Origin of the sequence: Rhodophyticola sp. (assembly GCF_965284195.1) — a bacterium.
Taxonomy (GTDB): domain Bacteria; phylum Pseudomonadota; class Alphaproteobacteria; order Rhodobacterales; family Rhodobacteraceae; genus Rhodophyticola.
Window position 1 is genome coordinate 1,850,180 of sequence record NZ_CBDIRM010000001.1, and the last position, 56,066, is coordinate 1,906,245.

52 protein-coding genes and 2 pseudogenes (1 of these 54 cut by a window edge) are annotated in these 56,066 nt (G+C 66.0%); 25 read left to right on the forward strand and 29 right to left on the reverse strand.

The genetic code is table 11. The features are described 5' to 3' along the window. The 4 genes from ACQ651_RS09230 to ACQ651_RS09245 all read right to left on the reverse strand — a co-directional run. A protein-coding gene (locus ACQ651_RS09230) for an ATP-binding protein (RefSeq protein WP_430449100.1) crosses the window boundary here: on the reverse strand, positions 1-57 show its 5' portion. The gene continues 2,625 nt to the left of window position 1, outside the view; only the first 57 of its 2,682 coding nucleotides appear in the window; the start codon lies at positions 55-57; the stop codon falls past the left edge of the window. A gap of 1 nt (position 58) precedes the next feature. Next, positions 59-370: a hypothetical protein gene (locus tag ACQ651_RS09235; protein ID WP_227287284.1), complete on the reverse strand. Its 312-nt coding sequence runs from the start codon at positions 368-370 to the stop codon at positions 59-61. Continuing rightward, entirely contained in the window at positions 367-774 is a 408-nt protein-coding gene (locus ACQ651_RS09240) for a response regulator transcription factor (RefSeq protein ID WP_430449101.1), read from the reverse strand. The genes ACQ651_RS09235 and ACQ651_RS09240 overlap by 4 nt, the downstream gene beginning before the upstream one ends. An 81-nt stretch (positions 775-855) precedes the next feature. Next, the gene (locus ACQ651_RS09245; protein WP_227287286.1) at positions 856-2,178 is read right to left on the reverse strand and encodes a helix-turn-helix transcriptional regulator; all 1,323 of its coding nucleotides are present in this window, start codon (positions 2,176-2,178) and stop codon (positions 856-858) included. A gap of 189 nt (positions 2,179-2,367) precedes the next feature. On the opposite strand from ACQ651_RS09245, the gene ACQ651_RS09250 reads away from it, so the two are divergent. Then, a complete protein-coding gene (locus ACQ651_RS09250; protein ID WP_227287287.1) occupies positions 2,368-2,730 on the forward strand; it encodes a hypothetical protein in 363 nt (120 codons plus the stop codon). A 91-nt stretch (positions 2,731-2,821) separates the two neighbouring features. Here the strand turns inward: ACQ651_RS09250 and ACQ651_RS09255 are convergent, their stop codons facing one another. From ACQ651_RS09255 to ACQ651_RS09305, 11 genes are all read right to left on the reverse strand, one after another. After that, on the reverse strand, positions 2,822-3,184 hold the full coding sequence (locus tag ACQ651_RS09255) for a DUF6768 family protein (RefSeq protein ID WP_227287288.1): 363 nt from the start codon (positions 3,182-3,184) through the stop codon (positions 2,822-2,824). Next, positions 3,171-3,728: an RNA polymerase sigma factor gene (locus ACQ651_RS09260; protein WP_430449102.1), complete on the reverse strand. Its 558-nt coding sequence runs from the start codon at positions 3,726-3,728 to the stop codon at positions 3,171-3,173. The genes ACQ651_RS09255 and ACQ651_RS09260 overlap by 14 nt, the downstream gene beginning before the upstream one ends. 140 nt (positions 3,729-3,868) lie before the next feature. Next, positions 3,869-4,852: an ABC transporter substrate-binding protein gene (locus ACQ651_RS09265; protein WP_121897107.1), complete on the reverse strand. Its 984-nt coding sequence runs from the start codon at positions 4,850-4,852 to the stop codon at positions 3,869-3,871. A gap of 35 nt (positions 4,853-4,887) precedes the next feature. Then, positions 4,888-5,796, reverse strand: coding sequence for an ABC transporter permease (locus tag ACQ651_RS09270; protein ID WP_430449104.1), 909 nt, complete (start codon positions 5,794-5,796; stop codon positions 4,888-4,890). Beyond that, positions 5,793-6,695 (reverse strand): ABC transporter permease, encoded by a 903-nt coding sequence (locus ACQ651_RS09275; protein WP_199709283.1) that lies wholly within the window; start codon positions 6,693-6,695, stop codon positions 5,793-5,795. Before ACQ651_RS09275 ends, ACQ651_RS09270 begins: the two co-directional genes overlap by 4 nt. 59 nt (positions 6,696-6,754) lie before the next feature. Beyond that, positions 6,755-7,213, reverse strand: coding sequence for an N-acetyltransferase family protein (locus tag ACQ651_RS09280; protein ID WP_430449105.1), 459 nt, complete (start codon positions 7,211-7,213; stop codon positions 6,755-6,757). Beyond that, positions 7,203-8,000 (reverse strand): ABC transporter ATP-binding protein, encoded by a 798-nt coding sequence (locus ACQ651_RS09285; protein ID WP_227287292.1) that lies wholly within the window; start codon positions 7,998-8,000, stop codon positions 7,203-7,205. Before ACQ651_RS09285 ends, ACQ651_RS09280 begins: the two co-directional genes overlap by 11 nt. Positions 8,001-8,023: 23 nt before the next feature. Further along, positions 8,024-9,487, reverse strand: coding sequence for a dihydropyrimidinase (gene hydA / locus ACQ651_RS09290; RefSeq protein ID WP_121897103.1), 1,464 nt, complete (start codon positions 9,485-9,487; stop codon positions 8,024-8,026). Positions 9,488-9,511: 24 nt separating this feature from the next. Beyond that, positions 9,512-9,763: a hypothetical protein gene (locus ACQ651_RS09295; RefSeq protein WP_375551980.1), complete on the reverse strand. Its 252-nt coding sequence runs from the start codon at positions 9,761-9,763 to the stop codon at positions 9,512-9,514. Between the two features lie 5 nt (positions 9,764-9,768). Beyond that, complete coding sequence (locus tag ACQ651_RS09300) at positions 9,769-11,019, reverse strand: Zn-dependent hydrolase (RefSeq protein WP_430449106.1); 1,251 nt, start codon at positions 11,017-11,019, stop codon at positions 9,769-9,771. A 39-nt stretch (positions 11,020-11,058) separates the two neighbouring features. Continuing rightward, positions 11,059-12,384 carry an aspartate aminotransferase family protein gene (locus ACQ651_RS09305; RefSeq protein ID WP_430449107.1) on the reverse strand — a complete coding sequence of 442 codons (1,326 nt, stop codon included), beginning with the start codon at positions 12,382-12,384 and terminating at the stop codon, positions 11,059-11,061. 231 nt (positions 12,385-12,615) lie between these two features. On the opposite strand from ACQ651_RS09305, the gene ACQ651_RS09310 reads away from it, so the two are divergent. Beyond that, a complete protein-coding gene (locus ACQ651_RS09310; RefSeq protein ID WP_227287296.1) occupies positions 12,616-13,227 on the forward strand; it encodes a TetR family transcriptional regulator C-terminal domain-containing protein in 612 nt (203 codons plus the stop codon). 56 nt (positions 13,228-13,283) lie between these two features. Continuing rightward, the gene (locus ACQ651_RS09315) at positions 13,284-13,955 is read left to right on the forward strand and encodes an FAD-binding oxidoreductase (RefSeq protein WP_430449108.1); all 672 of its coding nucleotides are present in this window, start codon (positions 13,284-13,286) and stop codon (positions 13,953-13,955) included. A 64-nt stretch (positions 13,956-14,019) separates the two neighbouring features. Here ACQ651_RS09315 and preA read toward each other — a convergent pair whose 3' ends face one another. Genes preA through ACQ651_RS09330 form a run of 3 tightly spaced genes read right to left on the reverse strand, consistent with a single transcriptional unit; the run spans position 14,020 to position 17,048 of the window. Continuing rightward, positions 14,020-15,321 (reverse strand): NAD-dependent dihydropyrimidine dehydrogenase subunit PreA, encoded by a 1,302-nt coding sequence (preA, locus tag ACQ651_RS09320; RefSeq protein WP_430449109.1) that lies wholly within the window; start codon positions 15,319-15,321, stop codon positions 14,020-14,022. 21 nt (positions 15,322-15,342) lie between these two features. Beyond that, positions 15,343-15,717 carry a hypothetical protein gene (locus tag ACQ651_RS09325; protein ID WP_227287299.1) on the reverse strand — a complete coding sequence of 125 codons (375 nt, stop codon included), beginning with the start codon at positions 15,715-15,717 and terminating at the stop codon, positions 15,343-15,345. Beyond that, the gene (locus ACQ651_RS09330) at positions 15,714-17,048 is read right to left on the reverse strand and encodes an NAD(P)-dependent oxidoreductase (RefSeq protein ID WP_430449110.1); all 1,335 of its coding nucleotides are present in this window, start codon (positions 17,046-17,048) and stop codon (positions 15,714-15,716) included. Before ACQ651_RS09330 ends, ACQ651_RS09325 begins: the two co-directional genes overlap by 4 nt. A 317-nt stretch (positions 17,049-17,365) precedes the next feature. On the opposite strand from ACQ651_RS09330, the gene accB reads away from it, so the two are divergent. Together accB and accC are read left to right on the forward strand one after the other, a co-directional pair. Next, positions 17,366-17,860 (forward strand): acetyl-CoA carboxylase biotin carboxyl carrier protein, encoded by a 495-nt coding sequence (accB, locus tag ACQ651_RS09335; protein ID WP_430449111.1) that lies wholly within the window; start codon positions 17,366-17,368, stop codon positions 17,858-17,860. Positions 17,861-17,872: 12 nt separating this feature from the next. Beyond that, a complete protein-coding gene (gene accC, locus ACQ651_RS09340) occupies positions 17,873-19,219 on the forward strand; it encodes an acetyl-CoA carboxylase biotin carboxylase subunit (RefSeq protein ID WP_430449112.1) in 1,347 nt (448 codons plus the stop codon). Between the two features lie 19 nt (positions 19,220-19,238). Here accC and ACQ651_RS09345 read toward each other — a convergent pair whose 3' ends face one another. Then, positions 19,239-19,877, reverse strand: a complete 639-nt coding sequence (locus ACQ651_RS09345) for a DUF998 domain-containing protein (RefSeq protein ID WP_430449113.1) — start codon at positions 19,875-19,877, stop codon at positions 19,239-19,241. Positions 19,878-20,052: 175 nt separating this feature from the next. Here ACQ651_RS09345 and aat point away from each other — a divergent pair, with 175 nt between their 5' ends. Beyond that, positions 20,053-20,712: a leucyl/phenylalanyl-tRNA--protein transferase gene (gene aat / locus ACQ651_RS09350; RefSeq protein ID WP_227287304.1), complete on the forward strand. Its 660-nt coding sequence runs from the start codon at positions 20,053-20,055 to the stop codon at positions 20,710-20,712. Here aat and ACQ651_RS09355 read toward each other — a convergent pair. The 3 genes from ACQ651_RS09355 to ACQ651_RS09365 are packed head-to-tail and all read right to left on the reverse strand — an operon-like array spanning position 20,676 to position 22,023. Further along, positions 20,676-21,167 (reverse strand): DUF2155 domain-containing protein, encoded by a 492-nt coding sequence (locus ACQ651_RS09355; RefSeq protein WP_430449114.1) that lies wholly within the window; start codon positions 21,165-21,167, stop codon positions 20,676-20,678. The two genes, aat and ACQ651_RS09355, sit on opposite strands and share 37 nt — an antisense overlap. After that, positions 21,164-21,619 (reverse strand): outer membrane lipid asymmetry maintenance protein MlaD, encoded by a 456-nt coding sequence (gene mlaD, locus ACQ651_RS09360; RefSeq protein WP_121897090.1) that lies wholly within the window; start codon positions 21,617-21,619, stop codon positions 21,164-21,166. The genes ACQ651_RS09355 and mlaD overlap by 4 nt, the downstream gene beginning before the upstream one ends. A gap of 26 nt (positions 21,620-21,645) precedes the next feature. Then, positions 21,646-22,023 (reverse strand): NADH:ubiquinone oxidoreductase subunit NDUFA12, encoded by a 378-nt coding sequence (locus ACQ651_RS09365; protein WP_375551971.1) that lies wholly within the window; start codon positions 22,021-22,023, stop codon positions 21,646-21,648. 331 nt (positions 22,024-22,354) lie between these two features. Between ACQ651_RS09365 and ACQ651_RS09370 the strand changes: the two genes are divergently transcribed. Further along, entirely contained in the window at positions 22,355-23,647 is a 1,293-nt protein-coding gene (locus ACQ651_RS09370) for an O-acetylhomoserine aminocarboxypropyltransferase/cysteine synthase family protein (RefSeq protein WP_430449115.1), read from the forward strand. Here ACQ651_RS09370 and ACQ651_RS09375 read toward each other — a convergent pair whose 3' ends face one another. Next, positions 23,648-24,337, reverse strand: a complete 690-nt coding sequence (locus ACQ651_RS09375; protein ID WP_430449116.1) for an SIMPL domain-containing protein — start codon at positions 24,335-24,337, stop codon at positions 23,648-23,650. 161 nt (positions 24,338-24,498) lie between these two features. On the opposite strand from ACQ651_RS09375, the gene ACQ651_RS09380 reads away from it, so the two are divergent. Beyond that, positions 24,499-27,381 (forward strand): hypothetical protein, encoded by a 2,883-nt coding sequence (locus tag ACQ651_RS09380; protein ID WP_430449117.1) that lies wholly within the window; start codon positions 24,499-24,501, stop codon positions 27,379-27,381. 239 nt (positions 27,382-27,620) lie between these two features. On the opposite strand, the gene ACQ651_RS09385 is transcribed toward ACQ651_RS09380, so the two are convergent. Continuing rightward, complete coding sequence (locus ACQ651_RS09385; RefSeq protein WP_430449118.1) at positions 27,621-28,733, reverse strand: epoxide hydrolase family protein; 1,113 nt, start codon at positions 28,731-28,733, stop codon at positions 27,621-27,623. 122 nt (positions 28,734-28,855) lie between these two features. Here ACQ651_RS09385 and ACQ651_RS09390 point away from each other — a divergent pair. Further along, a pseudogene (locus ACQ651_RS09390) lies at positions 28,856-29,047 on the forward strand (transposase); the annotation flags it as partial. 74 nt (positions 29,048-29,121) lie between these two features. On the opposite strand, the gene ACQ651_RS09395 reads toward ACQ651_RS09390, so the two are convergent. Together ACQ651_RS09395 and mgtE are read right to left on the reverse strand one after the other, a co-directional pair. Continuing rightward, a protein-coding gene (locus ACQ651_RS09395) for an IS3 family transposase (RefSeq protein ID WP_430447931.1) occupies positions 29,122-30,472 on the reverse strand; the annotation gives its coding sequence in 2 pieces (ribosomal slippage) (positions 29,122-30,136 and positions 30,135-30,472; 1,353 coding nt in all). Positions 30,473-30,904: 432 nt separating this feature from the next. Further along, entirely contained in the window at positions 30,905-32,290 is a 1,386-nt protein-coding gene (gene mgtE / locus ACQ651_RS09400; RefSeq protein WP_430449119.1) for a magnesium transporter, read from the reverse strand. 65 nt (positions 32,291-32,355) lie between these two features. Between mgtE and guaD the strand changes: the two genes are divergently transcribed. Beyond that, the gene (gene guaD, locus ACQ651_RS09405) at positions 32,356-33,672 is read left to right on the forward strand and encodes a guanine deaminase (protein ID WP_430449120.1); all 1,317 of its coding nucleotides are present in this window, start codon (positions 32,356-32,358) and stop codon (positions 33,670-33,672) included. A 100-nt stretch (positions 33,673-33,772) separates the two neighbouring features. Here the strand turns inward: guaD and cobS are convergent, their stop codons facing one another. Beyond that, the gene (gene cobS / locus ACQ651_RS09410; RefSeq protein WP_121897284.1) at positions 33,773-34,759 is read right to left on the reverse strand and encodes a cobaltochelatase subunit CobS; all 987 of its coding nucleotides are present in this window, start codon (positions 34,757-34,759) and stop codon (positions 33,773-33,775) included. 323 nt (positions 34,760-35,082) lie between these two features. Further along, positions 35,083-36,870 (reverse strand): serine protease, encoded by a 1,788-nt coding sequence (locus ACQ651_RS09415; protein ID WP_430449121.1) that lies wholly within the window; start codon positions 36,868-36,870, stop codon positions 35,083-35,085. Positions 36,871-37,041: 171 nt separating this feature from the next. Here ACQ651_RS09415 and ACQ651_RS09420 point away from each other — a divergent pair, with 171 nt between their 5' ends. The 7 genes and pseudogenes from ACQ651_RS09420 to ACQ651_RS09450 all read left to right on the forward strand — a co-directional run bounded on the left by ACQ651_RS09420 (position 37,042) and on the right by ACQ651_RS09450 (position 45,957). Continuing rightward, complete coding sequence (locus tag ACQ651_RS09420; RefSeq protein ID WP_375551959.1) at positions 37,042-37,968, forward strand: glycine--tRNA ligase subunit alpha; 927 nt, start codon at positions 37,042-37,044, stop codon at positions 37,966-37,968. 128 nt (positions 37,969-38,096) lie between these two features. Beyond that, positions 38,097-38,561, forward strand: coding sequence for a DUF6446 family protein (locus tag ACQ651_RS09425; RefSeq protein WP_430449122.1), 465 nt, complete (start codon positions 38,097-38,099; stop codon positions 38,559-38,561). A gap of 22 nt (positions 38,562-38,583) precedes the next feature. Continuing rightward, positions 38,584-38,967: pseudogene (locus tag ACQ651_RS09430) on the forward strand (FkbM family methyltransferase); the annotation flags it as partial. Positions 38,968-39,104: 137 nt separating this feature from the next. After that, positions 39,105-41,360: a glycine--tRNA ligase subunit beta gene (glyS, locus tag ACQ651_RS09435; protein WP_430449123.1), complete on the forward strand. Its 2,256-nt coding sequence runs from the start codon at positions 39,105-39,107 to the stop codon at positions 41,358-41,360. Between the two features lie 151 nt (positions 41,361-41,511). Continuing rightward, positions 41,512-44,073, forward strand: coding sequence for a putative PEP-binding protein (locus ACQ651_RS09440; RefSeq protein ID WP_227284652.1), 2,562 nt, complete (start codon positions 41,512-41,514; stop codon positions 44,071-44,073). Positions 44,074-44,262: 189 nt separating this feature from the next. Then, positions 44,263-44,928 (forward strand): cell wall hydrolase, encoded by a 666-nt coding sequence (locus tag ACQ651_RS09445; protein WP_430449124.1) that lies wholly within the window; start codon positions 44,263-44,265, stop codon positions 44,926-44,928. 105 nt (positions 44,929-45,033) lie between these two features. Then, positions 45,034-45,957 carry a dihydroneopterin aldolase gene (locus ACQ651_RS09450; protein ID WP_227284654.1) on the forward strand — a complete coding sequence of 308 codons (924 nt, stop codon included), beginning with the start codon at positions 45,034-45,036 and terminating at the stop codon, positions 45,955-45,957. Here the strand turns inward: ACQ651_RS09450 and ACQ651_RS09455 are convergent. Then, entirely contained in the window at positions 45,943-46,470 is a 528-nt protein-coding gene (locus ACQ651_RS09455) for a GNAT family N-acetyltransferase (protein ID WP_430449125.1), read from the reverse strand. The genes ACQ651_RS09450 and ACQ651_RS09455 overlap by 15 nt on opposite strands. Before the next feature lie 115 nt (positions 46,471-46,585). Here ACQ651_RS09455 and folP point away from each other — a divergent pair, with 115 nt between their 5' ends. The 8 genes from folP (at position 46,586) to ACQ651_RS09495 (ending at position 56,014) form a co-directional block, all read left to right on the forward strand. After that, entirely contained in the window at positions 46,586-47,617 is a 1,032-nt protein-coding gene (folP, locus tag ACQ651_RS09460) for a dihydropteroate synthase (RefSeq protein WP_430449126.1), read from the forward strand. Next, positions 47,614-48,957 (forward strand): phosphoglucosamine mutase, encoded by a 1,344-nt coding sequence (gene glmM, locus ACQ651_RS09465; protein ID WP_430449127.1) that lies wholly within the window; start codon positions 47,614-47,616, stop codon positions 48,955-48,957. The genes folP and glmM overlap by 4 nt, the downstream gene beginning before the upstream one ends. 137 nt (positions 48,958-49,094) lie before the next feature. Continuing rightward, entirely contained in the window at positions 49,095-49,787 is a 693-nt protein-coding gene (locus ACQ651_RS09470) for an aspartate/glutamate racemase family protein (protein ID WP_430449128.1), read from the forward strand. A 155-nt stretch (positions 49,788-49,942) separates the two neighbouring features. Continuing rightward, complete coding sequence (locus ACQ651_RS09475) at positions 49,943-50,755, forward strand: pyridoxal-phosphate dependent enzyme (protein WP_430449129.1); 813 nt, start codon at positions 49,943-49,945, stop codon at positions 50,753-50,755. 165 nt (positions 50,756-50,920) lie between these two features. Continuing rightward, complete coding sequence (locus tag ACQ651_RS09480; RefSeq protein WP_430449130.1) at positions 50,921-51,343, forward strand: hypothetical protein; 423 nt, start codon at positions 50,921-50,923, stop codon at positions 51,341-51,343. 111 nt (positions 51,344-51,454) lie between these two features. Beyond that, a complete protein-coding gene (locus tag ACQ651_RS09485) occupies positions 51,455-51,865 on the forward strand; it encodes a hypothetical protein (protein ID WP_430449131.1) in 411 nt (136 codons plus the stop codon). Positions 51,866-52,058: 193 nt separating this feature from the next. After that, positions 52,059-53,936 carry a cobaltochelatase subunit CobT gene (gene cobT, locus ACQ651_RS09490; RefSeq protein WP_430449132.1) on the forward strand — a complete coding sequence of 626 codons (1,878 nt, stop codon included), beginning with the start codon at positions 52,059-52,061 and terminating at the stop codon, positions 53,934-53,936. Between the two features lie 263 nt (positions 53,937-54,199). After that, positions 54,200-56,014: an aminopeptidase P family protein gene (locus ACQ651_RS09495; protein WP_430449133.1), complete on the forward strand. Its 1,815-nt coding sequence runs from the start codon at positions 54,200-54,202 to the stop codon at positions 56,012-56,014. Positions 56,015-56,066: the final 52 nt, after the last annotated feature.

The following is a 56,066-nucleotide window of genomic DNA, read 5'->3' on the forward strand; positions in this document are numbered from 1 at the left end:
GAAAAGGCCCGCCACATAAAGCACGCAGACCGCGACCAGCCCGTCGAAGGACAGCATTCTAGCGCTCGCCCGGCTGATCCGGGTCGCGCGGCGTGATCCGGTCAAGCGCCCGGGACAGCGCCGCGGCCACCACGATCAGGGCCAGCCAGACACCCAGGAAATACACCAGCCAGCCCGCCGTCGCCCCCTCGACACCGGCATCGGTCGTCAGGATGAACACCGGCCCGAAGAACAGGAACGCCCCCAGCACGGGCAAAAGCTTGGCCGCGTCCTGCAACCGGTTCCGCCGATAGGTCCGGCGCTCAAGAAACACACGTTTGGCCATCGTGTCGCGGGTCCCTTTCGGGGTGGATTTGCCATGGCGGGTCATGATCCCTGATCGGGCAGCCCGGCACCGTTCAGACTGACGCCATGGGCGACATCGCGCAAGGTCTCCACCATCTCGGCATTCGAAAAGGGCTTGGTCAGATAGGCATTCGCGCCGAGCGACAAAGCCAGATCGCGATCCTTCGCCTGCCCCTTGGCGGTCAGCATCAGGACCGGCAGATTCCGCGTCTCCGAGGTGTTCCGCAGATCGCGCAGGATGTCGAGACCGGAGCGGCCGGGCAACATCACGTCCAGCACCACCACGTCCGGCGTCAGCCGCGCCACTGCGTCCAGCGCGGTTGCGCCATTGCCATGGCCATGCACCTCCCACCCGTCGCGGGACAGGATAAAGCTTATGGCTTCCAGAATATTGGCCTCATCCTCGACCAGCAAAACCCGCGTGCCCAAACCGTTCTCCTCCGATGGTCAGGCGTCATGGGTTCAACACTGCCCGTTTTCTGTGCGAAGTCAAACGCCTGTTGGGCGGTCTCATCCCACAAGGCTGTCCATCCGCCGGGCCGTGCAGCCCTCGCGCGGGCAAACGGCGCAGCCCGGTCCGACGGGCTGCGCCCCGGACCCGGCCCGCTCTTCCTCCACCGGGCGCAGCAGCATCGTCGCCCGCATCACGGGCTCCGCCCCGAACCCCGCCGCACGGGCCGGCTGGCAGATGGACCAGGCGCGGAAGGTGGTGCCGTTCGGCAGATCCAGCACGCTTGCTTCGGGCACCATCGGTTTGCTCAAGGCCCGGTAGAGCGGCCAGAGCGGACATCCCGCCCCGAAGCGTGGGATCGAAAAGGCCCCGATCCGGCGGCGGAAGATCAGCGCGCCCGCCGCGTCGCAGACCGCCAGCCCGAACGGCGGCGCACCCTTGGCACGCGGCAGGCTTGCCAGACGCCGCAGAACCAGCGCCACGTCCCCGCCGGCCATCGGCAAAAGCGGCTCGGGCTCGAAACCGCTGTCCAGTGCTGCGGCAAGAAACGGTTTCAGCGGCAGGCGCGCGGCATCCTCCGCGTAATGGCGCAGCAGGCGTTCGGCCAGCGTCCGCGTCGCGGGATCCTCCATTCCCGCCACGCCGACAAGGATCGCACCGATCGTCCCCGCGCCGGCCTCCTCGATCATCGGGAAGTGATGATCCATCGCGTCGAAAAACGCCTCCACCGTTTCCTGCGGCGTGGATGGCGCGCCCTGCCGCCCGCCCTGGCTTTCGAAATGCGACAGCATCGCCGTGGCCCGCGCCGACAGTCTTTCCGCCTCTTCATGCAGGTTGCGGTGAAAACGTCCGCGCCATTGCGGCTCGATATCCGGCTCACGCACCAGAATATCCGCGGTCGAGCGGATCGCCGCGACGGTCGACAACAGCTCGTGCATCGCCTCGGCCAGAACCGGGTCATGGGCCAGCCGGTCATGCAGCCCGTCGACCAGCCCCTCAAGGCCCGCGATACGTTTGTGCTGCGATGCGATCAGCCCGGCCCATCCCGGGAAGCGGCCCGCCAGTTCGTCGATCCGGCCGGTTTCGGGCGCCGGGCCGAAGGCGGGCGGGCTTTCCCCCGCCGCCGCCTGCAACGCATCGAACAGCGAGGCATCCGCCCCCTCGCTCAGCGCGGTCGGCTCCACCTCCAGCTTCCGGGCCAGATCGACCAGAAGCTTGCCTCCAATCCGGCGGCGGTTGTGCTCGATCAGGTTCAGGTAGCTGGCCGAGATGCCCACCGCGCGCGCCAGATCGCTTTGCTTGATCCCCATCACCGTGCGCCGTTCCCGGATGCGGCTTCCGGTAAGCGCGTGGCGACGCTGGGGCGCGGAGCGTTGGGTCATGACGTGCCTCGGAACTGGGCGTTGTCAAAAGTTTTACAGAAACGGTGCCGCGTCTCAACACACATGGCGTCGCAGGGCGGCAAAGCCCTTCCCGCCGGAAAATATCTAGAATTTGACCGGTCTGTTTCGCCGCGCATGTATAAGGTGTATGTTGTCCGGTGGGGGCGATAATGGTGTGGAGTACATCCCATGACCACATTCTCTCCGGTGTCCGGTCCTCCGGTTCCGGCACCCACGGCCCAAAGTCAGGCCCCGGTCAGTTCAAGCTCGGAACGGGCCTCTCCTCCCGCAGGCGGCATTCCCGCCCTGGGGCGCGAAGCGGTCACACCCGCGCGCGACAGCAGCCGCTCTGACAGGCCAACGAACCCGACCCCTCAGGATCCGCCGAAGAACCCGCCGGTTCTGAAAGGGTTGAATGTGGAACCGCTGGACACCCGGCTGGTGGGCGATCAGGACAAAATCCCCAATCCGCCGCCGCCCCCAGGGTCCGACATTCCGACAAGGCTGGCCGAGATGACGCCAACCGCACGGCAGGTGGATCTGCGCCGCTGATCCTGCGCGCGCAGCCACCTGCCGCATCGCATCTGCAGACACCCCCGGCCCTGCGGGGCGGGGCGTGCCTGTACTGCACGCCCGCCGCGGATCAAACGCGCCGTTCGGCCAGCATCAGCTGTGTCCGTTTCAATTCGCGCAGGATCCGGTCCGCCTGAATCTGCGGCATCAGGCTCAGCTTCATCTGCAACGCCATCAGCAGCAATACGGCCCCCGGCAGGCCCCATCTCAACGCGCCAAGCGCGTCGGCGGCCCCGAAGAACCGGATCGCGCAATAGGTGCCCAGGGCGAACAGGATGATCTGGATCACCATGACCACCCAGGTGACCCAGCCCAGTTTGCCCCGGAATTGCGCCAGCCCAAGCTGGAACCAGCCCTGTTCTTCGGTGGCGTGGAGAATCGCGCGATCCTCGGCTCTCAGGGCCTCTTCGATCAGTTGGTCAAGCTTGCTCATCGCAGTCTCCTTTCAACGCCTCTCTCAGTTTCAAGCGCGCATGCATCAGCCGGGATTTGACCGTGCCATGCGGGATATCCAGCGCCACGGCCACCTCGGCCACGCTCATGTCTTCCAGATAGAACAGCGCCACCGTGGCGGCATGATCCGGGGGCAAGGCGGCAACCGCCCCGCGCACCGCCCTTGCATCCGCCGCATCGGGGCCGGCCTCGGGCGTTGCAGCCGGCAGTTCGGCCGCGGCGGCGCGCATGATCTCGCGGGAAGCGATCTGGCGCCTGATCTGCCGGGCCACCCTGCGCGTCACGATCCGCGTGGCCCAGGCCGGGAACGCCACCGGGTCGCGCAGCCGCGGCAGGCCGCGCAGGACCTCAACCCAGGCCTCCTGCACCACGTCGCGCGCCATTTCCCGGTCGCCCAGCAACCGCACCGCATGGGCCAGCAGGCGCGGGCCGCGCAGATCGGCGATCTGCGCAAGGGCCGCCCGGTCACCGGCCTGCGCGCGGGCAACCAGCATCTCCTCCACTATCCGACCTGCCTGTCGCATCCGCCGTCTTTCTCGTTCTGTCGGGACTAAGGTGGCCGCCGGTACCGAACCGGTTCACGCGCAGGCGCCGCAAATCGGCGACTGCGCATGAAAAAGGGCGCGGCCCAAAGGCCGCGCCCGCGTGTCACCCTGCGAAAGATCTACTCGCTCAGTGCCTGATCGGTGATCATGTGGGTCCATGCGCCCTCGGGCTCGGCCGTGATGACCGGGTCGGATCCGCCGGCAAGCAGGGTCGCCACCGTCCGCTCATAGGCGGCCACGTCCAGCGCGCCGTTGGAGCCCGCGGTCAGCAACGCCACCTCCCCCATCATCCGGGTCTGGTGCTCTTCGGTCTGGGCGCCGGTCTCGTCGTAGTCCAGCACGATCAACGCGGCCTCATCGGGGTTTTCCTCGGCCCATTTCCACCCCTCCATGGAGGCGCGCACGAAACGCACCATGCGGTCCACGAACTCCGGGTCCTCAAGGTTCTCTTCCAGAACCCACATCCCGTCTTCCAGCGTCGCGACGCCCTGATCCTCGTATTTGAACGTGATCAGATCATCCGGGGAAACGCCCGCGTCGATCACCTGCCAGTACTCGTTATAGGTCATCGTGGAGATGCAATCGGCCTGCCGCTGCAACAGCGGGTCGACGTTGAACCCCTGCTGCAGCACCGTCACGCCGTTCTCTCCGCCATCGGTCGGGATGCCCAGTTGGCTCATCCAGCTGAGAAACGGATACTCGTTGCCGAAGAACCAGACGCCGATTGTCCGCCCGGCCAGATCCGCGGGTTCGGTGATGCCGGTATCGGCCCAGCAGGTCAGCATCAGGCCGGAGGAGGCGAAAGGCTGCGCGATGTTCACCACCGGCAGGCCCCGCTCCCGCGCGGCCAGCGCCGAGGGCATCCAGTTCAGCATCACATCGGCCCCGCCCCCGGCCAGAACCTGCGGCGGCGCGATATCGGGACCACCGGGCTGGATCGTCACGTCCAGGCCCTCGGCCTCGTAATAGCCGTTCTCAAGCGCCACGTAATAGCCTGCGAACTGCGCCTGGGTGACCCATTGCAACTGCAACGTCACCTCATCGGCGACGGCTGCCCCGGTCGCCAGCCCCAGTGCCAGCGCGGATGTCATCAGATGTTTCATTTTCTTCCCTCCAAGTTGGTTCGTTTGTTGTTTCGTTACCGCTGCGACGGATGCCAGAATGTCAGCTTTCTCTCCAGCAGGGCCATCAGCCCGTAAAGCCCGGTGCCCGCCAGGGCCGCAACCACGATCGATGACCAGACCATATCCATGGCCAGCCGGCCCACCTCAATCTTTATCCGAAAGCCCATCCCGACCGTCGGGGAGCCGAAAAATTCCGCCACAATCGCCCCGATCAGCGCAAGGGTTGTGCAGATTTTCAACCCGTTGAAGATGAACGGCAAAGCGGCGGGCAGGCGCAGTTTGAACAGGGTCTGCCAATAGCTGGCCGCATAGGTCCGCATCAGATCGCGCTGCATCACCTCGGACGCCTTCAACCCCTGCACCGTGTTGACCAGCATCGGAAAGAACACCATCACCACCACCACGGCGGCCTTCGATTGCCAGCCGAAGCCGTACCACATCACCAGGATCGGCGCGGTCCCCACAATCGGCAGGGCGGCGATGAAATTGCCCACCGGCAGCAGGCCCCGTTGCAGAAAGGGCGAACGATCCACCGCCAGCGCCACCGCGAAGGCCGCGGCGCAGCCCGTCACATATCCCGACATCGCGCCCTTCACGATGGTCTGCACGAAATCCGCCCAAAGCGTATCGGTGGAGGTGATCAGCCGCGCCCAGATCGCCGATGGCGCAGGCAGGATGACCGGCGAAACCTCGTAAAGCCGGACGGCCAGTTCCCAGAGCACCAGCAATGTCGCGCCGAAGAGGATCGGCACCGCAAAGCCGCCGATCGTGCGGCCCGAGTTGGACAGCCAGATGTTGATCCCCCATGCCGCCAGCCAGACCGCGAGGATCAGGCCAAGGCCCTGATCGGCGGCGAAACCCGCCAGAATCACCAGAAGCGCGACAGAGGGGCCGAGCCATGGGCTGCGCCAGAACGCAGTCATCGTGCCAATCCCATGCGTTTCAGCGTCACACGCTCCGCAAGGCCGATCAGCGCCACCAGCGCCGCCGCACAGATCGCCGCCATGAACAGCGCCGACCAGATCTGGATGGTCTGCCCGTAATAGCTTCCCGTGAGCAGCCGTGCGCCCAGCCCGAACCGCGCGCCCGTCGGCAATTCGGCGACAATCGCGCCCACAAGCGCCGCGGCAATGGCAACCTTCAACGAGGTGAAGAGATAGGGCACCGAGGCCGGCAGCCGCAGTTTCAGCAATGTGGCCAACGTGCCCGCCGAATAGGTTTTCAGCAGATCCATGTCCATCGCGCCGGGGCTGCGCAGCCCCTTGACCATGCCCACCACCACGGGGAAGAAACTCAGATAGGCCGAAATCAGCGATTTCGGCAGCAGCCCCTCGATGCCGATGGAGTTCAGGACCACGATCACCATCGGCGCGATCGCAAGGATCGGGATGGTCTGGGAGGCGATGGCCCACGGCATCACGCTCATATCCATCGCCCGGTTGTGAACGATCCCGATCGCCAGCAGAATGCCCAATGTCGTGCCGAACAGGAAGCCAAGCAGCGTCGGCGCAAGCGTCTGATAGGCGTGGAAAAACAACGATCGCGGGTTGCCGCGCAGCTCGCCACGCCGTTCGCGCATCACCGGCTCCCCCGCCGTCGTCTCCCACAACTCGGCGAAGACCTGATGCGGCGTCGGCAGCACGGGCCGCTCCTGGTTCATCGCGTCGGCAATCACCTCGCCGGCGCTCAGTTCCTCGCCCGCGCGCTCTGCCTGATCCAGCGTCCACGCCCGGTTCATCCCCACGCTCGCCGCGTACCAGAGCGCCACGATCACCCCGAGAACCGCAAGGATCGGCATGACGTGATGAACGGTCCCGGCCATGCCGCGCGTCAGACCCCCGCCCAGGCCTGCGCGCATCACGCCGGTCCGGGACATGTCGGTCATTGGCCGGCCCTTTCCCATCTGAGCAGAACGTCCGGAAGACCTTCTTCATTACTGCCGTCGGTCTGGCGGATCTCGCGAAATCCCTCGCGACGGTAAAAATCGCGGGCTCCGCGATTGGCCACGAAGGTCCACAGCTCCAGCCTGTCCCGCCGCGCCTTCGCGACGTTCAGCAGCCGCCGGCCGATACCCTGCCCCGGCGTGGCGACATAGAGCGCGGTCACAAGTTCCGCGTCCTCGTCCATGGCCAGAAACCCGCGGATCGGGTCGCCGGTTACCCAGACCGTCCGCCGCTCAAAGACGACGTCGCGATAGAAATCGCGCACCTCATCGGGCGTGTGCACCCGGGGCATCCAGTACCGGTCGTCGATCCAGCCATTCACCATATCGGCGCAAGCCACCGCATCCTCGCGTCGGCCAGGCCGAATGTCCTGCCTGATCGCCGTGTCAGTCATCATAGGCATGCCCCGCCCGCAGCCCCTCGCGCACCCGGTGCGCGATCTCCAGAAACTCGGGCGTGTCGCGGATGTCGAGCGGGCGCTCCTTCGGCAGATCGTTCTCGATCACATCGGTGATCCGGCCCGGGCGCGGCGACATCACGACGATCCTGGTGGAGAGATACACCGCCTCCGGGATCGAATGGGTGACGAAACCGATGGTCTTTTCCGTCCGCGCCCAAAGCTTCAGCAATTGCTCGTTCAAATGGTCGCGCACGATCTCGTCCAGCGCCCCGAAGGGTTCGTCCATCAACAACAGGTCGGCATCGAAGGCCAGCGCCCGCGCGATGGAGGCCCGCTGCTGCATGCCGCCTGACAACTGCCAGGGGTACTTCTTGCCAAACCCTTCCAGATCAACCAGTTGCAGGACGTTCCTGACCCGCTCTTCCTGCTCTGCGCGGCTGAACCCCATGATTTCCAGCGGCAGCTTGACGTTCTTCTCGATGGTCCGCCACGGGTAGAGACCGGCGGCCTGAAACACATAGCCATAGGCCCGGTTCTGCCGCGCCTCGTCCGGGGTCATGCCATTAACGGTGATTTCGCCGCCCGTGGGATGCTCCAGCGCCGCGATGACCCGCAGAAAGGTGGTCTTGCCGCACCCGGAGGGGCCGATGAAGCTGACGAAATCGCCCTTGTCGATCTGAAGATTGACGTCTTTCAGCGCATGGACCGGGCCATCGTTCGTCTGAAACGTCAGATCGAGGTTTTTCGCTTCGATGACAGGGGGTTGGGTGGCGGGATCCGCCATCCGATATGCCGGATCTCCCGCCATCATACCCCGCTCGGAATGTTCAGCGGATTGCGCTCGATCTTGCGGGGCGTGTTCAGCGATTTCCACTTCGACAGCGCCTTCGACGCGCTGGCATAGGGCTTGCGCTTCACGAACCTTCCGCGCCCCGGTTGCGGCTGGCTGTTCTGCCCATAGGCCCAGACCACATCGCCGCGGGAGAGCGTATAGCGCGGCTGCGCCGTCACCTCCATACCCTCGAACACATTGTAATCAATGATAGATTTCTGGGTGCTGACATGGATTTCCTTGCTGATGCCCGGATCCCAGACAACCACATCCGCATCCGCGCCGGGCACCAGCGCGCCCTTCATCGGATAGATGTTCAGGATTTTGGCGATGTTCGAGGACGTCACCGCCACGAACTCCTCCGGCGTCAGCCGGCCCGTCTCGACCCCCTTGGTCCAGAGCATCGCCATCCGCTCTTCCAGCCCGCCGGTCCCGTTCGGGATGGTGGTGAAGTTATCCAGCCCCATGCGCTTTTGCTCATCGGTGAAGGCCGCGTGATCGGTGGCCACCACCTGCAAGGAGCCCGCCGCCAGCCCGTTCCAAAGCCCGTCCTGATGCTCTTTCGAGCGGAAGGGCGGCGACATCACGCGGCGCGCGGCATATTGCCAATCCTTGTTGAAATACTCGCTTTCATCGAGGGTCAGGTGCTGGATCAGCGGCTCGCCATAGACCCGCATCCCCTTCTGTCGCGCCCGCCGGATCGCTTCATGCGCCTGCTCGCAAGACACATGGACGATGTAAAGGGGCGTGCCCGCCGCGTCGGCGATCATGATCGCCCGGTTGGCCGCCTCGCCCTCCACCTCGGGCGGGCGGGAATAGGCATGGCCCTCCGGCCCGGTGATCCCTTCGGCCAGATACTTCTGCTGCAACTCCTGAACGATATCGCCGTTTTCCGCATGGACCAGCGGCAGCGCCCCCAATTCGGCGCAGCGCTTGAAGGAGGCGTACATCTCGTCATCTTCCACCATCAACGCGCCCTTGTAGGCCATGAAATGCTTGAACGTGTTCACGCCGCGTTCGTTAACGACGGTTTCCATCTCGTTGAAAATACGCTCGTTCCAGTCGGTGATCGCCATGTGATAGGAGATGTCGACGCAGATCTGGTCCTTCGATTTGCGGTCCCAGTCATCCAGCGCCGACAGCAGGCTGCCATCCTCCCCCGGCAGGCAGAAATCGACCAGCATCGTGGTCCCGCCCGCCGCCGCCGCGAATGTGCCGCTTTCGAAGGTCTCCGCCGCCGTCGTGCCCATGAAGGGCATTTCCAGATGGGTATGCGGGTCGATGCCGCCCGGAATGACATAGGCGCCTTCGGCGTCGATCACCTCATCGGCGGACAGGTTCTCGCCGATCTCGGCGATCTTCTCTCCCTCGATCCGCACATCCGCCTTGAACTGGCGGTCGGCGGTCACGACGGTTCCGCCCTTGATCACCTTGCCCATGTCGTCTCTCCCCTCATGTCGACCTCACCCTTGCGTGCAGATCCCGCGCCCCTGGCGTGTCAGCAGGGGAATATACGTGTCCTCCACCGGTCCGCGATGCAGATACCAATAGCAATTGTCGTCCTGCAAAATCACATTGGTCAGATCCTGCCCCGGCGGCAGCAACGCCAGCGTCTGTTCGGAAAACTGGACGGACGGGGCGTTCGGATCCGCTGGCGGGGCCGGTTCGCAGGCGGCCAGCGCAAGAAACCCGCCAAGGACAAGCAATCTCTTCAATCTCTTCACTCCACTATCTGAGCTGTTTCGACAACGGCATGGAACAGCACATTCGCCCCGGCCGCGGCCCATTCCGGGCTGATCTCTTCTGCCTCGTTATGGCTAAGCCCGTCAACGCAGGGGCACATCACCATCGCCGTGGGGGCCACCTTGTTGATCCAGCAGGCATCATGGCCCGCGCCGGAGATCAGATCCCGGTGGGAATAGCCCAACCGCTCCGCCGCGCCCCGCACGGCGGCCACGCAATCCTCGTCGAACTTGACCGGATCGAACCCGCCAACCTTCTCGAACGCGATCTCAAGGCCCATATCCTTGCATATTTCCGACCCGCCTTCCTTCAGGCGGTTTTCCATATCCTCGATCACCGCCAGCTCCGGCGATCGAAAATCCACCGTGAACACGACCTTGCCGGGGATCACGTTGCGGGAATTGGGATAGACGTCGATATGTCCCGCCGCGCCTACCGCATGAGGCGCATGGATCCAGGCGATTTCGTCCACCAGTTCCAGCACACGGGCCATGCCGAGGCCCGCGTTCTTGCGCATCGGCATCGGCGTTGAGCCGGTATGGCTGTCCTTTCCGGTGATCGTCACCTGTGTCCAGCTCAAGCCCTGCCCGTGGGTCACGACACCGATTTGCTTGCCTTCAGCCTCAAGGATCGGCCCCTGTTCGATATGCAGCTCGAAAAAGGCGTGCATTTTCCGGGCGCCCACCTCCTCCTCGCCCTTCCAGCCGATCCGCTCCAGCTCGGAGCCGAATTTCAGACCCTTCGCATCCTCGCGCTCATAGGCCCAGTCCTGGCTATGCACCCCCGCGAACACACCCGAAGAGAGCATGGCGGGCGCATAGCGCGTGCCTTCCTCGTTGGTCCAGTTCGTCACCACGATCGGGTGCCTGGTCCTGATGCCCAGATCGTTGAGGGACCGAATGATCTCCAGCCCGCCAAGCACACCCAGAACCCCGTCATACTTCCCGCCGGTCGGCTGTGTGTCGAGATGGGAGCCCACATAGACCGGCAGCGCGTCGGGGTCCGTGCCTTCGCGCATGGCGAACATGTTGCCCATCTGGTCCAGCCCCATGGCGCAGCCCGCCTGCTCGCACCAGCTCTGGAACAGGGCCCGCCCCTCGGCATCCTCGTCGGTCAGGGTCTGACGGTTGTTGCCCCCCGCGACACCCGGGCCGATCCGGGCCATCTCCATCAGCGACTCCCACAGCCGCTCGCCATTGATCTTCATGTTCTCGCCGGGTGCCGGCATAAGATTTCCCCCGATAGTCCAAATTCTTCCGTGGCGATCTTAATCCAGATGCATCAGCACGTCGCGCAGCGTGCCGAACAACTGGTCGATATGCGCTTTCTCGATGATCAAGGGCGGGCTCATCGCGATGATGTCGCCCGTGGTGCGGATCAGCACGCCTTTCTCATAGCAATCCAGAAACGCCTGGAAGGCGCGTTTCGTCGGCTCCCCCGCGATCGGCTCCAGTTCCACCGCCCCGATCAGGCCCATGTTGCGGATGTCGATAACATGGGGGCAATCGGCCAGCGAATGCAGCCCCTCCTCCCAATAGCCGGCCATGTCCGCGGCCCGCTGGAAAAGCCCCTCCTCACGGTAGGTCTCCAGCGTGGCAAGACCCGCCGCCGAGGCGATCGGGTTGCCCGAATAGGTGTAGCCATGGAACAGCTCGATCATGTGTTCGGGGCCCTGCATGAACGCATCATGGATCGCGCCCGTCGCCAGCACCGCGCCCATCGGGATCACCCCGTTGGTCAGGCCCTTGGCGGTGGTGATCATGTCCGGCATCACGCCGAAATGCTCCGCCGCGAAGGAGGATCCCAGCCGTCCGAACCCGGTGATCACCTCGTCGAAGATCAGCAGGATGCCATGTTTCGTGCAGATCTCGCGTAGTTTCTCCAGATAGCCCTTGGGCGGCATCAACACCCCGGTCGATCCCGCCATCGGCTCCACGATCACCGCCGCCACCGTTTCCGGCCCGTGCAGCGCGACGATCCGTTCCAGATCTTCGGCCAGATAGGCGCCATGCTCGGGCTGGCCGCGGGTGAAGGCGTTCCGATCCGGCAGATGCGTATGGGGCAGATGATCCACCCCGGTCAGCAGCGCGCCGAAATACTTGCGGTTGTTGACGATACCGCCCACCGAGATGCCGCCGAAATTGACCCCGTGATAGCCGCGTTCGCGCCCGATCAGCCGGGTCCGTGTGCCCTGCCCGATGGCGCGCTGATAGGCGATGGCGATCTTCAGCGCGGTTTCGACAGATTCCGAGCCGGAATTGGTGAAGAACACGTGATCGAACGGCTCCGGCGCCAGATCGCGCAGCCGCGTGGCCAGCTCGAAGGCCTTCGGGTGGCCCATCTGGAAGGCGGGCGCGTAATCCAGCTCCGCCGCCTGCGCCTGTATCGCCTCGACGATCCGCGGGCGTTTGTGCCCGGCATTGCAGCACCACAGACCGGCGGTGCCATCCAGCACCTCGCGCCCGTCCGCAGTTTTGTAAAACATCCCCTCGGCGGCCACGAACATGCGCGGGTTCTGCTTGAATTGGCGGTTCGCGGTGAACGGCATCCAGAAGGCCGACAGATCATTTGGATTGGAGCGGTCAAGCGCCATGGTGCTCACCCTATCTGGCAGAACCGGCGCGCCACCGGTCGGCTGAAATTATTGTTTTGACCATCTGGTCAAGATCACGCTAGCAGAGGCGCATGGTCAGTCAAGAAATTGAACGCCGGAAAACGCCCAATCGCAAGGCAAATGATCGTCAAGCGGGCGCATCTGCCCGGGGCTTGGGCGATGCGGGCATGACCCTTGCCGCAGTGCCGCCCCAAGTGGCAGAGTAGGAACATGAACATTCAGCCGCCGCGCACCCGTATTCAGCGCAAGAACACGCAGGCCATTCTGGAGGCCGCCCTTCTGGTCTTTTCCCGACATGGGTTCCGGGGCGCGACGCTGGATCAGATCGCGGCGGCGGCCGGGCTGTCCAAGCCCAATCTTCTATATTATTTCCCTTCGAAAGAGGCGGTTCACGTCACCCTGCTCAGCCAGTTGATGGACACATGGCTGGACCCCCTTCGCGAGATGGACCCCGACGGCGAACCGGTCGAGGAGTTGCTGGGCTATGTCCGCAGGAAGCTGCAGATGAGCCGTGATTTCCCGCGCGAAAGTCGCCTTTTCGCCAATGAGATCCTGCAGGGCGCACCGCGCATGCAGGAGGTTCTGGCAACCGATCTGAGGAAGCTGGTGGATGAGAAGGTCACGATCATCCGCGGCTGGGCCGCCGCCGGCAAGATCGCCGATATCGACCCGCATCACCTGATCTTCTCGATCTGGGCGCTGACCCAGCATTACGCGGATTTCGACGTGCAGGTGCGCGCGGTTCTGGGGGAGGATCGCGACCCGTTCGCGGAAGCCGAAACATTTCTGCGGACGCTGTTCACCAAACTGCTCCGGCCCTGAGCCGGGGCAGGAACCTGGCTCACGCTGCCGCGTTGTCTTCCTGAAAAGGAGACATCATGAGCTACAGCCTGACCCTGCAAGACATGTCGACCGTCACCCATGACACCAGATGCCTGCGCTTCGACCGCCCCGAGGACTTCGCCTTCGAACCCGGTCAGGCCACCGAGATTGCGATCGACCGCGACGGCTGGCGTGACGAAGGCCGCCCTTTCACCATGACCTCCCAGCCCGAGGATCCGTTTCTGGAATTCGTCATCAAGATCTACCCCGATCATGACGGCGTGACGGAACAGATCGCCACCATGACGCCGGGGGAAAGGGTGCAGGCGGGCGACCCGTTCGGCGCAATCACCGATCACGGGGCCGGAACCTTCATCGCGGGCGGGGCCGGCGTCACGCCCTTCATCTGCCTTCTGCGCCGCCGCGCCGCGCAGGCCCAGACTGACGGATGTCATCTGATCTTTTCCAACAAAACCGAAGCCGACATCATCCTGCGCGATGAGTGGGAGCGGACGGACGGCTTGAAGACGACCTTCGTCGTGACGGAGGACGACGCAGGAGGCCTGCCCGGCGGACCCATCGACAGGGATTTCCTTGACCGGCACGTGAGCTCCACATCCGGCCCGTTCTACATTTGCGGTCCGGGCGGGATGGTCGATGACATCCGCGATCACCTCAAGGCGATGGGCGTCGATGGCGCAGACATCATAACCGAAGACGGCTGGTGATCCTTCCGCCTAGGAACGCGCCGGCCAACGCCCGGGGGGCCGGGTCAGCCCGCGCGTTCCGGCCTTACTCCGCGGCGCAGGCGCCCGGATTGTTCGGATGCGTGGTCCAGTTGGCGTAATCGGGCTCCACGACCTTGCCGGTTCTTGTGTCGATCGTGCCCGGCTCCAGCTCCTCCATGGTGATGCAGTTCTCCACCGGGCAGACATTGACGCAGAGGTTGCAGGCCACGCATTCCTCGTCGATCACCTCGAACACCCGATCCTCGGACATGGAAATCGCCTGATGCGAGGTATCCTCGCAGGCCGCGTAGCAGCGCCCGCACTTGATGCAGGCATCCTGATCGATCCGCGCCTTGGTCACGTAGTTCAGGTTCAGATACTGCCAGTCGGTCACGTTCGGCACGGCCCGTCCGACGACCTCGTCTATCGAGCGGTGGCCCTTTTCATCCATCCACTGGCTGAGACCGGATTTCATCTCCTCGACCACTTTGAAACCATAGGTCATCGCGGCGGTGCAGACCTGCACCGTGCCGCAGCCCAGCGCCAGAAACTCCGCCGCATCGCGCCATGTGGTCACCCCGCCGATGCCCGAAATCGGCAGGCCCGCCGTTTCAGGGTCGCGCGCGATTTCGGCCACCATGTTCAGCGCGATGGGCTTGACCGCCGGGCCGCAATATCCGCCATGGGACCCCTTGCCATCGATCGACGGCTCCGGGCTCATGGTATCGAGATTGACCGAGGTGATCGAACTGATCGTGTTGATCAGCGAGACCGCATCCGCACCGCCCGCTTTCGCCGCGCGGGCGGGATACCGGATATCGGTGATATTGGGCGTCAGTTTCACGATCACCGGCATCCGCGTGTTGGCCTTGCACCAGCGCGCCACCATCTCGATGTATTCCGGCACCTGCCCCACCGCAGAGCCCATGCCCCGCTCGCTCATCCCGTGGGGGCAGCCGAAATTCAGCTCGATCCCGTCCGCGCCGGTGTCTTCCACCAGCGGCAGGATGCGCTTCCAGGCGGCTTCCTCGCACGGAACCATCAGCGACACGATCATCGCCCGATCCGGCCAGGCGCGTTTGACCGCCTTGATCTCGCGCAGGTTCACCTCTAGCGGACGGTCGGTGATCAACTCGATGTTGTTCAGCCCCAGCAGCCGCCGGTCCGCGCCGTAGATCGCCCCGTATCGCGGCCCGTTCACGTTCACCACATGGGGGTCTTCGCCCAGCGTCTTCCAGACGACGCCGCCCCAGCCCGCCTTGAAGGCGCGCACCACGTTGTATTCCTTGTCCGTCGGCGGGGCCGAGGCCAGCCAGAACGGGTTGGGGGATTTTATGCCCAGAAAATTCGTCGAAAGATCAGCCATGTCTGGTCCTTTCTTGAGGCGTTATTCGCAGCGATGATAGATCGCCGGGGGCGCCGCCGAGCCCAGATCGACCGCGATCTGATCGGGCGCGACCGGGCGCAATGTGATGGTGGAGGGCCGGTGCATCGGCGTTTCAAGCCGCTCCATGGATCCGTCCGGGTTGATCCCCCGGATATAGACGTGGCGACAGGTGATGGGGCTTGTCCAATCCGCGTTCGGCTCCGGCGTGACCGTGTTTTCGATGGAACAGATGGTGTGATCGTTGAACCCGAGTTGTTGGGCCTCCAGGAACATGATCGCGCCCACGGGGTGGCACCACTCTCCCTCGAACGGGTTGGCCAGCACCGGTGCCCCCGCACAGATCGCCGCGGCAAAACCTCCCGCGACCCAGCTCATCCCACAAGGGCCTTGTGGATGTCTTCCGCCGCATCGCGCCCCTCGGCCACCGCCGTCACGGTCAGGTCTTCGCCTCCGCTGGCGCAATCGCCACCCGCCCAGACGCCCGCAACGCCGGTCCGGCCCGCACCTGTCACCGCGATCTTTCCATCGCTCAGCGTCAGGCCGTCGGGCGTGCCGTCGAGCGTCTGGCCGATGGCCTTGAGCACCTGATCGGCGGGCAGATCGAATGTCTCGCCCGTGCCGATCAGGCTCTTGCCCTCGGCGCGTGTGTATTCCGCCCGCACGCCCGTGACCGCCCCGTTGCCCAGAACCGCCACCGGCATCGCGTTGAACACGATCCGCACCCCCTTGGAGGCCGCCAGATCCTGCTCATATCGGCTGGCGGGCATCGCATCGCGGCCCCGGCGATAAAGGATCGTCACGGTTTCGGCGCCCAGAAGCTTCGACTGGACCGCCGCATCGATCGCCGTCATGCCGCCGCCGATCACCACGACATTGCGGCCCACCGGCAGAGCCGACAGATCCCCGGCCTGCCGCAGATCGGAAATGAAGCCGACCGCATCCATCACGCCCGCCTTGTCCTCCCCGTCCGCGCGCAGGGCGTTCACACCGGCCAGCCCCATACCCAGAAACACCGCGTCGAACTCCGCTTTCAGGCTGTCGAGCGTCATGTCGACACCCAGCGCCTTGCCGGTCTCAAGGGTGATCCCGCCGATCTTCATCAGCCAGTCCAGTTCGGCCTCCGCAAAATTCTCCACGGTCTTGTAGGCCGCGATCCCGTATTCGTTCAGGCCGCCGCCTTTCGGCCTTGCATCGTAGATCGTCACCTCGTGGCCATGCATCGCAAGACGGTGCGCACAGGCCAGCCCGGCGGGCCCGGCCCCCACGACGGCTACGGATTTGCCCGTTGGCGCCGCCCGCATGAACGGATGGACGCCCGCCGCCATCAGCGTGTCCGTCGCGTAGCGCTGCAATTGCCCGATCAGAACCGGCTTGCCCTCGGCGATCTCGCGCACGCAGGCCTCCTCGCACAGCGTCTCCGTCGGGCAGACCCGCGCGCACATCCCGCCAAGGATGTTCTGCTGGAAAATCGTGCGCGCCGCCGCCTCCGGCATGCCGGTCGCGATCTGCCGGATGAAAAGCGGAATGTCGATTTCCGTGGGACAGGCCGTGATGCAGGGCGCATCGTGGCAGAAGTAGCAGCGGTCCGCGGCCACCAGCGCCTCATGGCTGTCGAGGGGCTCGTGCAGATCGGCGAAATTCGCCTCATAGGCCTCGGGCTGAAGCCGGCCCGGGACAATTCCGGGCGTGAAGGGGCTGTTCGTCATGGGGTATCGTCCCTCCCTGATCGAATGGCTGTCGTCCCCGGAACGCTGGCACAGGTCCAAAATTTTATCAAATGGTAAATTATTCGGCACACCGCGTTTGCCGCCTTTCAGCCGCGCAATGCGGCAAAAACCGACGTGAATGCCTGTAAAACAGCCGAAACCGGGCGCATACCGCAGGGGAAGCCGGATCGGCCTTTCCCGCGCGCAAGCGCTTTAATCCCCGCGTCTTGTGCAGTATATGGGCGATAAATCAGGCGCGGGCACACGGTCTGGCCCGTATAAGAACAGCCAATACATACGGCGAGGACAAAAACACCATGGCAAACAAAACGCATGACGGGGATGTGGCGTTCATCCGGGCGCTGGCCGAGTTGCTGCGAGAGAACGACCTGACGGAGTTGCAGGTCAAGCGCGATTACGGCGCCGATGACAGCCTGAATGTCCGCGTCTCGCGGCAGATGCAGATGGTGCAATCCGCGCCCGCCCCGGCCATGCACGCCGCGCCGGCGCCGATCTCCGGCCCCGCCGCCGCCGATGCGGCGCCCGCCCCGGCCCCGTCGGTCGATCCCGCGCAGAACCCCAATGCGGTCACATCGCCCATGGTCGGCACCGCCTATCTGCAACCGGAGCCCGGCACCCCGTCCTTCGTCGCGGTGGGCGACAAGGTCGCCGAGGGCCAGACCCTGATGATCATCGAAGCGATGAAAACGATGAACCAGATCCCGTCACCCAAATCCGGCACCGTCAAACGCATTCTTGTCGAAGATGGCGCGCCCGTCGAATTCGGCGCACCGCTCATGATCATCGAATAGGGCGGCGCGCGCATGTTCTCCAAGATCCTTGTCGCCAATCGCGGCGAAATCGCGCTCCGCGTCATCCGCGCGGCGCGTGAGATGGGCGTGGGCACGGTCGCCGTCCATTCCACCGCAGACAGCGATGCGATGCATGTCCGCATGGCGGACGAGGCGATCTGCATCGGCCCCCCGTCAAGCACGCTCAGCTATCTCAGCGTCCCCGCGATCATTTCCGCCTGCGAGATCACCGGGGCGGAGGCGATCCATCCGGGCTATGGCTTCCTGTCGGAAAACGCTCAATTCGTGCAGATCGTCGAAGATCACGGGATCAAGTTCATCGGCCCGTCGGCCGAACATATCCGCATGATGGGCGACAAGATCACCGCCAAGGACACGATGAAGGCGCTCGGCGTGCCCTGCGTGCCCGGCTCCGATGGCGGCGTGCCCGATTTCGAGGCGGCGCAGGCCGTGGCACGGGAAACCGGCTTCCCGCTGATCATCAAGGCGACCGCAGGCGGCGGCGGCAAGGGCATGAAGCTGGCCCGCTCCGCCGAAGAGCTGGAAACCGCCTTCCGCACCGCGCGCAGCGAGGGTAAATCCAATTTCGGCAATGACGAGGTGTATATCGAGAAATATCTCGGTGCGCCCCGCCATATCGAGGTGCAGGTGTTCGGCGACGGGCGCGGCAACGCGGTCCATCTGGGGGAGCGCGACTGCTCGCTGCAGCGGCGGCACCAGAAAGTGCTGGAAGAGGCCCCCGGCCCCGCGATCAGCCCCGAGATCCGGGCCCGGATCGGCGCGACCTGCGCCAAGGCCGTGGCCGAGATCGGCTATGAAGGCGCCGGCACGATCGAGTTTCTCTACGAAAACGACGAGTTCTTTTTCATCGAGATGAATACGCGGCTGCAGGTGGAACACCCGGTGACCGAGGCGATTTTCGGCGTCGATCTGGTGCGTGAGCAGATCCGTGTCGCGGCGGGCGAGGAGATGTCCTTCCGTCAAGAGGATCTGGTCGTGAACGGCCACTCCATCGAAGTCCGGATCAATGCGGAAAAGCTGCCGAATTTCTCGCCCTGCCCGGGCAAGATCACCCAGTATCACGCGCCCGGCGGTCTGGGCGTCCGGATGGATTCGGCGCTTTACGACGGCTATTCGATCCCGCCCTATTACGACAGCCTGATCGCCAAGCTGATCGTGCATGGCCGCGACCGGCCCGAGGCGCTGGCGCGTCTTCACCGGGCCCTTGGCGAGCTGATCGTCGATGGCGTGGACACCACGATCCCGCTTTTCCGCGCCCTGATGGAGGAAGAGGCGGTCCAGACCGGGGAGTACAACATCCACTGGCTGGAAAAGTGGCTGGAAACGAACCTGGGCTGAAACCATCCTCCGGGCGGCCCTACAACGCCGCCCTCCCGCGCCGGATCGCCACAAGCGCCAGAAGCGCCACGATGGCACAGGCCACCAGCCCCAGCAGGCGCTCCACCAGCCCGTCGACGCCCGTGGGCGTGAACAGGAAAAGCGGCGCGCAGAGACCCCAGAGCAGCCCAAGCGCGATCAGCGCCTTTCGCGCCCGGCCGTGATCCTGCCGCAGGCCCGGCGCAAGGCACAGGGGCGCCAGCAGGAACAGCGCGCCCAGCCCGTAGACCAGATAGATATGGATCACGATCCCCTCGCTGTCCCCGTCGCCATATTCGTTGCGCGCGCCCACGATCACCACCAGCGACGCGAGAATCGCCAGAGAGATCAGGCCGATCGACCATCTGACCCCGCCCAGATGAATATGCGCCGCCGCGAGGGAGACGGCGAAAAGCCCGGCCGCGAACCCGTAAAGGGCGACATCCATGATGATCTCGGACCGGCCCGCAGCCAGATCGCTGATCGTGTCGGCGACCCAGTCATGGTCGGGCACGAAGAACGGGGCGACCGCGGTGCCGATAATCAGCGACAGGCACCCGAAACAGCCGATAAATCCAAGCAGGATAAGCAGATAGGGCCGCTCCGTCCCTGTCGGGTGGCCGGTGACGTCACGGGTCATAGGGTCTGCCTTTCCGGGGGTGGTTTGCCAGTGCGGTCAAGAGGGCAACGCCGCCCGACCGGCACGGGTTCCCCCGTCGGCGCGCGGGCGATCCCGCCGGGGCGGCCAGAAGCCATCCCCACGTCAAAAAACGCGGATGGAGTTTCTTCACCGCAAGCGGTTATGCTGCCGGACGATGGCCCATGATCTCTACCAGCGCCCCACCCTGACCGCGGATCTTCTGCTGCGGGCCTATGCGGCCGGCATCTTTCCGATGTCCGAAAGCCGCAACGATCCCGATCTCTTCTGGGTCGATCCCCAGCGCCGCGGCATCATCCCGCTGAACGGGTTCCACATCTCGCGCAGTCTCGCCCGCAGGATCCGGGCCGCGCCGTTCGACATCCGCGTCAATACGGATTTCAAGGGCACGGTCGCAGGCTGCGCCGACCGCGATGAAACCTGGATCAATGCCGAGATTTTCGAGCTGTATCAGCAGCTTCACGCCGCAGGCTACGCCCATTCCATGGAGGTCTGGGATGGCCCCGTGCTTGTGGGCGGCGTCTATGGGGTCACGCTTGGCGCGGCGTTTTTCGGGGAAAGCATGTTCTCGCGCCGCACGGATGCCTCGAAGATCGCGCTGGCCTATCTGGTCAGCCGTCTGCGCTATGGCGGCTTTCAGCTGTTCGATACACAGTTCGTCACCGATCACCTGATCCGGCTTGGCGCGGTGGAAATCCCCCGGGCCGAGTATCACCGCCGGCTGGAACGCGCGCTCGACTGGGAGGCGGATTTTCTGGCGCAGCCCCAGCCCGTCACGCCTCAGGAAATCCTGCACCTCAGAACCCAGACATCGTAGCGCGGGTGTTCCATCGCCACCAGCGCCGGGCTGGAGGCGACCATCCAGCCGTTGAACACCTCGTCCCCGTCCAGATCCATCACCTGGATATGGGCGAACCCGTCCGAGGCGGGGTTGTCGATCGGATAGCGGCATTCGAACATGCGGATCGCGATGCTGCCGAACACGACGGTCTGCCCGTTCGACATCTCGATATCCGTCGGCCGGCCGAGGGTCTTGTCCAGCGCGCGCAGAACCGCGCCATCGGCGGGGGCCACATTGGGCGCGCTCACCGATGTGACGGCGCCGGGGTTCCGCCGCTCCTCCAGCCGGACCCCGTCGCCGCGATCCTGCACGAAGAGGCTGCCATCGTTGTTTTGCACGAAAGGGCTCACCGCCGGGTCCTGCGCGACCGAAACGCCGGGGGTCATGGCAAGCAAAATCACCGCAGCAAGCATCAGGGGGCGGCGCGTCATTCGCCTTCCCCGTCGCCGGTGACGAAGCGCAGCAGAAGCGTGATCAGGCTGACCGAGCTTTGCGTGTCGATGATCTCTCCGCCGGGTTCCAGCGCGAACGGCGACCCGCCCGGCAGGATCTCGACGAAGGAGCCGCCAAGCAACCCTTCGGAGGCGACCGCAATCGCGCTGTCATCGGGGATCTCGATCTCATCGCGGATGCTGATGGTCGTGTCGGCGCGATAGGTCGTGGGGTTCAGCTCCAGACCGGTCACCGATCCGACGCGCACACCGGCAAGGCGCACATCGGTGCCCAGTCCGATCCCCTCCACCGAGCGGAACGAGGCCACCAGTTCGTAACTGCCGGTATCCCGCTCGAACCCGGTGGCCTGCGCGGCATAGATGAAAAACCCCACCGCGGCCGCCAGCACGACGCCGCCCACGACGATCTCGGCAGTGGTGTTCTCGGACATCGACAGTACTCCCTGCCGCTCTCTGCCTAATCCGGGCTCCAGGCCTCGTAATCGCGGCGCTCTTCGGGGTCGCGCCGCCGGATCGAGCCTGCGGGCGCATAGGCCTGCGCCGTGCCGGTCAGGTTCGGCAGATGCGGCTTCTCCCACGTCTTGCGGGGCAGCGGGCGCTCGCTCGGCGGATCATTCCAGGTGTGGTGCAGCCACCCGTGCCAGTCGGGGCTGACCCGGCTGGCCTCCGCCTCGCCGTTGAAGATCACCCAGCGGCGTACGCCGTCACGGGTCTGGTAGAAGACGTTGCCCGCCTCGTCCTCGCCCACGCGCTCACCCCTGCGCCAGGTCATCAGCTGGGTGCCGAGGGTCTGGCCGTTCCACCAGGTCACGAGACGTTTCAGAAAGCTCAGCATGGGGCGCCTCCGGGTCAGGCAAAAGCATATTGGACAGGTAATGCCGCAAGCACGGGCCAAGGTCTAGGGCCAATGGTCGGCGGCGATGTCGCGGGCGGTGCGGCGCCGTCCGGCAATCAGGCGCGTCTCGGCCCCCGCGGAGACCCCGGGTTTCGCCGCGCGCCGCGGCAGAAAAACGCCGGTCGCGAATGCGCCGGGCTTTCCAAACCCCTGTTCCCGGGGAACCGGCCCCGCCGCACCGCCCGTTCTTTCTGCGTCACGCCACATTGTCGCCCTGTCCCGCTTGCCCTAAAGCTTCTCCCAAACACGGCATTTCAAGGGAGAGACACCAATGACCGACGGACCCAGCTACGGCTTCGACACGCTGCAAATCCATGCAGGCGCCCGCCCCGACCCCGCCACCGGCGCGCGGCAGACCCCGATCTACCAGACCACGGCTTATGTGTTCCGCGATGCCGATCACGCCGCGGCGCTGTTCAACCTGCAGGAGGTGGGCTTCATCTATTCCCGCCTGACCAACCCGACCGTGGCCGTGCTGCAGGAGCGGCTTGCCACGCTAGAGGGCGGCGTGGGCGCGGTCTGCTGCTCCTCCGGCCATGCGGCGCAGATCATGGCGCTTTTCCCGCTGATGAGCCCCGGCAAGAACGTGGTCGTGTCCACCCGTCTTTACGGCGGCACGGTCACCCAGTTCAGCCAGACGATCAAGCGTTTCGGCTGGTCCGCGAAATTCGTCGACATGGACGATCTCGATGCCGTGAAGGCCGCCATCGACGATGACACTCGCGCCGTCTTCGGCGAGGCCATCGCCAACCCCGGCGGCTACATCATGGATGTGCGCGCAATCGCCGATATCGCCGATGCCGCCGGTATCCCGCTGATCATCGACAACACCACCGCCACCCCCTATCTCTGCCGGCCCATCGAACATGGCGCGACGCTGGTGGTCCATTCCACGACGAAATACCTCACCGGCAACGGCACCGTCACCGGCGGCTGCGTGATCGATTCCGGCACATTCGACTGGTCGGCCTCCGACAAGTTTCCCTCCCTCTCGGCGCCCGAGCCTGCCTATCACGGGCTGAAGTTCCACGAGACCTTCGGCAATCTGGCCTATACCTTCCACGGCATCGCCATCGGGTTGCGCGATCTGGGCATGACGATGAACCCGCAGGCCGCCCATTACACCCTGATGGGGGTCGAAACCCTGTCGCTCCGGATGGAGCGCCATGTGGAAAACGCGGTGAAGATCGCCAAATGGCTGGAGGCCGATGACCGCGTCGATTTCGTCACCTATGCGGGTCTTGAAAGCTCGCCCTATTTCGACCGGGTGAAAACCGTCTGCCCCAAGGGCGCGGGCGCGCTCTTCACCTTCGCGGTCAAGGGCGGGTACGAGGCCTGCATCAAGCTGGTCGACAGTCTGGAGATCTTCAGCCACGTGGCCAATCTCGGCGATACCCGCTCGCTCGTCATCCACTCGGCCTCCACGACGCACCGGCAACTGACCCCGGAACAGCAGGAGGCCGCGGGCGCGGCCCCCAATATTGTCCGGCTGTCGATCGGGATCGAGGATGCCGACGACCTGATCGCCGATCTGGATCAGGCGCTGGCCAAGGCCGCTGGCTAATCAGCCGTCGATTTCGTAGACGACGGTCACCGTGGCCGACACGGTGACCTCCCCTTCGGCAATCGGCACCGCCTGCTGCATCGCCATCTCAAGCCTGCCGGCGGCGGGGAACGGCCGCTCGTCCCCGCCCTCGGTGATGCTGCGAATACCGGTGATCTCCACCCCGGCGGCGTTCGCCAGCAGGTCGGCGCGGGCGCGGGCATCGGCCATCGCGGCCAGCCGCGCCTCGTCGGCGACCGGGTCGGGATCGGCCAGACCGAAGGACAGACCCCGAATCAGATTGGCCCCATCCTGCGTCACCGCATCCAGAACCTCCCCCAGCTTGCCCAGATCGCGCACCCGGACCGACACTTCATTGGTCACGGTGAACCCGGTGATCCCGGGCGTCCGCTCGCTCTGGCCGCTGTCGTCGGACCAGACCGGCTGCACCGAAAACTGCGATGTCTGGATGTCCCGCCCGTCGATCCCGGTGATCGCCAGAACCGCCAGCACCGCCTCCAGATCGGCGCTGTTTTCCGCCAGCGCCTGCCCCGCGGTTTCGGCCTGCGACAGGACGCCAAGCTGGATCGTGGCCATATCGGGCGCCACGTCGATCTGGCCCGTGCCCCGGATCGTCAGCGTCGCCATGTCTTCGGCAAGGGCGCCCAGAGGAACGCATGCGAGCGCGGCGGCGAGGATAAGCTGTTTCATGATCGGAATGCCTCTTTTGTCAGGGTCGAAATCACCATAGGATGATGTTTGCCGCTTCGCACCGGGCAGGAGTGTCGCGTGGTTTTCACCAGCGATTTCCTGCTATAAGGATCAAGCCGTGGGAGGGGCCTGCCCGGGGGCTCCGTGGATAGAGGTCATCCGTGACTGTCGAGTTTGCGTTATTCCTGTCGCCGGAAGGCATCGCGCTGGCCCATCGCCAGGCGTCCGACCATTGGGCGCTGATCGGCGATACCGCGCTGGACGTGCCCGATCTGGGCGGGGCGCTGGCAGGTCTGCGCACGATGGGCGAGGAACGCGGGGGGCGGAATTTCCCCACCCTCTTGATCCTGCCCGACGACCAGATCCTCTATACCGAGTTGGAAGGATTGGGCGGATCGGCGGCAATCCCCGGCCGTCTGGAAGGTCTGACCCCCTACGCGGTCGAGGATCTGGCCTATGATTGGCGCGATCTGGGCGGTGGGCGCGCGGCTCTGGCGGTGGTCGCCCGCGACACGCTGGACGAGGCCGAAGGCTTCGCCCGCGACAACGGGTTCAACGGCGTCGGCTTCGCCGCCTCGCCGCCGGTGGAGAAGTATCCCGGCGTGCCGCTTTTCCAGCTTGCCGACGAGGCCCGCGGGCTGAACCTGCCCGATAGCGGGCTGGCCTTCGGCCCCGACACATGGACCAGACCGGACCCCGAGGAACCCCCGGAGCCCGCGGCCGAGATCCCGGTCACCCCGGCCCCGGAACCCGAACCCGGGCCCGCAATTCAGGCCGAGCCCCCGGACCAGACAGCGCAGACCGCCGCCCCCGAGGGTCCGGAGGAGACCGGCGGCGATCTGGCCCCGGTCGTCAAATCCCGGCAGCCCAGAAACGGCCGGCCGGCCGGCAAACCCTCCCCACAGGACACCCGGGACGAGACGCCGGATGACGGCGCCGACGATGACAGGTCCGGGCGAGCATCCGACGATGAAAAACCCGTGCTCCAGATGCCCACCGGCTTCGGCGCGCGGCGCGGCAAGGTTTCGGCCCCCGGCGATCAGCCCGGCAGCCTGATCAGCACCCGCAGCAGCCGCTTCGGTCTTGCGCCGCAGCCGGCCGAACCTGACCCGGCAGAGACCGGGGCGGAGACGGCGCCAGCCATATCCGACGCCGGCGCGCGCGCACCGTCCCCCAAGACCGCGCCCCCGAGAGACAGCGGGCTGGCCGCGCCCACCGATCCCCCCGCCGACAGCAGCACCGGCGTCTCCGCCCCGACCCGGTCGCCCGCCGCCCATGCCAGCAGTGTGCCGGGCCGCCGCCTGACCCCGGACAGCGATCTGCGCCTGGGCGATCGTCCCGCGGGCGGTGTGCCGGTACCGCCGGGCCGGTCCACGGGCAGATCCATGGCCCGCCCGACAAATGCGCCATCTGCCGAGAGCGGGGCCGCTATCGGCCGCGTCACCGCGCGCATCCTGCGCCGCAAGGATCTGACCGCCACCTCCGGCGACGCGGCCCCGCCCGCCGGCGCGGACATCGCCGAACCCGATGCCCCGATCACCGGCGGTCTGCTGGCGCGCCGCGCCGCCAGCGGGGCCGGGCCGTCGCTCAAGACCGGCCTGCTGCTCACGCTTATCCTGCTTCTGATCCTGGCGCTGGTCGCGGTCTGGTCGGCCCTGTTCCTGCCGGACAGCAGCGTCGCCCGATGGCTGGGCCGGGAGGCGCCGGATGTGGAAATCGCAACCGCGCCCGCACCCGCGCGCCCGGCACCCTCGGCCACGGTCAGCGCACCGGCCGCACCCGACCGCGCCGAAGAACTGGCCCGGCTTGAGCCCCCCGCCACCGCCGCGCCCGAGCCCGAGACGGCCTCCGAACCGTCGCCCGCAGCCGCGCCGCCGGACACCGCCGGGCTCGACATGACCCTGCCGGATATCGACGCCGATCTGGATCTGGGCCCCGCCCCGACGGACCCCGAAACGCTCCTGCCCTCCCCCGAGGAGACCGAGGCGCTCTATGCCGCCAGCGGTATCTGGCAACGCCCGCCCGAACAGCCCAGCCTCGTCGATCCAAGCCTGCAGGACGAGATCTACATGGCCTCCATCGACCCGGTGGTGGTGACCCATGATGCCTTCGCCATTCCCGCGCCCGATCTGGAAGACTGGATCGGCGTGACCCGGCGCTATGCCTCGCCGCCGCCCTTCGGAACCACCTTCACTCTGGGCCCGGACGGTCTGGTCGTCCCCGCGCCCGACGGCGCGCTGACGGCCGATGGCATCCGGATCTTCGCCGGAACGCCGCCGATCCTGCCGGTTCCCCGTGACGGCGGCGGCGCCCCCGAACCGGATGCCGAAGCAACCGATGGCGGCCCGGATGGCGATGCCGTCGAAACCGCCATTCTGGCCAGTTTCCAGCCCACGCCTCGGCCCGACGATCTGGCCGAGCGCCGGGAGCGTCTGCGCCTCGGAGGCTTCACCGCCAACGAACTGGCCAACCGCCGCCCGACCGCGCGCCCCCCTTCGGTTCAGCAGGTGGCCATGGCCGTCCGCGCCGCAACCGCCGCCACCACCCCCGATCCGCAAACCGGCACACCGGGTTCGACCTTCGATGCCGAGGCCCTGACCGCCGAGCGCACGCCCGAGATCCGGGTGATCGAAGCCAGCGCGCTGGCCGTCGCCTCCTCCCGCATGCCGCGCCTGCGCCCCAGCGATTTCAACGAGATCGTAGCCCGCGCCACCCAGGGCTCCACCGGTCAGGGCAGCAGCGGGGCCGCAACGGTGGTCCAGACCGCCAGCGCGCCCGCGCCCGTTCAGCCCGCGATCCCGTCCAGCGCAACGGTCACGCGGGCCGCCACCACCAGCAACGCGATCAATCTGCGCAACGTCAATCTGATCGGTGTCAGCGGCACACCGTCGAACCGCCGCGCGCTTGTGCGCCTGCCCTCGGGCCGCTTCGTGCGCGTCAGCGTCGGCGACCGCGTCGATGGGGGCCGCGTCGCCGCAATCGGCGAGGACACGCTGCAATATGTGAAGAACGGGCGGAACATCACGCTGGAAATCCCCGGCTAGCCCCCGCCCCCGGTTCCGCCCGGGCGGTCCCCCTGGCAAGGCGCCCGCAGATCCGGCGGGTCGAGACCGGCCGGATGATGACGATCCGGGGCCTTGCCGCCCCTGGCCTTAAAGCCGCTGTATCGCAGCTTTCACTTGGAGCCGGCATGCAACTCGAACACTCCGCCCGACCCTCCAATCGGGCGTTGCCGATGGCCCATCGCGCTCCATGGGGGCGCAGGATTTGCGGCGACGGGACGTCAAAGACCGGAGAAGAAGGTTCGCAGATCCTCCGCAACGATCTGAGGCTGCTCCCATTCCATGAAATGCCCGCCTTGATCGGTTTCGGTCCAATGCGCCACCGGTCCCTGCCGCTCGATCCAGCTTCGCGGTGTTGGAAAGAAGTCGTTGGACGGCATCAGATAGCCGACGGGGATCTCCGGCACGCCCCAGCCACCTTCGGCGCGCGCGGCCTCGTAGTAAAGCCGCATCGACGAGTTGATCGTTTCCGTCGCCCAGTAGATCGTCAGGTTCGCCAGCAGATCGTCCCGTGAGATCACGCCGTAAAGGTCGCCGTCATGGTCGACCCACCGCTGGAACTTCTCCAGAAACCACGAGGCCAGCCCGGCGGGAGAATCGTTCAGCGCATATGCAACCGTCTGCGGCTTGGAGGAATGCAGGAAGGCATAGGCCATTTCGGTGAAGGTCCACATCTGCGCATTCTGTACGAAGGTCTGCTCCTCTTCCGTCAGATCTTCGGGCAGCGGCTGTTGCAGATAGGGGTTGGTGCCCCCGCTATGCGAACCGATGATCGCCCCCGGATAGGCCAGCGCCATGGCCGATGCGACGCCCGCGCCCAGGTCGCTGGAGCGGATCCCGTATCGGTCATAGCCCAGCGCTTCCGTCATCAACCCATGCATCAGCGGCGCCATGGCGGCCGGGCTCATGCCGCGTTCGGACGACCGTTCGGAAAACCCGAAGCCCGGCAGGGACGGCACGACGACATGGAAGGCCGGCCCGCTTTCGGGCTCGGTCAGCAGCGGTATGATGTCAAGCATCTGCACGAAGGAGGACGGCCAGCCGTGCAGCATGAGCAGCGGAATGGCATCGTCGCGGGACGACCGGGCGTGGACGAAATGCAGCACCATGCCGTCGATCTCCGACGTGAAATGGTCGAATGTGTTCAGCTCTGCCTCGACGGCCCGCCAATCGAACTCCCCGCGCCAGTAGGATATGAGCTCGGCCAGCGCGTCGGCATCGGTGCCGTACTCCCATCCGGCGCCCTCGATCGCGTCCGGCAGGCGGGTCCGGTCGAGGCGGGCATGAAGATCGTCGAGCGTTTCCTGCGGGATGTCGATGGTGAAGGGCGTCACGTCGAAAGCCTCCTGTGCGGGTGCCGGTGCCGAGAGCTGTCTGACGTCAGCACCAATGGGACAGTTTAGGGCGATTTGATAAGAGAGGGTTTCTGGCACATCGTAACCACCGAGGAGTGGAGATGAGACAGAAACCCGGAACACGAAAGAGCCACGGCGAGAAGGTTGTCAAAGACATCCGCCGTGCGACGCGCAAGCAGTATTCAGCCGAAGAGAAGATCCGGGTCGTACTGGACGGGCTGAAGGGCGAGGACAGCATCGCGGAGCTATGCCGCCGCGAAGGCATCGCTCAGAGCCTGTATTATAGCTCTTCTTGTCCGTCGTCAGGGATTTTGGGACAGATGGCTGCCTAAACTAAGAGAGGGTCTGGCGCATCTGTTTGGTTTGATTATGCGGCGGATTTGCTGTGAAGCAAGCGTCGCGTTTCGATGGTCTTCTGTTTGATCCTTTCTCGTTGTTTCAGGATGGTTTCACCGCGTCCGAAGTAGACGTCAGCTGGCGTGAGGTTCTGTAGGCTCTCGTGGTAGCGTCGGTGGTTGTAGTGCTCGACGAAGGCGTCAATCTGCTGCTGGAGATCGCCCGGCAGGTAGTAGTTTTCCAGCAGGATGCGGTTCTTGAGGGTCTGATGCCAGCGCTCAATCTTGCCTTGAGTCTGGGGGTGATACGGCGCGCCTCGAACATGGTCCATCTGCTGATCTTCCAGCCAATCTGCCAGTTCGCCCGAGATGTAACTCGATCCATTGTCGCTGAGCAGACGTGGCTTATGCAGGACCGTCGCCTTATCGCAACCCGAAGCCAGCAGCGCGAGGTCGAGCGTGTCGGTCACATCTTCGGCCATCATCGTTGTGCACAGCTTCCAGGCGATAATGTATCGGCTGTAATCGTCCAGGATCGTCGAGAGATAGAACCAGCCCCAACCGATCACTTTCAGATAGGTGAAGTCGGTCTGCCAGAGCTGGTTCGGCCGAGTGGTCTTGTCTTGGAACTCGTCCGCAGCTGACAGAACCACATAGGCCGGACTGGTGATCAGGTCGTAGGATTTGAGGATACGATAGACCGAAGCCTCTGACACAAAATACTTTTCCGTGTCAGTGAACTGAACCGCAAGCTCGCGCGGCGATAGATCACTTTCCTTCAAAGCCAGGCCTTTGATCTTCTCCCGAACTGGCTGGGGAATGCGGTTCCAGACCCGCGACGGCTTGGGACTGCGATCCTCAAGGGCCTCGGGGCCACCCGACAGATACCGGTCGTACCAACGGTAGAAAGTGGTTCTGGGGATGCCGAGCTTATCCAGCGTTCGTTTGGTCGGGAGATGCGAGCCTTCGACCAGGCGAATGATCTCCAGTTTCTCAGATGCGGGGTATCTCATTCGTCGTCGTCCCCATCCGCGATCATGCTTTTTTGAGCAGCCGCAGCTCCAGGGCTTGTTCAGCGACGACCTCTTTCAAATCACGGGATTCCCGTCGCAGGCCTTTGACTTCGGTCGACGTCGCTGCACGGGCCGTATCGCCCGCCAGCCGCTTCTTCCCAGCCTCAAGGAACTCCTTGGACCAGCTGTAGTACAGGCTCTGGGCAATGCCCTCCCGGCGGCACAGCTCAGCTATGCTGTCTTCACCTTTCAGACCGTCCAACACGATCCGGATCTTCTCTTCCGCTGAATACTGCTTGCGCGTCGCACGGCGGATGTCTTTGACAACCTTCTCGCCGTGGCTCTTTCGTGTTCCGGGTTTCTGTCTCATCTCCACTCCTTGGTGGTTACGATGTGCCAGAAACCCTCTCTTATCAAATCGACCTAAACTGTCCCATTGGTGCTGACGTCAGACACGGCTAGCAAATGGATTGGGTTGCGTTCGATACTCTTTCCGCTGGAAACGCTCGAACTAGGATCATGGCCTCTGATGGTTAGCATCGAAGATAAATCGCGGCTAAGGGGTGCGCGTATTGGCACATCCCGGCAGGTATCGACCTCAGAGGCAGCGCAGCATCGCCACTGCCGAAAAAATCCGCCCGCCGCACGCGGCGCGGGCCGCCCCTTCGCCGCAAGATCCCTGAACGGCGGCCCGCAGGTCAGGCCGGAGCCTCGCCCGCCGTTGGCTCAGAGAGGGCGGCGGGGCGCTCCCGCGTCGGTCTGCCCCGGCGCGCGGCCGGTGAGCCTCAGCCGTCCGGCCGCCTCAGATCAGCAGCAGCACCGCAAAGCCCAGGAACGCGAAAAATCCCACCACATCGGTCACCGTGGTCACGAACGCGCCGGAGGCCAGCGCCGGGTCCACGCCAAGCCGGTCCAGAACCACCGGCACCAGTATCCCCGCAAGCCCCGCCACCAGCAGGTTGATCACCATCGCCGCCGCGATCACGCCGCCCAGCATGGGCGACCCGAACCAGACCAGCCCCACCAGCCCCATCACCACGGCAAAGATCAGCCCGTTGATCAGGCCGACGCCCGCCTCCCGCAGCACCACCCGCATCAGGTTGGAACGGGTCAAATCCTTTGTCGCGATGGCGCGCACCGCCACGGTCAGGCTCTGGGTGCCCGCATTGCCGCCCATGGACGCCACGATCGGCATCAACACGGCCAGCGCCACGATCTGCGCGATCGCCGCCTCGAACTGGGCGATCACCAGCGACGCCAGGATCGCGGTCACCAGATTGACCGCAAGCCAGGGGAAGCGCTGCTTGGTCGTCTCAAGCACCCGGTCGTTCAGCCCGCCCTCGCCCACACCGGCCAGACGCAGGATATCCTCCTCCGCCTCGGCATCCTGCACGATCATCGCGTCGTCGATGGTGATCACGCCCACCAGCCGCCCGTCATCGTCGACAACGGGCGCGGAAATCAGATGATACTGGTTGAACGCATAGGCGACCTCCTCCTCCGGCTGGGTCGCGGGGATCGGGCGAAAGCTGTCCTCGGTGATCTGGTTCAGCTCCACCTCGCGCGCGGTCGAGAGCATTCGCCCAAGCGTGATATAGCCCGTGGGCTTCATCCGCGGATCCACCAGGATGATATGGTAGAACTGCTCCGGCAGATCGGCCTTGTGATGGCGCAGATGGTCGATCATCTCGCCAACGGTCCAGTGCTCGGGCGCGCGCACCACCTCGCGCTGCATCAGGCGGCCGGCACTGTCCTCGGGGTAGCTCAGCGCCTCCTCGACGGCGGCCCGATCCGCCTCGTCCAGCGCGTCCAGAATGGCCGCCTGCTGCGCATCCTCCATGTACTCGACAAGATCGACCACATCGTCGCTGTCCAGTTCGCGCACCGCTTCGGCCAGCACGTGGGAGGGCAGAAACGCGATCACCTCTTCGCGCAGACCCTCTTCCAGTTCCGACAGAACCTCGCCATCGATCCCGGTGGACCACAGCTGCAGCAGCGACTCGCGCTCCGCGGCCGAGATCTGTTCCAGAAGGTCCGCCACGTCCGCCGGGTGCAGCGGTTCCATCAGCCGGTCGATCGCGGCCACGTCATCGTCCAGAACGGCGCGCCGCACCTGCCCGCGCAGACTGTCATCCAGCGCGTAGCCGTCTTTCTCTTCCAGCAGGATGTCGTCGGTGTCGTCTGCCATGATCCACCTCGCCCCATTGACGCTTTTCGCCTAACATAGCCCGCCTCCCACCGCTATGACAGCGGATGGCGAAACTGAAATTGCTGAAGGCGCGTTCGATGGAAGACAGATTGCTGCTGGGCCAGACCCTCGCCTTCACCGGAGATCCCTTTGTCGAAGGCCCCGGCGCGGCGCGGCACGACCCGCATGGCGCGGTTTTGATCCGCGACGGCAAGATCGCCGATCTGGGCCCCGCCGACAGGCTGCGCGCGGCCCATCCGCAGGCCGCGGTCGTCGATCACGGGGCCGACCTGATCCTGCCCGGCTTCATCGACGCCCATGCCCACTACCCGCAGACGGCCATCATCGCCTCCTGGGGCAAGCGCCTGATCGACTGGCTGACCACCTACACCTTCCCCGAGGAAATGCGCTTCGCCGATCCGGACCATGCCGCCCGCACCGCGCGGCGTTACCTCGACCTCACGCTTGCCCACGGGACCACGACGGTGGCGAGCTACTGCACCATCCATCCCGCAAGCGTCGATGCGTTCTTCGCCGAGGCGGAGACAAGGGGCCTCCGCGCGCTGGCGGGCAAGACCTGCATGGATCGCGACACCGCGCCCGAGGGGCTGCGCGACACGGCGCAATCCGCCTATGACGACAGCAAGCGCCTGCTGGAAAAATGGCACGGGCGCGGGCGGCTCGGCTATGTCATCACGCCGCGGTTCTCCCCTACCTCCACGCCCGGGCAGCTTGCCGCCCTCGGGGCGCTCTGGGCCGAGCACCCGGAGTGTCTGATGCAAACCCATCTGAGCGAACAGACCGACGAGATCGCCTGGGTCAGATCGCTCTATCCCGACGCGCGGGATTATCTCGACACCTACGAGGCGCGTGGGCTGCTGGGCCCCAATGCGGTGTTCGGCCACGCTATCCATCTGACCCCCCGCGAGGTGGATCGCCTGACCGAGGTCGGGGCTGCGCTGGTCCATTGCCCGACCTCGAACACCTTCATCGGATCGGGGCTTTTCGACATGACGCTGGCCACGAGGCTGCGCGTGGGTCTGGCCACCGATACCGGCGGGGGTTCGTCCTTCTCCATGCTCCGCACCATGGCGGCGGCGTATGAAATCGCGCAGCTTCGCGGTCAGGCACTGCACGCCTCCCGGCTTCTCTGGCTTGCCACACAGGGCAGCGCGAAGGCCCTGAACCTGCACGATAAGATCGGAACGCTTGCACCGGGCATGGAGGCCGACCTGATCGCCCTCGATCTCGCCTCCACCCCTGCCATCGCGCAACGCCACGCGCGCGCAAACGACATATGGGAGGCGGTTTTCCCGACCATCATGATGGGCGACGACCGCGCCATTGCCGCAACCTATATCGCGGGAAGGCCGGTCGGCTGAGCCACGCGCAGATGCCTGCCGGAAACCGGCCTCAGGCACCCGTTCCGAAACTGCCGCGGCGCCGCCGTTCCGGTCGCCCGGAACCCGGCCCGTCTGCGGATCAGCCCATGCTCATCGACACGGCACTTTCCGGCAGTTCCTCGTCGAAGCAACGCTGGTAGAACTCGGCCACGGTCTGGCGTTCCAGCTCGTCGCATTTGTTCAGGAAGGTCAGCCGGAACGCATAGCCCACATTGCGGAAGATGGAGGCGTTTTCGGCCCAGTTGATGACCGTCCGCGGCGACATGACCGTGGACAGTTCGCCATTCATGAACGCGGTCCGCGTAAGATCGGCAACCGTGACCATCTGGGCGATCTGCTTGCGGCCCTTCTCCGTGTTGTAATGCGGGTTCTTGGCCAGAACGATGGCGGTTTCCGCGTCGTGGGACAGATAGTTCAGGGTCGCGACAAGCGACCAGCGGTCCATCTGCGCCTGGTTGATCTGCTGCACGCCGTGATAAAGGCCGGTCGTATCGCCCAGACCCACGGTATTGGCCGTGGCGAAAAGCCGGAAACACGGATGCGGCGTGATAATCTCGTTCTGGTCCAACAGTGTCAGCTTGCCGTCATGCTCCAGAACCCGCTGGATCACGAACATCACATCCGCCCGGCCCGCATCGTATTCGTCGAAGACGATGGCCACCGGGTTGCGCAGCGCCCAGGGCAGGATGCCCTCGTGAAATTCGGTCACCTGCTTGCCGTCGCGCAGCTTGATCGCGTCCTTGCCGATCAGGTCGATCCGGCTGATATGGCTGTCGAGGTTCACGCGCACGGCGGGCCAGTTCAGGCGCGCGGCGATCTGCTCGATATGGGTCGATTTGCCGGTGCCGTGATAGCCTTGGATCATCACCCGGCGATTGTGGCTGAAACCTGCGAGAATGGCGAGCGTGGTGTCCGGGTCGAACTTGTAGGTGCTGTCAACGGCGGGCACGCGGTCGGTCGCCTCGGCAAAGGCCTTGACCTTCATGTCGCTGTCGATGCCGAAGGTCTCCCGGACGGAAATCTCTTCGGTTGGTTTGATATCGCTGCTCATGTTGCCGTCCGCCATATCGTCCTCGGGAGGTTTGTCGTTGAAAACTGTGGTCGCGGGATGCAACATATTGCGATGCGCTGCAAGGGGAAGGGCCGGCAAAGCACAGGATTTGGCGGCCCGCGCCATCTGGCCCCCCGCGCCCGTCCGGCTGAAAACGGGCACCGCCCCTGCCCCGTAAAGCGCCCGTCTGCGCCTTGCGCAGCGGGCCCGTCACGCGGGTTTCGGGATGCTCCCGATCCGCCTGAACGGGCCGCGCCGTCGCCCAAGGCCCCGTGGTGCCCTGTCACCCCGGGCCGCGCGGGCGTGTCGCAGCCCCCCGCATCCGTCCGCCGGACGCGCTAGTTCCAACAGCTCACAAGAACGGTCATGTTCGCGCCCAGACGGGCCAGCGCCTCCCGGCCGAGGGCCTGACCGCCGGGCGCGATCGCGGGCGTGATCCCGGCTTCGGCCAGCACGATGTTGAGCTGGTCGGCGTGCAGCGCGAAGCTCACATCATCGGGCAGCGCCCGCCCCGTGCCGTCGCCCGACAACATCATGCCAAGCACCGCGCCCGTGCTGTCCAGAACCGGCCCCCCCGCCTCACTGTCCTGCGCCGCGATATCCAGCCGCTGGATCGTCTGCTCGCCGTTCAGCCCGGTTAGATCGGCCAATGTGCCGAAGGTCAGCGACGCGGTGGACAGCGCCCCGTCGAAGGGGAAACCGGCCACCGCGATATCCGAGCGCAGCCGCGCGGGCGCGGCGGCAAAGGCCGCATAGGAAATCGGCGCCAGCCGGGATTGAGGGCTGAGAATGGCAAGGCCCAGATCGTCGTCGCGATAGGCCAGTTCCGCCTCATGCACATCGTCGATCAGAAGCCGGGTGCACTGCCCCACCACCTCGCTTGTGGTCAGAACCGTGCCCTGCGCGTCGACATAGAAGCCCGAACGGCTGATATCCGGGCGGCGCACCTCCAGCCCGGCGATCAGGTCGATGCCCTGCTCCGAACCGGGATCGGTCGCGCCGGGGTCCAGCGCGCCGTCAAGAAAGGTCAGGCTCTGCTCCATCATCGGCAGGACACGGGCCATCTGCTCGTCCCGTTCGGGCGGCCAGATCAGGGTGAAGCCCTTGACCTGCCCGTCCTGCAGCCGCGCGACCGTATGCGACCGCAGGCTGGCGCTCTGTCCGGTCAGCAGGAAACTGTCATTGCCCCGCGTCCGCTCGCCGTCAAGCGGCACGATTTCCAGCGTCTGCATGATCTCGTAAAGACCGTGCAGCGTGGCCCGGTCGCCGCGCTGGGAAATCAGCAGAACCTGCACGCCGGACCCGTTGAGGCTGCTGTAATGCGCGAATGGATATTCATAGCGGTCGAAGCGGACCATCGCCATCGGCAGGTTGATCTCGATACCCGCGCGGGTGTCGCGGACCGGCGCCATGCCCAGCGCGGCCAGTTCGCCGGCATAGGCATCCAGCAGCTGCGCCCGCTGGCGGGTGGTCAGGACGCCGGTGGGCTCAAGACCCTCCGCCGCCTGCCAGTCCGACATCGCGCGCCGCGTGCCGGGGCCGAAAGCGCCGTCGATGCCCGCGCGGTAGAACCCGAACCACTGCAGGGCGATCTGCAACGCCTCGCGCGCGGGCCGGTCCAGCGCACGCTCCGACTGGCGGGCCTCCGCCGCCGTCTCCTCCGGCACCATGACGGGCGCTGCCGGGGTGGCGGGCTCGGTGATGAGAACGGGCTCGGCGGCGACGCCGGGCGCGGCGGGGGCCGGGGCAACCGGCGCCACGGGCTCGGCGGTCAGCGTGTTGGCCCCGACGGGCCAGAATTGCTGCCGATAGATCGTGCCCAGCTCGATATAGCTGTCGCGCGGGATCAGGCCCTGCGCGCGCAGGTTGGCAAGCTGCTGGTCCGCCGTCGCCCGCGTGAACGGGCCCAGCGCCAGCGCGTACCAGCCCGAGGCCAGCCGGTAGCCGTTCACATTGTCGATCAGCCGCGAATAGGCGCGGACCCGGGATTCCGCCGTGGCGAGATCGGGATGCGCCTCGATCTGGACCCAGACCCGCTCCTGCGCCAGCGCGCCATTGGCGGAAAATGCCGCCGCGCAGAAAACAATACCAATCGCAAGACACAGTTGCGCAAAGCCGCGTTTCATAAAGACAAACCCCGTATCGTCTGGTTTCAGGGCCGGAATGCCCGCCTCTTATCGGCGCTTTTTAGCAAAGCGGGGGGGATTTGCACGTTGAAATATGACCGCTGCGCCAATTGACCCCTGCTGGGGGCGCCAGTATGCAGGCCCGTGCCCATGAACCACCGGAAATGATCCATGTCCGAACCCGTCCGACCGAAGAGTTTTCAGGAAATCATCCTGCGGCTGCAAACCTACTGGGCGGCGCAGGGCTGCGCGATCCTGCAACCCTACGACATGGAGGTGGGCGCGGGCACGTTCCACCCCGCCACGACGCTGCGATCCCTGGGAACGCGACCCTGGACCGCGGCCTATGTGCAGCCCTCGCGGCGCCCGACCGACGGGCGCTATGGCGAAAACCCGAACCGGTTGCAGCATTACTACCAGTATCAGGTGCTGATCAAACCCAGCCCCCCCGATCTGCAGGCGCTCTATCTGGGCTCGCTGGAGGCGATCGGCATCGAGATGGACCTGCACGATATCCGCTTCGTGGAAGACGACTGGGAAAGCCCGACACTGGGCGCCTGGGGTCTCGGCTGGGAGGTCTGGTGCGACGGCATGGAAGTCAGCCAGTTCACCTATTTCCAGCAGGTCGGCGGGCATGACTGCCACCCGGTCTCGGGGGAGCTGACCTACGGGCTGGAACGTCTGGCGATGTATGTTCTGGGCGTGGACCATGTGATGGACATGCCGTTCAACGATCCGCAATCGGCGATCGCGCTGAGCTATGGCGACGTCTTCCGCCAGACGGAGGCGGAGTATTCGCGGTGGAATTTCGATCTGGCCGATACCGAAAAGCTGCTGGGCGATTTCGAACGCGCGGAGATCGAATGCGCCCGCATCCTCGATGCGCCGGAGGTGGACCCCAAGACCGGCCGGCGGATCGTGATGGCCCACCCGGCCTATGACCAGTGCATCAAGGCCTCCCACATCTTCAATCTCCTCGACGCCCGCGGCGTGATCAGCGTGACCGAAAGACAGGCCTATATCGGGCGGGTCCGGGCCTTGTCCAAACGCTGCGCCGATGCATTCGTGACCACCGCCGCCGGCGGGTGGACGTCGTGACGGGCATGACAACCGATGCCGGCCCGGCCGACCGGTCTCCCTGCGATCCCGGGAAACGCGCGCGGGCCTGTCGCGCCCCGGTTTCAGCCACAGCAGCCCCTCTTCAGACCTCGTATTGGACCTGATCGATGAGCGGAAAGATCATGGCTACCGTCATCGTCCTTGCGACCGTGATTTTCGGCGCCTTCCTGTGGTACTTCCAGACCCGCGCCTATTACGAGCCTGTGGTGGCGCTGTCCGCGCTGCCCGTGACGCTGGCGGATGGCACGGTGATCCCGCTGGATGTCACCGATTTCGAGGGTATCGACGCCGAGACCTCGCCGCTGCGGTTCCGGGCCTGCTTTTCGGTGGCTCCCGAAAGCGCCGCGCGGGTTCTGGCGGGCGGCAGACCAGCCGAAGACGCCGCGCCGCTGATCGCGCCGGGCTGGTTCGACTGCTATGACGCCTTCGCACTGGGCGCGGATATCGAGACGGGTGCGGCACAGGCCATCCGCGCCACGCCCGAGATCGCCCGCGGGGTGGACCGGATCATCGCGCTCTACCCCGACGGGCGCGGCTTCGCATGGCATCAGTTGAACGGAACTCTGGAATAGAGAGGCCGTCGGGGCCACCGAAGGTTCGGTCCGGCTGATGCGGGCCGCGAATTTCGATGACAACCCAAGGGGCGGGTCGGTCAAGAGCACGGTGATCCGCGGCGGCCGCATGATCGACGAAAGCGACGCCGCCGCTATCGACGTCAGGATGATCGCGCTGCCCGGGATGATCCGCGAGGTCGCTGCGGTCTATGGTGAACTGGCCTTTCTCAAGATGGATATCGAAGAGGCGGAGCTTGATCTTCTGGAACATATGCAGGCCGAGGGGCTGTTCGATCTGATCCGGCTGACCGTGGCGGAGACCCATGAAAAGAAGTTCCGCGATCTGCGCCCGCGCTTCGCCGCACTGCGCGCGGCGGTGGGGGCGGCCCATCCGGTCACCCGGGTCAATCTGGACTGGATCTGACCGGCCCGCCACAGGCCCCTGCCCCAAGCCCGACCGTCTCCGGCGGTCATGCAGCCCTTTACCCTGCCCCAACTCCGTTCTATCCACGCCAGCGATGAAACGCCCGCCACATCCGGCGGCCCGTCCCCGGTGAGACGATGCCCGATCTTCTGCTAGAGCTATTTTCCGAGGAAATTCCCGCGCGCATGCAGGCCCGCGCGGCGGATGACCTGAAGCGTCTCGCAACCGATGCGCTGGTGGAGGCCGGGCTGACCTATGCCAGTGCGGGCGCCTTTTCGACGCCGCGGCGTCTGGTGCTGACGGTCGAGGGGCTGACCGAGGCCTCGCCCACGCTCCGCGAAGAGCGCCGCGGGCCGCGGGACGACGCGCCCGAAAAGGCGCTGGAGGGGTTCCTGCGCGCCACCGGCACCACCAGAGACGCGCTGGAGCTGCGCGAGGAGAAGAAGGGCCGGTTCTATGTCGCGCAGGTCGTGACCGAGGGGCGGCCCGCCGCCACGATGATCGCCGAGGCGATCCCGCAGGTGATCCGCAATTTCCCCTGGCCCAAATCCATGCGCTGGGGCGCGGGCGCGCTGCGCTGGGTGCGGCCGCTGCACCGGATCGTCTGCGTGCTCAGCGCCGAAGACGGCGCCGAAATCGTGCCGTTCGAGGTGGACGGGATCGTCGCAGGCAACCGGACCGAAGGCCACCGGTTCATGGCGCCAGAGCCGTTTTCCGTTTCCTCCTTCGCGGATTACGAGACGAAGCTGAAGCGCGCATTCGTCGTGCTCTCGGCCGAAGAACGGGCCGCGCATATCTGGGAGGATGCGGGCAATCTGGCCTTTGCGGCAGGCCTGGAGCCGGTCGAGGACAAGGGGCTTCTGGCGGAGGTCTCGGGCCTCGTGGAATGGCCGGTCGTGCTGATGGGCAGGATCGGCACGGCGTTTCTGGACCTCCCCCCGGAGGTCCTGCAGACCTCGATGCGCGAACATCAGAAATTCTTCTCGGTCCGCAACCCGAAAACCGGCCGGATCGAGCGGTTCATCACGGTCGCGAACCGGGAAACGGCGGATCACGGCGCGACCATTCTGGCGGGCAACGAAAAGGTGCTGTCCGCGCGGCTGTCGGATGCCCGGTTCTTCTGGGAAAACGACCTGCGCATCGCGCGGGACGGGATGGGGCCATGGGCCGATCAGCTCGGCAACGTCACCTTCCACGCCCGCCTTGGAACGCAGGCCGAGCGGATCGACCGGATCGCCCGGCTGGCCCGCGAAATCGCGCCGGTTCTGGGCGCCAAGCCCGATGACGCGGACCGGGCCGCGCGGATCGCAAAGCTCGACCTGTCGTCGGAAATGGTCTTTGAATTCCCCGAACTTCAAGGGCTTATGGGGCGATATTACGCCGAGGCCGCGGGCTTTCCGGCCGAAATCGCCGCCGTGGCCCAGGACCATTACGCGCCCCTCGGCCCCTCCGACGCGGTGCCCGATGCGCCCCTGTCGGTGACCGTCGCGCTGGCCGACAAGATCGACACGCTGACCGGCTTCTGGGCGATCGACGAAAAGCCCACCGGCTCCAAGGATCCCTATGCACTCAGGCGGGCCGCGCTCGGCGTCATCCGGATCCTGCTGAGCAACGGGCTCCGGGTCAATCTGGACCGCTTCATCGACAGCCAGCTTGTCAAACACAAGATCGCCCTGAACCGGGCCGAGGCCAAGGAGGGGGAGATTGCGGCACTGGAGGACGTGCTGGAGGAAATCGCCGATCATGGCGTCTTCGGCGCGGCCTTCGAAACCGTGATGGAGGCGATCCGCAAAAACGGCAAGGACCAGCCGCAGACCGGCGAAGGCTCTCTCCTGCGCAGCGTGGGCGATCTGGTGCCGGATCTGTCCACCGACCTGCTGGCGTTTTTCCACGACCGGCTGAAGGTGTACCTGAAGGGCGAAGGTGTCCGCCATGACGTGATCGACGCCTGCCTCGCGATGCCGGGCCATGACGATCTGTCGCTCATCGTGATGCGCGCGCGCGCCTTGGGCGGCTTTCTGGGCACCGAAGACGGTGAAAACCTGCTGCAAGGCTACAAGCGCGCGGCGAACATTCTGGCTCAGGCCGAAGCTGCCGACGGGGTGGAGTATCGCTACGGCGCCGACGTGAAATTCGCCGAGACCGACGAAGAGCGGGCGCTTTTCGCGGCGCTGGAACGCGCCGAGGGTGCGATCGGACCGGCGCTGGAGGCCGAGGATTTTGCCGCCGCCATGACCGAGATGGCCCATCTGCGCGGGCCCATCGACGCGTTTTTCGAAGCAGTGAAGGTGAATGCCGACAGCCAGATCGTCCGGCGCAACCGGCTGAACCTGCTGCACCGGATCGTGGAGACCTGCACCCGGATCGCCGATCTGGGCCGGATCGAGGGCTGAACCACCGCCCCCCGAGCGGGGCGATCCGGGCCGGCGATGTGTTGGCCGCAGGACGCGGCTTTGCCTAATAACGCATCGTTTCCGATGAAATGCTGGACAGTTCGGGCATCGACGGTATCTTATGCTGCACCTGCAAAGGACGTGCCGAGACATGTTGACGACCCCCGATTTCACGGAAATCACGCCGACGGCGGATGTTCTGGCCACGCGCCATGGCAGCCGGGCCAAATGCCTGCAACGGCTGGTGCGGCTCGATCTGCCGGTGCCGCTTTCGGTGGCCCTGTCCTTCGACACGGTGCGCCAGATCGCCAAGGGCAAGATACCGAACATGGCCGCACTTCTGGGCGTGTTCGGCGAGGGCGCGCTGGTCTCGGTCCGCTCCTCCAGCCAGGCCGCGGATTGGGGCGGGCCCGGCACGATCCTGAATGTGGGCATGAATGACGCGGTGGCCAGCCGGCTGGCCAAGCTGCACGGCCCGGACGCGGCGGATGCGCTTTATCTGAGCTTTATCAAGGCCTACGCGGTCGATGTTCTGCGTCTTGACGCGGATGTCTTCGAAGGGCCGATCACCCCGCGGCTGGCCAAGACCTATTTCGAAGACGAGATGGAGGAGCCGTTTCCGCAAGACCCCGCCGTGCAGCTGACCGAGGTTCTGCGCTCCATGGCGCGGGCCTGGGAAGGCACCACCGCGCGGCTGTTGCGGCAGGCGCAGGGCGCGCCGGCGGATGCGGGCCTCGGCCTCGTGGTGCAGCAGATGGCGCTTGGCATCGGTCAGGGCGCCAGCGGGTCGGGCGTGGTGCAATTCGTCTCGGTCGACCGGGGCGCGCCACAGATCACCGGGCGCTTCCTGCCGCAGGGCCAGGGGCGCGCGGCGCTGAACGAACAGGATGCGCAGTTCATCGAACGCGATGCGCGCGGCCCGGCGCTGGAGGATATCTGTCCCGAACAGGTGGAGGCGCTGCGCAAGGCCGCGGCCCTGATGCGGACGCGCCTGCGCGAGGAAATGCAGATCGAGTTCACGCTGATGAATGGCGAGCTGTTCATTCTCGACGCCGTGCGCTCCACCCGGTCGGCCCGGGCCGAGGTGGCGATTGCCGTCGCACTGGCCGAGGATGGCGTGATCTCCCGCGAAGAGGCGATGACCCGGATCCCCCCCTTCACGCTGAACCAGTTGCTGCACCGGCAGGTGGATGCCAAGGCAGCCCGCGACGTGCTGACCAAGGGCATCGCGGCCGCCCCCGGCGCGGCCTCGGGCAAGATCGTCTTCACCGCGGAGGCCGCGCAAAGCGCCGCGTCGCAGGGGGAGGCCTGTATCCTCGTGCGCCGCGAAACCAGCCCCGAGGATATCCGCGGGATGCATGCGGCCCACGCGATCCTGACCGAACGCGGCGGGATGACCAGCCACGCGGCGGTGATCGCCCGCGGTCTGGGCCTGCCCTGCGTGTCGGGCGCCACGCAGCTGCAGCTGAACGCGCGCAAGAAAACGCTGACCGTTCCGGGCCGCAAGGTGTTTCACGAAGGCGACGTGATCACCGTCGATGGCTCGTCGGGCGAGGTTCTGGCCGGGGTCGCCGCGATGATCGAACCGGCCCTTGGCGGCGCCTTCGCCAAGCTGATGGACTGGGCCGACGCGGCCCGCGACATCGGCATCCGGGCCAATGCCGACACCGTGGAAGACGCCACCATGGCGCAACGCTTCGGTGTGGACGGGATCGGGCTCTGCCGGACCGAGCACATGTTCTTCGATCCGATCCGCCTGACCGTGATGCGGGAGATGATCTTTGCCGAGGAGCCGGGCGACCGGACCGCCGCGCTTGACCGGCTTTTGCCCATGCAGCGCGATGACTTCACGGAGCTTTTCGAACTGATGCAGGGGCAGCCGGTCTGTATTCGCCTGTTCGACCCGCCCCTGCACGAGTTTCTGCCCAACGAGCGTGACGGCATCCGCGCCATGGCCGAGGCGATGGACATGCCGGTCAGCCGCGTCGCCTCCCGCATCGAAAGCTTGCAGGAATTCAACCCGATGCTGGGCATGCGCGGCGTCAGGCTGGGGATTACGGTGCCCGAGATTTACGATATGCAAGCCCGCGCGATTTTCGAGGCGACGATCGCGGCCAGCGAGGGCGGCGCGCCCGTCGTGCCCGAGATCATGATCCCGCTGGTCAGCGCGAAGCGCGAGGTGGAGCTGGTCAAGGCCCGGGTCGATGCCGTGGCCTCCGCGGTCCGGGCCGAAAGCGGCAAGGCCTTCGATTACCGGCTCGGCGTGATGGTCGAAACGCCGCGCGCGGCACTCCGCGCCGGAGAGATCGCCGAAAGCTGCGCCTTCCTGTCCTTCGGAACCAATGACCTGACGCAGATGACCTACGGGCTCAGCCGCGACGATGCCGGGCGCTTCATGTCCACCTATGTGCAGCAGGGCGTGTTTCCCGAAGACCCGTTCCAGCGGCTCGACACCGAAGGCGTGGGCGAATTGCTGCATCTCGGGGCGGAACGTGGTCGCGCGGCCAGACCCGGGCTGATCCTGTCGATCTGCGGTGAACATGGCGGGCACCCGGACTCGATCGCCTTCTCGCGGACGGCGGGGTTCGACTATGTGTCCTGCTCCCCCTACCGGGTGCCGGTGGCCAAGCTGGCCGCGGCCCAGCTGGCAGTGCAGGACAGGGCCCCGGCCTCCGCCGCGGACTGCGGAGCAGAGGATGACGAATTGCTCTGACGAACCTGTGGGTTACGGGGCGAACTTCATGATTCCCGAACCGGAACACCGCTATCCCTAGGGGCGGCGGCCCGGCTGATCACAATATTGAGGGTCGGCTTTACGATATTGTGCCCTGCCGCTAAGAGGCAGATCGCAATTTTGATGATGTCTGTGCAGAGAAGGGGCAGCGGCCCCGGGGTGGATCGGATGGTGGGACGACTGGCAGCAACCGCTTTGGCGGCAGCCATGGTGATGTGGGCCGGGACGGCGCAGGCGCAGGTGACCGCCAGCACCTCCACCGACCCGACCGCGGGGATCAATATCCGGCTGTCTTCCCTGATGGGCGAGGAACGCACCTCGCTCGGCGCCGTCAGCCCCGACCGGCTGCGCCGGATCGGCGCGCCCTTCGTTGGTCGCGGCGCGACGGGCCAGGCCATCTACGACGTCGCCGCGCTGGATGCGATGCCCCGCGCACGCGGGAACGCGCAATGGCAATGCCTGACCGAGGCGCTGTATTTCGAGGCCCGCGGCGAAAGCGTGCGTGGCCAGTATGCGGTGGCCGAAGTCATCCTGAACCGGGTCGACAGCCCGAATTACCCCAATTCCATCTGCGGCGTGGTCAATCAGGGCACGGGCCAGCGATATGCCTGCCAGTTCACCTATACCTGCGACGGCCGGCCCGAGCGGGTGACCGAAACCGCGATGCATCGCCGTCTGGGCAAGATCGCGCGCATCATGATCGATGGCGGCCCGCGCGACCTGACCCAGGGCGCCACCCATTACCACACCACCGCCGTCAACCCCCGCTGGGCGCGGGTCTATCCCCGGACGGCGCGGATCGGCACCCATATCTTCTATCGTCAGGCCTATTGACCCGCAGGTCGTTTTGTCGCCGGGCGCTGCCGCCTTTCGCGCGCGCCTGCCGCGCTCCGTGCTGATAAGCTGATACCCGAGACAGCCACGGGAAAGGCCCCCGCGATGAGTGACGAAACCCGCCTTGCCTTTGCCCATCCGTCGGAACGGGCCAAGGCCACGGCCCCAACCGGGCCGCTGGACCGGATCTCGCTGTCCGATCACGAGCGCGAGGTGGAAATCGGCGCTTTCCAGTCCGAGCGGGGCACGACGCAGCGCGTGCGCTTCAACGTGGTGGTGGAGGTGCGCGCCGTCGCCGACCCCGATGCCGACGACGTGGACCGGATCCTGTCCTACGACACCATCGTGGAGGCGATCGACGGGGAACTGGCCGCCGAACGGCTGAACCTGCTGGAAACGCTGGCCGCGCGCATCGCCGAACGGATCCTGACCCATCCGCTGGCCGCGCGCTGTTTCGTCCGGATCGAAAAGCTGGACCGCGGGCCTTTCGCGCTGGGCGTGGAGATCGTGCGCAGCGCGCCGGAGACGCCCAGGCTCCGTCTGGCCGCGGAAATGCCGCATCCGCTGGTCGTGTATCTGTCGAACGCCGCCATTCTGCGGCCCGATCTGGGCACCCTGCTGGACCGTCTGGCCCACGGCGGCGCGCCGGTGATCCTCTGCGTGGGGCCGGCCGACCTGCCCCGCCCTGAGGCCGCCCATGCGATGCCGCAACGGCGCATCGAGCTTCTGGCCATCGAACAGAATGCCTGGGTTCTGGCCGCGCGCGACGACCGCTGCGTGGTGGTCGAAAGCCGGACCGAACTCGACTGGGCGATGAAGCACGGCCAGATCAGCGTCTGGGCCCCGTCGAAGCTGGTGCTGGATACGGTGGCGGGCCCCGGCCACAGGGTGACCGGCGGGGTCGATCTGGCGCTCTGGCTGGCCGAAAGCTTCGAGGCGGAACGGTTGGTGCTGCTGGGCGGGTCCGCCCCGGACGGCGCGCGCCTGCCGGTGGATGTCTGGCCGGCGGCGGCGCTACCGGAGTTTTAGGCGCAGCTCCGCCATCGGCGCGCCACCCACCATATGGTCCGCCTCGCGCGCGAAACCGGCTTTTTCCAGCACCCGGATGGACGCGGTGTTGGAGGGCCGCACAAGGCCATAGACCTCCTCGGCCTTCAGCGCCAGCCCGGCATAATCCACCGCGCCACGCACGAACTCGCTGGCCAGCCCCTGCCCCCAGAGATCCGGCAGCAGGTGATAGCTGAGGTTGAGGCCGCGATACTGGAACTTGAGGCTGAGCCCCCCCAGCCCTACCGGGCGGCCCGCATGAACCAGCGCCCAGCGGCCGAACCCGTGGCGCTGCCAATGGGCCAGATCGCGACCCAGGCTGGTGGCGCTGCGCGCGGTGTCGAAGGGCGTCGGATCTGGGCGATGTTCCACCAGTTCCTGACGCGCGAAAAGATCGGCGTAGAACGCGGCATCGGACGCCTCGACCGGGCGGCATGTCAGCCTCGCGGTGCGGAAAATCGGCTCCGGCTCTGTGGTGCGTACAGCGATTGTCATGGGCGGAATTTCCCATGCGCGTGCGGTTCCGGCAAGCTGTTTGCGCCCGCGCCGCACTGCGGCGGGCGGGGTTTTGCCACTTGCGATGGCCCCGGCCCGAAGTTACCCGAACGCCATGACACGCTATTTCAGACCGATTCCGTTGCGCGATCCGGCCGCGATTCCGGGCACGAAACTGCTGGCGGGCGGCTGGTGCCGGTTCGACCGGGTGGAGGTTTTGTCCCGCAATGCCGCGCCCCGGATCGTTCCAATCGAGGCGGTTCCGCCTGCGATCCTGACCCGGCTGACGGCCCCGCGCGCCGATCTGGGCGGCATCGCGCTGAACGCCCCGCGGATCATGGGGATCCTGAACCTGACGCCCGACAGTTTTTCCGATGGCGGGCGGTTCAACGCGCCCGATGCGGCGCTGCGGCGTGTGCACGAGATGCTGGATCAGGGGGCCGATCTTCTGGATATCGGCGGCGAATCGACCCGGCCCGGCGCGGTGGAGGTGCCCGCGGAGGAGGAAATCGCCCGCACCGGCCCGGTGATCGCGGCCCTCCGCCGCGGCGGCGTGACCGTGCCGATCAGCATCGACACCCGCAAGGCCGCCGTGGCCCGCGCCGCCCTGGCCGCGGGCGCGGGCATCGTCAACGACATCTCGGGCCTGCGTTTCGATCCGCAGGTGGCCGAGGTGGCCGCCGCCGCCGGCGCCCCGATCATCCTGATGCATTCCGAAGGGCTGCCCGAAACCATGCAGGACGATCCGCGTTACGATCACGTCCTGCTCGATGTCTATGACGCGCTGGAAGCCGCCGTGGCCGCGGCCGGGGCCGCGGGCATCCCGCGCGCGCGGATCATGGTCGATCCGGGCATCGGCTTCGGCAAGCGCGACCCGCACAACCTTGCGCTCCTCGCCCGGATCAGCCTGTTCCACGGTCTGGGCTGCGGCGTGTTGCTGGGTGTCTCGCGCAAGGGCATGATCGGGCGCATCGGCGGGGTCGCGGTGCCCGAGGCGCGCGGTGCGGCTTCGGCGGCGGTTGGCCTATGGGCGATATCGCAGGGGATACAGATGCTGCGGGTTCATGATATAGATGTGCACCGACAAATGATCGCGCTGTGGGAGGCCGCAAGCGGGACGGGCAGTGAAAAGGACGATCAGACATGACGCGCAAGCTGTTTGGCACCGACGGGGTGCGAGGCCGGGCGAACGAGTTTCCGATGACCGCCGAAATGGCGCTGAAACTCGGTGCGGCGGCGGGCCGGTATTTCCGCACCGATGGCAGCCGGGCGCACCGGGTGGTGATCGGCAAGGATACCCGGCTTTCGGGATACATGATCGAAAACGCGCTGACCGCGGGCTTCACCTCCACCGGGATGAACGTGTTGCTGCTGGGGCCCGTGCCGACACCGGCGGTGGGCCTGCTGACCACCTCCATGCGGGCCGATGTGGGGGTGATGATTTCCGCCTCGCACAACCCGGCAAGCGATAACGGGATCAAGCTCTTCGGGCCCGACGGCTTCAAGCTCTCCGACGAGGCGGAGGTCGAGATCGAGGCGTTGCTGGGCGCCGATGTGCAGCCCGCGCAGGCCGAGAATATCGGCCGCGCCCGGCGGATCGACGATGGCCGGTTCCGCTACATGGAGCGGGTGAAAAGCACCTTCCCGCCCGGATTGCGTCTGGACGGGCTGAAAGTGGTGGTGGATTGCGCCAATGGGGCGGCCTATCGCACGGCCCCCGAAGTGCTCTGGGAACTGGGGGCCGAGGTGGTGGCGATCGGCGTCTCCCCCGACGGCACCAACATCAATGACGGGGTCGGCTCCACCGCACCCGGCGCCGCCGCAGCCAAGATCAGGGAGGTCGGCGCGGATCTGGGCATCTGCCTTGATGGCGATGCCGACCGTGTGATGCTGATCGACGAAAACGGCGTCGTGGCCGATGGCGACCAGATCATGGCGCTGTTCGCCAATCGCTGGGCCGAAGAGGGGCGCCTGAACGGGCAGACCCTTGCGGCCACGGTGATGTCCAATCTGGGGCTGGAGCGCTATCTAGCCGAACGCTCGATCGAGTTGCACCGGACCCCGGTGGGCGACCGCTACGTGGTGGAGGCGATGCGCCAGCACGGGCTGAACCTCGGCGGGGAGCAATCGGGCCATATCGTGATGACGGATTATGCGACCACCGGCGACGGGCTGATCGCGGGCCTGCAGTTTCTGGCCGAAATGGTCCGGACGGACCGGCCGGCCAGTGCGCTGGCCCGCAATTTCGAGACCGTGCCGCAACTGCTGAAGAACGTGCGCTACACCAACGGGCAGATGCCGCTGGAGGCGCCGGGCGTCATGGCCGCCATCGCGGCGGGGGAGGCGCGGCTGAATGGCCATGGCCGCCTGCTGATCCGCAAATCGGGCACCGAACCGCTGATCCGCGTCATGGCGGAGGCCGAGGACGAGGCGCTGATGGTCTCCGTGGTCGACGAGATCGTGGGCGCGGTTCAGGCGGCGGTCTGACGCATCGCTCGCAGGGCGCACACGCCGCCCGGTCCGCCGCACGGGGATACCGATGGCGCGGATCACCAATCCTGATTTGACACCGCCCCGCCCTCGCGCGTCAAATCAACCCGGTTCAAATCCGGGAGCTCGCGCCCATGCATATCGGCCTGATCGGCGGCATCGGCCCCGCCGCCACCCTTGTCTACTACCAGCGCCTCACCGTGCGCATGCGCGCGCTGGACCGCAGGCTGGACCTCACCATCGTGCAGGCCGATGTGGGCGATCTGATCCGCAATAACAATGCCGACAATCGCGCGGCGCAGGCCCGGATCTATGCGGAGCTTCTGTCGCGCCTACATGCCGCGGGCGCAGATTGCGCCGCCATCACCTCTCTCGGCGGCCATTTCTGCTATGCCGAGACCGCGGCGATCTCGCCGCTGCCACTGATCAGCGCGATCGCCCCGCTCGACAGCGCCTTTGCCGCCGAAGGGCTCGCCACCGTCGGCCTTCTGGGGACCGAGGTCGTCATGCGCACCGGGCTTTACGGCCAGATGCGCCGCACCAGACCGGTCGCGCCCACCGGCGATCTCGGGGAAATCGGGCTGCTGTATCAGGATATCGCCGTCTCCGGCACCTGCAGCGCGGCACAGCGCCGCCGCCTTTTCGACGAAGGCCGCCGGATGGTGGAGACCCAGGGCGCCGAGGCCATCGTGATGGCGGGCACCGATCTGGGCCTTGCCTTTGACGGCCACGATCCCGGTTACCGCGTGATCGACGCGGTCGACATCCATGTGGATCTGCTCACCCGCCTCGCCGCGGATCAGATCGCGCTCGACCGGATCGCGTGATTGACCGCAAGCGCCGGACATGGAACAGCTTTCTCCATGCTGAACCCGACCCAGATCGCCGCCGCCGCGACCCGCATCGCCCCCTATATCCGACATACGCCTGTTCTGACTGTCGAACCCGGACCGCTCGGCCTGCCCTACCCGGTCCGGTTCAAATGCGAGAACTTCCAGAAGGCGGGCGCGTTCAAGGTGCGCGGCGCGTCGAACGCGGTCTCTCGCGTGAGGTGCCGGCGGCGGGCGTCGTGGCGGCCTCGGGCGGCAATCACGGGGCCGCTGTCGCCTATGCGGCCACCAAGCTTGGCCATAAATCGGTCATCTACGTGCCCCGGGCCATCGCGAAAGAGGAAAAGCTCCGCCGGATGCGGGCCTTCGGCGGCGAGGTGGTGCTGACCGACGGCTCCGTGGCCGATTGCATGACCCTCTATGCCCGGCACGCCGAGGAGACGGGCGCGCTTTCCGTCCACCCCTATGACACCGCGCCCACCCTTGCGGGTCAGGGCTCGGTGGCCAAGGAGATGGAGGAGCAGCTCGACGGTTTCGACACGATCATGGTCGCCACCGGCGGCGGCGGATTGATCGGCGGCGTCGCCGCATGGTTCGGCGACCGGGTCAATGTCGTCTCGGTCGAGACCGAAGGCACCAACACGCTGGCCCGCTCCCTCGACGAAGGGCCGGAAATCGACGTCGCGGCCTCCGGCGTGTCCGCAGGATCGCTCGGCGGCCCCGCGCTCGGCGCGCTGCCCTACGAGATCGTCCGCGAGCGGGTCCGGACCGCCATCGTCCTCCCCGATGCGGAGGTCTACACCGCCGCCCGCCACCTGTGGGAGGCGACGCGGCTGACCGGCGAGCCGGGGGCCGCCACCGCGCTGGCCGCGCTCACTTCGGGCGCCTATGTTCCCGAACCCGACGAACGGGTCGCCGTCCTGCTCTGCGGCGGCAATGCCGAGGTCGACTGGTTCACCGGCTGAGCGTCCCGGGCCCTGCCGGATTGATATACCATTGTTATAGGTGACGCGCGCGTCAGGCGTTGTGATTTCCCCCGCCTTTCAAGCTTTGTTAACCTCCATGGGCGACCTTTCCGGGGTCAAAAGCTGCCGAAATGAGCAGTGTGTCACGACTGAAAGGGTAACACGATGCGTGCAAGACGCCTTTGCGCCGCCATGATCATGGCGGCATCACTACCCCTCTACGCCGCACCGGCCGCCGCAGCCCCCATCCTCTGGCCAGCCGATGGCGCGGGCGAGACGGATCTGGCGCTGCATTGTGCCGCCGTGATGACAGCCTTCGGGCAAGCCTATGAATTTGCGACAGAATTGTCGGGCGCCGAAGACCCGCCCCGGTTCCAGACCCCCGCCCGGCTGATCGATCTGGCAGGCGGCCCCGAGCGTCTGGGCGACATTGCCGAGGTTGCCAGCAGCTGGCGGGATCACTGGGAAAGCCTCGGGCGCACCAGTTTCTACCCCCGCCTCACGCAGACAGGCACGCCCTATCTGGCCGATGACGGGTTGGAACTGCAAAGCGCGGTCAGCCGCTGCGCCGCGTATTTCGACCTGTAAAACCTGCCAAACGGGTGTGCCCGCCGCGATAATGTTCTAGCTTTCCGGGGGAGACCCCGCTGGAAAGGATGCATCGTGCGGCTGCAAGCCATTGTAATAATTTCGTTTATTATGCCCCTCGCCCCGCTGCCGGCCCTGTCGCAGCCCGCCCGGGATTTCGAGACGCAACTGACTGCCGCTCTGGCCGACACCGGTCAGGAGCGGGGCCTTCTGCATTGCGGCGGGCTGTTCCGCGCCTTCGGCGAGGTGTCCGCCGATGGTACGGAGTTGAGCGATCTCGCCATGGAACTGGAAACCGACATGGCTGTTTTCGCGACGGTCGTGCGCGAAAACGAAACTGGCGAGGCCATGGCGCTGGCGATGGAAACGGTCGCACCCGCCATTGAAAACGTCGCCGTGCTCTACCTCTCCCGGTTCCGCAGCAATCATGGCGCGACCGGCACCATCCTCGATCCGGGTCTGGAGGAAAACCTGGCTTATTGCCGGGCCCTGCATGAGCGGCTTGCGGTTCCTGAGGGCTAGGGAACGACGCCTCGCATCTCTCTGTTTTGAAATCATTTTCCGGTATCGCCCGAAGGCGCGGCCCGTTAGGCATCTGCCCGGGGCATGCGCATCCGGCCACAGGGGCCGCAAGGCGCGCCCGGTTGCATCGCAAGCGCCCCGCGCCGCGCCGCCCTCTCTTGCCTCCGCCCCCGATCTGCCCCATCTTCCCCCCATGAGCAAACCACCCGCCGACAACCCCACCGAGCCGTTCAAGAAGGCCCTCGCCGAGGCGACCCGCGTGCTTGCCGATGATCCGGAGCTGGCCGTCACCTATTCGGTGGACCCGCCCGGCGCCACCGCCGACAGCCTGCGCCTGCCGCAGATCAGCCGCCGGATGACCGCCGACGAGATCCTTCTGGCCCGCGGCACCGCGGATGCGCTGGCGCTCCGGCACAAGTACCATGATGTCGCCACCGCGACACGCTATGCGCCGCAGGGTCAGATGGCCCGCGATCTGATGGAGGCGATGGAGGGCGCGCGGTGCGAGGCCGTGGGCGCGCGCGACATGCCCGGGACCGCCACGAATATCGACGCCAAGATCGGCAATGACGCGCGCCGCAAGGGCTATGGAGAAATCCGGCAGGCGGCGGACGCGCCGCTGGCCACCGCCGCGGGCTATCTGATCCGGCATCTGGCCACGGGTCGCGACCTGCCGCCGGACGCGGCCAATGTGATGGAGCTCTGGCGCGGGTTCATCGAGGAGCGGTGCGACGCGACGCTTGAAAACCTCGAAACCGTGCTCTCCGACCAGACCAAATTCGCCCGGCTGGCCCGGCAGTTGATCGACGATCTGGGCTATGGCGATCAGTTGGGCGACGATCCCGACGAAACCGACCCGGAAAACGAGGACAGCGCCTCCGAAGAGGAACAGGAACAGCCCGATTCCACCGGCGACGCTGATGACGACGACGAACAGGACAGCGAGGCCGCGCCCGAGCGGTCGCAGGAGGATCAGCAGGACGCCGCGCAGGCCCAGGTCGAGATGGACGATGCCGGCGACATGGAAGAAGCGGAGGAGCAGGAACTCCCCGATGGCGAGGCCCCGCTGGAGCCCCCGCCCCCTGCCCCGCATTCCGAAGCCGATCCGAATTATACCGTTTTTTCAACGGAATACGATGAGGAGATTCCCGCCGAAGAGCTTGCCGAACCGCAGGAGCTGGAACGCCTCCGCGCCTATCTGGATCAGCAGCTCGAACCGCTCAAAGGCGCGGTCAGCCGTCTGGCGAACAAGTTGCAGCGGCGGTTGCAGGCGCAGCAGAACCGAAGCTGGGAGTTCGATCTGGAGGAAGGCACGCTGGATGCGGGCCGTCTGGCGCGCGTTGTGGCGAACCCGACCACGCCGCTCAGCTTCAAGCGGGAAAAGGACACCGAGTTTCGCGACACGGTGGTCACGCTGCTGCTGGACAATTCCGGGTCGATGCGCGGGCGACCGATCTCCATCGCGGCGATCTGTGCCGACGTTCTGTCGCGCACGCTGGAACGCTGCGGCGTGAAGGTCGAAATCCTCGGCTTCACCACGCGGGCGTGGAAGGGCGGACGCGCGCGGGAGGACTGGCTGGCGCAAGGCCGCGCGCAGCAACCGGGGCGCCTGAACGACCTGCGCCATATCATCTACAAGAAAGCGGACGCGCCCATGCGCCGGACCCGCGACAATCTGGGCCTGATGATGAAAGAGGGGCTGCTGAAGGAAAACATCGACGGCGAGGCGCTGGAATGGGCGCATCGGCGCATGATGGCCCGCCCGGAGGCGCGCAAGATCCTCATGGTGATCTCGGACGGGGCGCCGGTGGACGATTCAACCTTGTCGGTTAACCCCGCGAATTATCTGGAAAAACACCTGCGGGACGTGATCGCCATGGTGGAAAAACGCCGGGCTGTGGAATTGCTTGCCATAGGCATCGGTCATGACGTGACCCGCTATTACAATCGCGCCGTGACCATCACCGACGTGGAACAGCTGGCGGGCGCGATGACGGAGCAACTGGCGTCCCTCTTCGATGCAGACCCCCGCGCGCTGGCACGGGTCATGGGCATCAAACGGGCGTCATGACGCCGCACCCTGCGCCGACCGGATCACGGGAGCGGGCACCGCCCGCCGATGGCCGATTGGCGCCAGGCTTGGCCGCGAAGCTGCGGAAACCGAAACGCAGGATTCGGCTTGCGAGGGTTTTTCTATCAAACGACTTGCACCGGGGCGGTTTCACCTATCATATCGCCGGACCGAGCCTGAGCGGCAGTCCGGGCGCGGCACAGTCCCGCACGGCGCGCCGCACGGTTCTACCGCCCTGTTTCACCTGGGAACCGTGATCTCCGATGCCTGACACCGCGCAGAACTTTCAGTCTTTTACCGCGACCACACGCCCGGATCAGGGCCCGCCCCGCCTTGCCGAGCTGCGCGCGGAGATGGCGCGCGCGGGTGTGCAGGGCTTCCTGATCCCCCGCGCCGATGTCCATCAGGGCGAATACGTCGCCCCGCGCGATGAACGCCTCTCATGGCTGACCGGGTTCACCGGTTCGGCCGGGTTCTGCGCCGTGCTGCCCGAACGTGCGGGCGTGTTCGTCGACGGGCGCTACCGCCTTCAGGTGAAGGCGCAGACCGATACGGCGCATTTCACACCGGTGAACTGGCCCGAGACCAAGCTGGAAGACTGGCTGATCGCCGAACTGCCCAAGGGCGGCGTGGTCGGCTTCGACCCCTGGCTTCACACGGTGGCGGAGATCGAGCGGATGGAGGGCGCGCTGGCGCCACATCAGATCAGCCTGCGGCCCGGGGCCAATCTGGTCGATGCCATCTGGCCCGATCAGCCCGGCCCGCCCTTGGCCCCCGCGCGCGCCTGGCCGGACCGGTTCGCGGGCAAGACCGCGGCCCGGAAACTCGCGGAATGCGCGGAAACGCTGAACGATGCGGGCCATGGCAGCGCACTTCTGACCCAGCCCGACAGTATCTGCTGGCTTCTGAACATCCGCGGTGCGGACGTGGCCCATACACCGCTGGTCCATGCCTTTGCGTTGCTTCATGCCAAGGGAACGCTGGATCTGTTCATTGCAGCGGAAAAGCTGGTGGATCTGAACCTGCCCGAGGGCGTGACGGCGTATCCGCCCGACGCGTTGAGCGATGCCCTTGCCAAAGCGCCCCAGCCAGTGCGGCTGGATCCGGCCTCGGCCCCGTTTGCAGCGAAACAGGCCCTCGATGCGGCTGGGCGCGAGAGTACGCAGGACAGCGACCCGTGCCTTTTGCCCAAGGCCCGCAAGACCCCGGCCGAGATTGCGGCCACCACGCAGGCCCATCTGCGCGACGGCGCGGCCATGGCGCGGTTTCTGCACTGGTTCGACGAAAACGCCTCCTCCGGTACCCTGCGTGAGATCGACGTTGCCCGCGCGCTGGAGGGGTTCCGGGCCGAAACCGGCGCGTTGAAGGAAATCAGCTTCGACACGATTGCAGGCGCGGGCCCGCATGGCGCGATCGTCCATTACCGCGTGACGGAGGAGACGAACGCCCCGGTGCTGCCAGGCCAGCTTTTCCTGATCGACAGCGGAGCGCAATACGAAGACGGGACCACGGATGTGACCCGCACGCTTCCGGTGGGCGAGGTCGGCGCGGAAGAACGCGAAGCCTTCACCCAAGTGCTGCGCGGGATGATCGCGATCCATCTGGCCCGCTTCCCGAAGGGCATTACCGGGCGCGATCTGGACGCGCTGGCGCGGGCGCCGCTCTGGGCCGCGGGCCGCGATTTCGACCATGGAACGGGGCACGGCGTGGGCGTCTATCTGGGCGTTCACGAAGGACCGCAGCGGCTGTCTCGCAACGGCACCGTTCCGCTGGAACCGGGCATGATCCTGTCGAACGAGCCCGGCTATTACCGCGACGGCGCCTTCGGCATCCGGCTCGAAAACCTCGTCGTGGTGGCCGAGGCCCCGGCCCTGCCCGGTGGCGATGACCGGCCGATGTTGCATTTTGAAACTCTGAGCTATGTTCCCATCGATCGGCGACTTATTGACCGGGGTCAGCTTGGCGCACTGGAACTGGATTGGCTGAACGCCTATCATGGCGAGGTTGCCGCACGGATTGGCCCGCTTCTGGAGGGAGAAGCCGCCGCCTGGCTGGCCGAGGCCACAGCGCCGCTCTGACATCAAATCGTTACAGGCCCGAAGCACATGCTGGCCCCCGGAGGGGCCGCTT

Bases quoted from the DNA above. Each gene is read 5' to 3' on its own strand.
- ACQ651_RS09470 (WP_430449128.1), top strand. From the start codon at position 49,095: ATGCATATCGGCCTGATCGGCGGCATCGGCCCCGCCGCCACCCTTGTC.
- ACQ651_RS09275 (WP_199709283.1), bottom strand. From the start codon at position 6,695: ATGGCCGGGACCGTTCATCACGTCATGCCGATCCTTGCGGTTCTCGGG.
- ACQ651_RS09450 (WP_227284654.1), top strand. From the start codon at position 45,034: ATGAGTGACGAAACCCGCCTTGCCTTTGCCCATCCGTCGGAACGGGCC.
- ACQ651_RS09260 (WP_430449102.1), bottom strand. From the start codon at position 3,728: ATGCGACAGGCAGGTCGGATAGTGGAGGAGATGCTGGTTGCCCGCGCG.
- mgtE (WP_430449119.1), bottom strand. From the start codon at position 32,290: ATGGCAGACGACACCGACGACATCCTGCTGGAAGAGAAAGACGGCTAC.
- accC (WP_430449112.1), top strand. From the start codon at position 17,873: ATGTTCTCCAAGATCCTTGTCGCCAATCGCGGCGAAATCGCGCTCCGC.
- hydA (WP_121897103.1), bottom strand. From the start codon at position 9,487: ATGGGCAAGGTGATCAAGGGCGGAACCGTCGTGACCGCCGACCGCCAG.
- ACQ651_RS09440 (WP_227284652.1), top strand. From the start codon at position 41,512: ATGTTGACGACCCCCGATTTCACGGAAATCACGCCGACGGCGGATGTT.
- ACQ651_RS09375 (WP_430449116.1), bottom strand. From the start codon at position 24,337: ATGAAACAGCTTATCCTCGCCGCCGCGCTCGCATGCGTTCCTCTGGGC.
- ACQ651_RS09245 (WP_227287286.1), bottom strand. From the start codon at position 2,178: ATGACCCAACGCTCCGCGCCCCAGCGTCGCCACGCGCTTACCGGAAGC.
- ACQ651_RS09485 (WP_430449131.1), top strand. From the start codon at position 51,455: ATGCCCCTCGCCCCGCTGCCGGCCCTGTCGCAGCCCGCCCGGGATTTC.
- ACQ651_RS09475 (WP_430449129.1), top strand. From the start codon at position 49,943: ATGCGAGAACTTCCAGAAGGCGGGCGCGTTCAAGGTGCGCGGCGCGTC.
- mlaD (WP_121897090.1), bottom strand. From the start codon at position 21,619: ATGTCCGAGAACACCACTGCCGAGATCGTCGTGGGCGGCGTCGTGCTG.
- ACQ651_RS09495 (WP_430449133.1), top strand. From the start codon at position 54,200: ATGCCTGACACCGCGCAGAACTTTCAGTCTTTTACCGCGACCACACGC.
- ACQ651_RS09455 (WP_430449125.1), bottom strand. From the start codon at position 46,470: ATGACAATCGCTGTACGCACCACAGAGCCGGAGCCGATTTTCCGCACC.
- aat (WP_227287304.1), top strand. From the start codon at position 20,053: ATGGCCCATGATCTCTACCAGCGCCCCACCCTGACCGCGGATCTTCTG.
- ACQ651_RS09285 (WP_227287292.1), bottom strand. From the start codon at position 8,000: ATGGCGGATCCCGCCACCCAACCCCCTGTCATCGAAGCGAAAAACCTC.
- ACQ651_RS09305 (WP_430449107.1), bottom strand. From the start codon at position 12,384: ATGGCGCTTGACCGCTCCAATCCAAATGATCTGTCGGCCTTCTGGATG.
- ACQ651_RS09250 (WP_227287287.1), top strand. From the start codon at position 2,368: ATGACCACATTCTCTCCGGTGTCCGGTCCTCCGGTTCCGGCACCCACG.
- cobT (WP_430449132.1), top strand. From the start codon at position 52,059: ATGAGCAAACCACCCGCCGACAACCCCACCGAGCCGTTCAAGAAGGCC.
- ACQ651_RS09445 (WP_430449124.1), top strand. From the start codon at position 44,263: ATGGTGGGACGACTGGCAGCAACCGCTTTGGCGGCAGCCATGGTGATG.
- ACQ651_RS09325 (WP_227287299.1), bottom strand. From the start codon at position 15,717: ATGAGCTGGGTCGCGGGAGGTTTTGCCGCGGCGATCTGTGCGGGGGCA.
- ACQ651_RS09315 (WP_430449108.1), top strand. From the start codon at position 13,284: ATGAGCTACAGCCTGACCCTGCAAGACATGTCGACCGTCACCCATGAC.
- ACQ651_RS09365 (WP_375551971.1), bottom strand. From the start codon at position 22,023: ATGCTGAGCTTTCTGAAACGTCTCGTGACCTGGTGGAACGGCCAGACC.
- ACQ651_RS09235 (WP_227287284.1), bottom strand. From the start codon at position 370: ATGACCCGCCATGGCAAATCCACCCCGAAAGGGACCCGCGACACGATG.
- folP (WP_430449126.1), top strand. From the start codon at position 46,586: ATGACACGCTATTTCAGACCGATTCCGTTGCGCGATCCGGCCGCGATT.
- ACQ651_RS09480 (WP_430449130.1), top strand. From the start codon at position 50,921: ATGCGTGCAAGACGCCTTTGCGCCGCCATGATCATGGCGGCATCACTA.
- ACQ651_RS09310 (WP_227287296.1), top strand. From the start codon at position 12,616: ATGAACATTCAGCCGCCGCGCACCCGTATTCAGCGCAAGAACACGCAG.
- ACQ651_RS09330 (WP_430449110.1), bottom strand. From the start codon at position 17,048: ATGACGAACAGCCCCTTCACGCCCGGAATTGTCCCGGGCCGGCTTCAG.
- ACQ651_RS09420 (WP_375551959.1), top strand. From the start codon at position 37,042: ATGTCCGAACCCGTCCGACCGAAGAGTTTTCAGGAAATCATCCTGCGG.
- ACQ651_RS09345 (WP_430449113.1), bottom strand. From the start codon at position 19,877: ATGACCCGTGACGTCACCGGCCACCCGACAGGGACGGAGCGGCCCTAT.
- ACQ651_RS09415 (WP_430449121.1), bottom strand. From the start codon at position 36,870: ATGAAACGCGGCTTTGCGCAACTGTGTCTTGCGATTGGTATTGTTTTC.
- guaD (WP_430449120.1), top strand. From the start codon at position 32,356: ATGGCGAAACTGAAATTGCTGAAGGCGCGTTCGATGGAAGACAGATTG.
- ACQ651_RS09265 (WP_121897107.1), bottom strand. From the start codon at position 4,852: ATGAAACATCTGATGACATCCGCGCTGGCACTGGGGCTGGCGACCGGG.
- cobS (WP_121897284.1), bottom strand. From the start codon at position 34,759: ATGGCGGACGGCAACATGAGCAGCGATATCAAACCAACCGAAGAGATT.
- ACQ651_RS09370 (WP_430449115.1), top strand. From the start codon at position 22,355: ATGACCGACGGACCCAGCTACGGCTTCGACACGCTGCAAATCCATGCA.
- ACQ651_RS09270 (WP_430449104.1), bottom strand. From the start codon at position 5,796: ATGACTGCGTTCTGGCGCAGCCCATGGCTCGGCCCCTCTGTCGCGCTT.
- ACQ651_RS09255 (WP_227287288.1), bottom strand. From the start codon at position 3,184: ATGAGCAAGCTTGACCAACTGATCGAAGAGGCCCTGAGAGCCGAGGAT.
- glyS (WP_430449123.1), top strand. From the start codon at position 39,105: ATGCCCGATCTTCTGCTAGAGCTATTTTCCGAGGAAATTCCCGCGCGC.
- accB (WP_430449111.1), top strand. From the start codon at position 17,366: ATGGCAAACAAAACGCATGACGGGGATGTGGCGTTCATCCGGGCGCTG.
- ACQ651_RS09300 (WP_430449106.1), bottom strand. From the start codon at position 11,019: ATGCCGGCACCCGGCGAGAACATGAAGATCAATGGCGAGCGGCTGTGG.
- ACQ651_RS09425 (WP_430449122.1), top strand. From the start codon at position 38,097: ATGAGCGGAAAGATCATGGCTACCGTCATCGTCCTTGCGACCGTGATT.
- glmM (WP_430449127.1), top strand. From the start codon at position 47,614: ATGACGCGCAAGCTGTTTGGCACCGACGGGGTGCGAGGCCGGGCGAAC.
- preA (WP_430449109.1), bottom strand. From the start codon at position 15,321: ATGGCTGATCTTTCGACGAATTTTCTGGGCATAAAATCCCCCAACCCG.
- ACQ651_RS09280 (WP_430449105.1), bottom strand. From the start codon at position 7,213: ATGATGACTGACACGGCGATCAGGCAGGACATTCGGCCTGGCCGACGC.
- ACQ651_RS09355 (WP_430449114.1), bottom strand. From the start codon at position 21,167: ATGACGCGCCGCCCCCTGATGCTTGCTGCGGTGATTTTGCTTGCCATG.